Below are 57,671 nucleotides of genomic sequence, written 5' to 3' on the forward strand. Positions count from 1 at the left end.
GGGGGTGCGAACGGATCGGCCGGCGGGGGCGGCGGCGGGGGTGCGAACGGGTCACCCGGCGGCGGAGGCGGCGGAGGCGCGAACGGAGCGGCCGGCGGAGCGGGCTCGTGCCCGGCCATCATCACCACCGGCGCGGACGGGGCACCCGGGACCATCGGCTGCTCAGGGGGAACGGGCAGGAACATGTGGTTGGTGAACTGGTCCTGGTAGGCGCCGCCGCCACCGACCTTCACGCCGCCGCCCTCACCGGAGGAGACCGGCGTGCCGTCGGGCAGGGTGGCCGCGGTATGGCCGCTGTTCCAGCCGACCACCAGCGCACCGGGCTGGGTGCCGTACTGGAACCCGCGCTCGAGCAGGGCGCTCTCGATGTTTCCGGTGTTGAACCGGTCGCCGTAGACGGGCCGACCGGTCGCTGCATTCGTCACCCAAGACACCAGGCCGGAGCAGTCCGTACCGGCAGGGGAGTCCCCGCCGGAGACGTACGGCGTGCCGGACACCTGGTTTACAAGCGTCAAAAGCGTGGCAATAGCAAACACGCGGTCGGACGCTACAAGTTTGCGGACAAGGCCACCAAATTCTGTGATGGCCTTCACAGCCTGCGGTTTCTATTGCCTACTTCACGAATAGCATTGTGGATTCAAGCTTTTGACATCACCTCAGCAACGTCGATTACCACCGGTCGAATTTGGCGGTGCAGCAATCGAATTGCCGCGGCGATACCGCATCAATATCTGAATCCCGTTGGCCTTCAGTCGATCTGTTGCACATGGCGGGGGTTGCACCAGAAGGCTCAGCCGAGCGCCAGCAGCAACGGAACCGTCTGTTCAGCGAAGGTGAGCGAGCCATGGTGTCCGATCAGCGACGATTCCAGGGGCTCGATGGTGCGTCGGACGATCGCCGCCGTGCCGCGGGCGGCGGCCACGACATCGCCGATCCGGGGGCGGACCTCGTCGCTGACCTGCGGTCCGAACCAGCCGGCCTCGATCGCCTCGTCTCGCGAGAGCACCCACGCCCGCTCACCCAGCACGGACCGCCATGCGTCGAGCACGTCGGCCTTTGAACCGTCCTCTATATAGACGTGGCGGGCCCGGGCCTCTCCGGCGACCGCCTCCACACCGTCGAGCAGCGCGGGAATGGCGTCGACGTCGATCGTCTCGTTCGGGGAGACCTCGACCATCCCGTGATCGGCCACCACGGCCAGCAGGCCGCCGGGCGGCAGCGACTCGACCACCGATTCGATGAGCGTGTCGATCTGGCGCAACTGCATGCGCCATTGCGTCGACCCCGGGCCGTACAGGTGGCCCAGCATGTCGAGTTCGGCGTGGTACCCGTAGCAGAATCCGCCCTCGGACAAGGTCGTCCGCACCGCCGCCGCCAGGTCGCCGAGCGCATGAACGCCCACGTAGCGCCCGCCGCGAAGCACGGCGCGGGTGAGACCGGAGCCGGTGAACTCGGCGCCTGAGATGACGCTGACGGCGACACCCGCCGAAGTTGCCTGCTCGAAGGTGGTCGGCAGTGGTTGCACCTGTTCGGGAATGACGGTGCCGCGAAGATCCTGGCCCCACGGGTGCGGGCGCCATCGCAAGGCGTTGATGACGCCGGCGTCCGGCACTCTGAAGGAGTAGCCGACGAACCCGTGCTCACCGGAACGGCGCCCGGTGCCGACCGCCGCCAACCCCGCTGCGGTGGTCGACGGGAAGCCGACGGTCAACGTTTTGCCCCGAAGCGATGCCATCGCCGGTGCGTCGGCGGCGTACCGATCGAGAAGTTCGGCGCCCAAACCGTCGATCAGCAGGACACAGGCCCCGGCGAGGTCATCGGCGAGCCCGAGGGAATTCTCGAAGCCGCCGGCGCCCATCGCCGACAGGACCGAGGGCACCACATCGGCCAGATGGGGCAGGGCGGGATCCGGTGCGGGCAGGTCCACGAGCCGAGCCTGCCACACAGGTCGCCCGCGTTTCATTGCGAGCGCAAAGAACCAGCTCAGCGGCCCTTTACCGGTTCTTGACCGCATGTTGAATCGGCTCTCAGACGATCGCAATGTGATTACGCTTCAACAGGTGGAACTGGGGGTTCTGGGACCTCTCCAGGTCCGGCAGTATGGGCTGCCGGTCGCCATCCCCGGCGCCAAGCCGCGGGCCGTCCTCACGATGCTCGGGCTGCACGGTGGTTCGGTCGTGTCGGCCGCCGCCCTCGTGGCGCTGCTCTGGGGAGACGACCCGCCGCGGACCGCGACCAAGGCATTGCAGACCCACATCTCGTCGCTGCGTCGCGCGTTGGGAGACGGCTTCGTGTTGACGGAGGGCTCGGGCTGGACCCTGAGCACCACCGAGATCGACGCCATCCACTACAAGAGCGCCGCCAGACTCGGGCGCAAGGCCCTCGCCGCAGGCGACCCGACCCGAGCGGTGACTCTGTTCGACCAGGCGCTCGCCCTGTGGCGGGGTATTCCCGAGCTTCCGGACAGCTCGCGCGGGTCATCGGAGAAGACGCGTTGGCTCGAAGGTCACGCCGCCCTGGTGGAGGACCGGGCCGACGCCCTGCTCGCGACGGGTCGCGCCGCGGAGATCGTGGGAGAACTCGAGTCAGCGATCGCCGAAGCGCCTCTGCGCGAACGTCGTTGGGGCCACCTGATGCTCGCGCTCTACCGGGCCGGACGCCAGGGTGAGGCGTTGGGCGCTTACAAGCGGGCGCGCTCACTGCTGGTTGACGAGTTGGGTGTCGAACCGGGACCGGAGTTGCGGCGGCTGGAGGCGGCGATCGTCGCGCAGGACGCCGCGCTGGAAGTGCCTCAGTCACAGCAGCTTACGACGGTCACACGAGCGGTCACGTTCCTGCTGACCGATATCGAGGGGTCGACGGCGGCGTGGGAGGCCGACGCCGACGCCATGGCGGTGGCGCTCGCCCGCCATGACGAGATCGTCGAACAGGTCGTCACGTCGCGCGGCGGACGGCTCGTCAAGACTCGCGGGGAAGGGGATGCGACGTTCTCCGTGTTCGACCGGCCGTCGGCGGCTGCCGCCGCGGCGATCGAACTGCAGGGGGCGGTCGCTCACGAGGATTGGCGGCTCGCGGAGCCGATGCGGATCCGGGTGGCACTGCACACCGGAGAAGTGGAGTTCCGCGACGGGGATTACTTCGGCAGAGCGGTCAACCGCGCCGCCCGACTGCGTTCCCTCGCGGTAGGCGGTCAGATCCTGTGTTCCGGAGCGACCGCCGAACTGGTCATCGACTCGCTCCCGGATGACGTCGTGCTCGCCGACCTAGGGACGCGCCGACTGCGCAACCTTCCTCGACCGGAGCATGTGTTCGAACTGCGCATGGAGACCGCGGACGATCCCAGCCCGCCCACCGCGGAGGCGCCGATGGTGCGGCCGGCGCTGCCTGCGGTGCTCGTCGGCCCGGGACCGTTCGTCGGCCGCGGCCGCGAACTGGAGCGACTCGTGTCGGCCTGGCAGTCCACCTTGGCGGCCGGCACGCGCGCCGTCCTGATCGCCGGCGAGCCGGGCGTGGGCAAGACGCGGTTGGCCGGCGAATGGTCGCGCCAAGCCTACGAGCAGGGCGCGGTCGTCCTGTATGGCCGGTGCGACGAGGACCTCGGCGCACCGTATCAGCCGTTTGCGGAAGCGTTGCGCTCGTTGGTGTCCTGCGTCGATTCCAACCGACTGCGCAATGTGCGCGGTGTCGAAGCGCTGCTGCCGCTGGTGCCCGGCCTGGCCGATGCGTTGCCCGACGTGACCGCGCCGCCGCGGGCCGATCCGGACACCGAGCGGTACGCGATGTTCGACGCGGTGGTCGCACTTTTGGGCGCTGCCTCCGCGACCGCTCCCGTCGTGCTGATCCTTGATGACCTCCACTGGGCGGCCAAACCGACGTTGTTGCTGCTGCGGCACCTGCTGCGTTTCGGTGAAGAGGCCCGAGTGCAGATCGTCGGGACGTACCGCAGCACCGATCTCGACCGCTCTCACCCGCTGGCCGCGATGCTCGCCGACCTTCACCGCGACGGCACCGCCACCCGGCTGCAGCTGTCGGGTCTCGACGAGGGTGACGTCACCGCCTATGTCGCCGAAGCCGGTTACGACGACGAAGAACTCGGTCGGGCGCTGGCGACGGTCACGGGTGGCAATCCGTTCTTCCTGATCGAGGCGTTGCGCCACGTGGAGGAAAGCGGGGGCCGGTGGGATCCGAGCACTCTGCCGCAGGGCGTTCGAGAAGCGGTGAGCCGCAGGCTGTCCCGGCTGACGGCCGAGACGAACAAGGCGCTGGCGGCGGCCGCGGTGGTCGGGAGCCGGTTCGCGTTGACGCTCGTCGAGCGGGTGGTCGGTGAAGACCTCGTGGACGCGTTCGACGAGGCCGGTAAGGCCGGCATCGTCATCGAAGAGCCCGGGGGCCGGTACCGGTTCAATCACGCGCTTGTGCGGCAGTCACTGCTTGCCGAGCTTCCCTCTGTGCGGCGCATGCGGCTACACCAGCGCATCGCCGGGACGCTCGAAGCCGAACCGGGTGACGACGACGAGCTGGTCGCCGAGCTGGCCTACCACTACTTCGAATGTGCCTGGGCGGGAAACGCTGCCAAAGCGGTCGAGTACTGTCGGCGCGCGGCCGACCAGGCGATGTCTCGGGTGGCCTATGAAGGCGCGGCCGATCTCTATGACCGTGCGCTCCATGCGCTCGAGGAATTGGACGACGAGCTTCCCGACCGCGATGATCTGCAGGCCGAATTGCTGATCGCCCACTGTGAGGCGCTGCTGGCAGCCGGCGATGTGACGTCGGCGAAGGTTGCGGTGATGCAATTACGGGATGTTGCAGGGGATTCCGGCCGTCTCGGTGCCTGGGGGACCTGCTTTGACGGCGAGCTCTCCATGCTCACCGATCCTGAACGGCTGGACGAAATCGAATCCGCGGTAGGTGTGGCCGCCCAACAGTTGGGCGCTCTCGACGACGCGGCGGGGGAGGCCAAGGCGCACACCGTCCGGGCCGGGTGTTTGGCGCGTCTGGGCCGAATCGGCGATTGTGAAACGGCTTTGGACCAGGCACTCACCGCGGCACGGCGGGCACGTGAGCACGGCCGAGTGAACGCCGTGCTTGCCGGGGCGCCGCTGGCGGCGTTGTGGGGGCCGAATCCCGTTCCTCGCGCCGGTGGACGATGTCTGGATGTGGTGCGGTTGCTCCGCATCACGACCGGTTCACCGCTTGTGGAGGCGACATCGACACGGTGTCAGGCCGTGCTGGATGCGTTCCGGGGGCGGGCCACCGAGGGTCGGCGGCTGATCGAGTCGGCGAGGCGCGCGCTGACCGAACTCGGTCTGCGTCATGCACTTCTGGAGGTGGATCAGTTCGCGGGCATCATCGAGTTGGTCGCCGATGATGCGGCGGCCGCCGAACCGTATCTGCGTCGGGCCTACGAGGGTTTCCGGCGCATGGGTCTCGACACCGACACCGCGGACACCGCGGCGTTGTTGGCGCGGGCCTGTCTGGCGTTGGACCGGGACGCGGAGGCGGACGAAATGTGCGCGGTGAGCGAGCGTCTCGCGGGTCACGGGTCGAAGGCTTCGATTGCATGGCGGTCGGTCAGGGCGCAGCTGCTGGCGCGCGCCGGCGTGCATGATCGAGCCAAGCAGGTTGCGGAAGAGGCGGTGAGCCTGGCTGCGGCGACGGATGCATTGGTGGATCACGGCGATGCCTGCCTGGCGCTTGCAACGGTGTTGCGAATAGCCGGTGATAGGGCAGGCATGCGCGCCGCGGCAGAGCAGGCGATTGCGCTGTACGAGCGGAAAGGAGCTGCAGCACTCGCGGAGAAGGCGCGTCGAGTCCTTGGTGCACGCAGCGAACCGCCCACGCCCGCCGATCAGGTTTCGCGGGCCGAGCCCGAGAATGCGTGCGTGCGGATTATCCGCCGGTTGGCCGCAGCGGCCGATCGCCAAGCTTGGGAAGAGTACCGGAGCCTGTACGCGCCGGACGTCACCGTCGAGAGCAGGCGGAAGATGGTCGGCTTCACCAAAGAAGACTTGGCGGTCGGGGATTGGCCGCGTCTAGCCGAGCGCGTCGCGGATTCCGAGACGGTGCGACACCGTCACAGTGTCATCGCGGTGCGGGGCGAGCGGTTGGCACTCTGCCGACTCACCATAGGCGGCACAGAGGTACGGCCAGACGCGCCGCAGGAAGACGTTCTTGAGCTCTACGCCCTCGACAATGAAGGTCGGATCGCCCGCCGGGTCTGGTTCGACGCCGAAGACCTCGACACCGCCCTCGCGGAGTTGGACGCAGCGAGTCAAGGATTGGCGCCGCAGCTTCGTGAACTGCTCGAGAATGGCGCAACCCGTGCGGACGAGAGGTTCAACGCACTGTTCGCGGCGCGGCGCTGGGACGATATCGCCGCGCTGCTCACTGAAGATCTACGGATCGTGGATCATCGTCCCGGACTGCGCCGCGAAAGCAACGATCGCGCCACCGAACTCGCGGAAGTGCGAGCAATCGCCGAGCTTGGAACGAAGAGCATGACCTCTCAGGTCATCGCGATCCGCGGGAATCGCCTTGCGCTCGTTCGCACCCTCTATACGGGTCGGGACATGCGGCCCGAAGCGTTTCACACCGAGTTGCTTCGTATAGTCGAAATCAGCGACGAAGAACGTTTGGTGGCGTACATCGCTTTCGACCCCGACGATTTCGACGCCGCCATCGGTGAACTCGACGCTCGGTACCTCGCCGGCGAAGCAGCACCGTTTGCGGACACATGGTCGGTGGTTGCAGGCGTCTTCGCAAGCCTTGCGCGTCACGAAGTCCCCCCGTCGACGCAAGATTTCCTGAGCATCGACCACCGGCCTGGGACACCGCTCGCGCACACCGACCTTCGGACGGTGGTCGCTAACATCTGGGATGTAACGCCAGATCTTCAGAGTCACATCGAAACAGTGCATCGACTGGACCATCATGGCGCACTCTGCACGCAGGTCTCACGTGGAAGGACAGCTGAAGGTTTCCCTGCTGAATGGCGGATGCTCAACCTGACTACGGTCGACGGCTCGCTGGTGAGCGGATGTGAGCTCTTCGATGAGACCGACTTGGACGTCGCGATCGCACGATTTGAAGAGCTTCGTCGACCGGAAAGGCAACTCGAGAACGCCGCTAGCAGAGCGGCTGAGCAATTCCTAGCGCATTTCCAGGCGGACGACTGGAAAGCCATGTCGGAGTTGTTCGCCGAAACCTACTTATTGGACGACCGCCGTCGAATTATCAGTTCGGGGATACGCCACGGTCATGACCACGCGATCGAAGACCTCCGCGCGGTCGTCGACGTGGGATTGTGGGCGGAGCTGTCGACGAGCACGATCGCGACGCGAGGCGGGCGGCTCGTGCTGTTGCATCTCCACGCCGCAGGCCCCGATCCGGGGGCGAGCCAATCCGACCTCCTCCAGGTCGTAGAGGTTGACAACGACGGACGGTTTTCAGCGGTGGTTGTGTTCGATGTCAATGACATCGACACTGCCTTCGATGAGCTCGAACGCCGTTACCTCTCAGGCGAAGCGGCCACTCACACACAAGCATGGTCGGTCATCGCGGGTGCTTACGCCGCTGTGCTGCGCCATGAACTGCCGCGGACGACACCCGATTGGGTCAATGTTGACCACCGCCGGGTGACTTCGTTCGCGCCGAATGAGTTGGAGCCGTTCTTGAAGGCGACGTGGGACGTCCTCGAGAATGACATCAAAATCTACGTCCAGGCCGTGCATCGGCTGACTGACCTCGGCGCTGTCGTCACCCGGGTCATTAAGGGAACGTCGCGTGAAGGATTCACCGCAGAGTGGCGCGAGATCGGGCTGTCGACCGTCGACCGTGACCGGATCAACCGGTCGGAAATCTTCGACGAGACCGATCTCGACGTCGCCCTCGCTCGATTCGACGAGCTTGAACGACCATCGGCTTTGAAGAACGTGGCGAGCGACGTTATAAACCGCTATTGCGCATCGTTCGACGCGCGGGATTGGGCCACGATGGCGGAGACCCTGGCGGAAGACGTCATCACAGACGATCGACGACGAGTCGTGAATGCCGGTGTCCGCCGAGGCCGAGACGTGCACATCGCGGACATGCGAGCCACCGCCGAGGTCAGTGGCGCACGAGTATCGTCGACGGTCCTTGCAATCCGCGGCGAACGGCTCGTCCTTAATCGCGTTCGTGTGATCAATCGAAACGAGTCGCGTGATGACGTCAGCGCCCAGATGCTCAGTGTCACCGAGATCAACCCGGACAAGCGAGCCACGGCAGTGGTGGCCTTCGACGACGACAACTTCGACGGCGCCTTCCAAGAACTCGATGCTCGCTACCTGGCCGGGGAAGCCTCCGATAATGCGCAGACCTGGTCGGCCGTCGTCGAATCATTCGCTGCCGTTAACCGCGGCGTTGTCCCTGAAGTCGCGCCAGGCTGCATCAACCTCGATCACCGGTGCGCGGTCGCTTTCGCGCCGGGTGAAATCGGTTCGTACACCGTCGCTGCTCAGGCCAACACTCCCGATTTCAATACCTACATCGAGGCGGTACATCGCCTGGACGTCCGTGGAGCTGTCGTGTCGTACGTCGCCAAAGGTACGTCCGCTCAGGGCTTTCAGGCTGAGTGGCGAGGTGTCAGCCTGTCGATAGTTGATGGGAGACTCGTCAACCGGGTCGAGCTGTTCGACGAACCGGATCTCGAGGTGGCGCTCGCACAGTTCGACGAGCTCAACTGTCCTGCTGCGACCTACCTCGAGAACACGGCGAGCCGAGCCGTCGAACGCTTCCAGACGTGCTTTGCCAATCGTGACTGGGAGGCTATGGCAGAAGTACTGGCCGATGACGTCGCGGCAGTAGATCACCGCCCTGTAATGGGTGCAGGTCTGCGATTCGGGCGGGCCCTCAATATCGGCGACTGGCAGTCGGTAGCCGAGGTAGGTTTCACCACCGTCACATCGACCATGATCGCCACACGAGGCGAGCGTCTGACCATGGGGCGCTTCCATATCTCGACCGGCGACAACACGTACCACAATGATGTGCTCGGCATAGTTGAGATCGACGCTTTCGATCGGATCGCGACGTGTCTCATGTTCGATGACACCGACATGGACGCTGCATTCCAAGAACTCGAATCGCGTTATCTCGCTGGCGAAGCCGCCTCGTACGCGCGCACGTGGTCGGTTATCCTCACGAGCTACGAGAAATATGACCGGCATGAGCTTCCGCCCACGACGCCGGATTGGGCGAATATCGACCACCGGCGCGTAACTACAATGCCGGCAGGTGAATTGCTCGAGCATTCGCAAGCGACTTGGGATGTCACGCCCGATGCCAAGATCTACTTCGAGAGGGTGCACCGGCTCAATGATGTCGGAGCAGTTTTTACGCAGGTCGTAAGCGGCACCTCTCAAGAGGGATTTGAAGCCGAATGGCGGATGGTCGATCTCGTGATGATTGAAGGCGACCTCATCTGCCGGTGCGAGATATTCGACGACAGCGACCTCGACATCGCGCTTGCCCGCTTCGATGAACTGACCCCTCCAGCTCGACCCGTCAACGTCGCATACCAGATGGTCGAGCGCCTGTGGAGCTGCTTCGCCAAGCGGGACTGGTCGGCGACAGGGGAGTTATTGGCACCTGACGTGCGTGCCGAGGACAGAAGACGCATCGTCAATGACGGGCTGCGCCAAGGCCGTGAGGCTTTCGTCGCCAACATGCGGGCAGTCGCCGAAGTGGGAATCGACGATGTCACCTCCGCGGTGGTAGCGACACGCGGTGAGCGTCTCGTCCTCGCCCGCGTCCGCGCCGAACGCTTCCACAGCGACGTCCTGAACCTCCTCGAGCTGGACGCGGCGCAAACGTTCATTACATCCACCGTGGTGTTCGATATGGAGGACCTGGACGCCGCGTTCACCGAGCTCGACGCACGGTACGGAGCCGGCGAGGCGGCGGCCCATGGTCGCACGTGGACGATGCTCGCGAACGCCATCGCCGCGTTCAATAGGCACGAACTGCCGACGACGACACCCGATTGGGTCAACATCGACCACCGGAGCGGTACCTCGATCGCGCCGGGCCAACTGTTCCCTTATGTACGCACCTCATGGGAGTTGGCTCCAGACATCACCAATTACATCGAAGCCGTGCATAGGTTGAACGACTTTGGTGCCATCGTCACGCGAGTGGCGACGGGCACCTCGCAGGAAGGCTTCAACGCCGAGTGGCGCGTCATCACCCTCGCGACTTTCGACGGTGATCTGCTTAGTCGGGTCGAGCTGTTCGACGAAACAGACCTGGACGCAGCCCTCGCTCGATTCGAGGAGCTCCGTCCGCCGACCCCAGTATCGACAAACGTTGCGACGAAAGTAGATCAGCGCTCCCTAACAAGATTGGAGAATGGAGCCACCCGCGCATTAGCGAATCTGTGGGTGTGCTTCGACGCGCAAGATTGGGACGCCGTACAAGCAGCGATGGCTGAGGACTTCGCGTCCTACGATCGCCGCCAGGTCGTCAACGCCGGCGTGAGGCGTGGTCGGGCAATCCATATCGAAAACATGCGGTCGGTTGGCGAGGTTGGCTTCAAGAACGCGGGGTCGCCCGCCATCGCGACCAGGGGCGAGCGCCTCGCGTTATGCCGGAGTCGTTTCACTGCAGGTCAGGGACCGCGCGGCGAGATCGTCGCCGAGGCACTCATGATCATCGAGACCGACGCCGCGAATCGGCTGGTCTCGAATACCGTCTTCGACCTCGATGCCCTCAACGAAGCGTTCGCGGAGCTTGACGCGAAATACGCTGCGGGAGAGGCGATGCCACACGCACAAACCTGGTCGGTCGTAACACGCGCCTACGCCGCGCTCAATCGGCAAGAGCAGTTCGAACGGGATTGGATCTACACCGACCATCGACGCGGCACACCGTTCGCATCCACGTCCTCTGCCACCTCCGCGCATCCCGACGTATGGGACGTGACACCCGACCTGAACGCTCATATCGAAGTCGTGCATCGACTCACTGAGGCAGCGGTGCTCGTAACGTCGGTCGTGGGCGGTTCATCGCAAGACGGCTTCGAGGCCGAGTGGCGATTCGTCCAGCTTCTGACGGTGGCAAGAGACCGGATCAAGCGGTGTGAGTTGTTCGACGAGACCGATATCGATACCGCCATCGCGAGGTTCAATGAACTTTGTGCGTCTCCCACTCATCTCGATAACGCCGCGGTTCGGGTGCGGGCCAGAGTCGCCGATGCATACAACCGTCGAGATACGGAAACCTTCGCCGCAGGTGCCGTCGGACGCTATGAGGACCGTCGTCGAGGCTTGCATGACGAGGGAATAACCGATGCGAAATACGCGCTCGCGGTTCTTTCCGAAACACCGGCCAGCTGGAAGCTGAGTATTGAACCGGTCGCTGTCAGGGGTGATCGCCTAGCGCTGACCCGGGAAGCATTCCGCGACACCAACGATTCGGCACTGCCGATAACAGTCGAGTTGATCGTGCTGACCGAAGTCGCCGACGAGGAAGCAGACCTACACACAGTATTCTTCGACTCCGATGATGCCGATGCCGCCTTCAAGGAGCTTGACCGTAGATTTGTCGCCGGCGAAGCCGCGCCGTATTCGCACACATGGTCGGCGATTGCGGAGTCGTACGCCGCCTTCAATCGCAGGAAAATCCCTTCGGCGGAACCCGCCTGGGTCGATCACCGGTTGCTTGCCACAATCCAGTCGGGCGACCTGATCGCAAACGTGGGTGCCGCTTGGGACCTCGTGCCGGACATCAAGGCTCACATAGCGACTGTGCATCGGCTCAGCGAACTGGGGGCCGTCATCGACATACTGGTCAGGGGGAGCTCCCGAGAAGGTTTCGATGCCGAATACCACGAGATAGCGGTCGTGACGGTCCGTGAAAACACTCCCGACCGCTTTGAGATGTTCGACGCGGACAACCTCGACGCCGCCTTCGCGCGCTTAGACGAACTCAGTCGAGAGCCGCGGATTGAGAATGCGGCGACGCGGTTCTGGACTGTGGTGGTGGACGCCTTCAACCGGCGCGATGTCGAGACAGTGCTGAACCTGCTCAGCGATGACGGATGCCAGGAAGACCGCCGAATCGGATTGCGTGCCAAGTTCAGGGGCGCTGAGCGACGACGAGCCGTAGAAGCAATGTTCACTACCGCGCCTGCCAGCTGGCGCATTGAAGTCGAGCCGATCGCTGTTCGAGGATCGCTTCTCGCTCTCATGCGGCAGCGTTACCGTGACTCAGCCAGCACTGACCACCAAGTTGTGGTCGAACTGCTGTCCGTCACGGAAATGCGCGACAACACGGTGGTACACGACACGGTCGACTTCGATGCTGATGACATATCGAGTGCCATGCGAGAACTCGAATCACGTTATGTCGCCGGCGAAGCCGCACCCTTTACCAAAACGTGGTCGCTCGTCGTCCGAACCTATGACGCGTTCAACCGACACAAACTGTCTCCGACCACCGAGGGCTGGGTGAACATCGACCACCGACCGGTCATTGCCTCTGCGCCAGGCGACGTGCACGCATATGTCCGCGAGTCGTGGGAGGTCGCGTCCGATATCAGCACCCGGATCGAAGCCGTACACCGACTGAGCGGCATCGGAGCCGTCTTCACTCATGCCGAAAGCGGCACTTCGCGCGAGGGCTTCGTCGCGGAGTGGCGTGAGGTGACACTCCTGACGTTTGACGGTGATGCGATCACGCGCTGTGAGATCTTCAGCGAGGATGACCTGGACGCTGCACTCGCGCGATTCGACGAACTGAGCCAGCGTGCACCGCGCATCGAAAACGCCGCGACCCGGATGTGGGAGCGTCTCGCCGACGCCTTCAATCACCGCGACATCGACGAATTTCTCACGCTCACTTCGCCCGACGGACGAATCGATGACCGTCGAAAAGGCTTGCAAGCCATGCATGATCCATCAGACCGCAGACGGGCTGCACAGGCGCTCTTCGAGGCACCGCGGACGTGGCGGCTGAACGTCGACCATATCGCGATCAGAGGGTCGCGACTGTCCCTAGCCCATCAGATCTATCGCGACACCCGCGATGACAGCCAACCAGTCACCATAGAACATCTGGCAGTCGTCGAGATCAACGACGATGGCTTGATGCACGACTTCGTCAACTTCGATAGCGACGACCTCGACGCCGCCTTCGAAGAACTCGAAACCCGTTATCTTGCTAGCGAAGCAGCGGCACACGCTGGCACATGGTCAGCGATCGCCGACGGCTACGCCGTCTTCAACCGGCGAGAGTTGTTCCGGACCACCCCGGACTGGGTGAACATCGACCACAGGCGTGGAGGCACCGCATTCGCACCCGGCGAACAGAGCGCATTGATCCTTGCCACATGGGATGTGGTCCGGAAGATTCATGTGTACCCCGAGGTGATCCACAGATTGGACACGCTCGGAGCAGTTTTCACACAGATTGTGCAAGCGACATCCCAAGAGGGTTTCGACGGTGAATGGCGTGAGATCACGCTCCTGACGGTCACGGGTGACGCCATCAGCCGCTGCGAAGTGTTCGACGAAGCCGACTTGGACGCCGCTCTCGCGCGGTTCGACGAGCTCAATCGGGCGACCCATCGACTTGACAATGCGGCGACGCGAACGCGTGCGCGCTTGGTTGACGCGTTCGCTCACCGCGATCTCGACACCTTTTCTTGCTTGTTGACCCCAGATGGACGGTATGACGACCGCCGTAAAGGACTGCGCGACACTGGCTCGCTCAAAGAGGAGTTCGTTCCGACCATGCTGTCCGAAGCACCTGCGAGTTGGCAGTGGACCGACGAACCGATCGCCATCCGCGGACAGCGCTTGGCGCTGTGCCGTGACTGGTTCCGCGACACCAACGCGCCCGGCCATCCCGTCACCGTCGACGATCTATCGCTTACCGAAATCACCGAGGAAGGGTTGGTCTGCCACTCAGTGATTTTCGATAGCGACGACCTCGACGCCGCGATGCGAGAACTGGACGCCCGCTGGACTGCTTCGGGGGAGGTGGCGCATTCGGACATCATCGAAGCACATCGAAGAAATCTCGAGATGACCAACCGCCACGACTGGGATGCGCTTACCGCTGTGTGCGCGGGTGCTAGCTATATCAATCATCGGCAGCTCGGAAGCAGCACCGCCGACTACATCGCGTCAATCCGGACCCTGGCGTCGCTTGCACCAGATCTCTCAATCGAGTCGGCAGAAATACTCGCCTACTCGGAGCTCGGCGTCGCGACTCATGTCGTGGTGAGGGGGACGTCCACCGCCGGCCTTGCGATCGAGGTTCCGTTCCTACTGATCAATCTCTGGCACGGAGATCACGTCACGCACATCGAGGCCTTCGACCTCGAGGACCGCGACCACGCCCTGGAACGTTTCAAGGAACTCAACGAGTCCGGTTAGCCCTCGGTACACGCCGAACATGCGGTAAGCGCGAAGTTCGGCGCCGATCTTCGGCCTGAGCGCGGCTTGGCGAAGAGAAGCCGCGCTGACCGTTGACACGCAGCCGTGCGGCTGCCTATTGTCGAACATGCAGCCAGACGGCTGCATAACCCAGGCGGCAGGATGGACGACGTATTCAAGGCACTGGCCGATCCGAATCGGCGTCTGCTCCTCGACAGCCTCAACGATCGCAACGGGCAGACCCTGCGCGATCTGTGCTCGCGGCTGTCGATGGCTCGCCAGTCGGTGAGCAAGCACCTCGCCGTGCTGGAAGCCGCCAATCTCATCACCACCGTGTGGCGGGGGCGCGAGAAGCTGCACTACCTCAACGCAGAACCGATCAACGCGATCGCCGACCGCTGGATCCACCAATACAACCGCGCGCGGGTGCAGACGCTCGCGGACCTCAAGACTGCATTGGAGGCCCACCCGATGAGCAGCAGTGAATTCGTTTACGTCACGTATATCCGCACCACCCCCGAACGGCTGTGGCAGGCCATCACCGACCCGGCGTTCTCCAACCGGTACATGGGCCATGCACTGGTGTCGGACTTCAAGAAAGGCTCGGAGTACGTGTGGTCCGACTGCAGCGGTCTGGAGATCACGGATCCCGAGCAGGTGATCCTCGAGTCGGAGCCGTATCGGCGGCTCGCGTTCACCTTCCACACCTTCGTGCCCGAACTGACGACGCTAGGACTGGATGAGGACGTCGTCGAGAAGGCCGCGTCCGAACGGCGGTCCAAAGTCACCTTCGACATCGAACCGGTCGAGGACGGCCAGGTGAAGCTGACCGTCATACATGACGACTTCCCGCCGGAAAGTACTGTGCGCGATCTGATCTCCGGTGGGTGGCCGTGGAAGCTGGCCAACCTGAAGAGCGCATTGGAGGCAACCTCATGACGACGATGAACACGCCACCGACAGTTTCCGCAGCAGAGTGGGACGCTGCTTGGCAAGAGATGGTGGCCAAGGAGAAGGACCTCATGCGGGCCCGCGACGCCCTAGCCGCACAGCGCCGACGGATGCCGTGGATGGCCGTCGACAATGCCTACACCTTCGACGGCCCCCAGGGCAAGGTCAGCTTGCTCGACCTGTTCGACGGCCGTCGCCAGCTGCTCGTGTACCGCGCTTTCATCGAACCCGGAACGGGCGACGGCGACGTCCCCGGGCATCCGGGATGGCCCGAACACGGCTGTGTCGGCTGCTCCTTGATGGCTGACCACGTGCCGAACCTTGCCCATCTCAACGCCCGCGACACCACACTCGTATACGTCTCGCGGGCAACACAACCCGACCTGCAGCGGATGAAGACAAAGATGGGCTGGGGCCATATCCCCTGGTACACCATCACCGACGACTTCGACCAAGATTTCGGCGTCAAGGACTGGCACGGCACCAACGTCTTCATCCGCGACGACGAAAACCGCGTCTACCGCACCTATTTCATCAACGGTCGCGGCGATGAGGCGTTCGTCAACACCTGGAATCTGCTCGACGTGACGCCCCTCGGCCGGCAGGAGACCTGGGAGGATTCACCCGAGGGCTATCCGCAGGGTCCGCCCTACGAGTGGTGGAGTTGGCACGACACCTACGACCAAACGCCGTAGCGCGACACCGTTTGTGAAACCACCGACGAAATCCTTTCGCGGATTCATACGGTCAGTGCAACATCTGTTGTGATTGGAGTTGCGCTATGCCGAGTCCGTTCGGAGTTTCGGTTCGTCGAGATTTCTTTGATCGTGTGTGTCTGGGATCGACTGTTGGAGATGCCGCCCGGGGTGCGGGTGTGTCATACAACACCGGGTGGCTGTGGTGGCGCGATGCTGGTGCGATGACACTACGTAAGGGTCGCGGAAGTGGTGGGCTGGCTAATCCGGGGAATTTGTTGCGTCCGGGTGGATTCGGCGCCGACCTCAGTTTGGACGAACGCGTCAAGATCATGCGCGGTCTTGATGCCCACCTCACCCAGGCCGAGATCGCGCGCCGAATCGGTCGGGGCCGCTGGACGGTCAGTCGCGAAATCGCTCGCAATAAGAACCCCGACGGGGATTACCACGCCTTGATGGCCCATGCCCGCGCAGCCGAACGCGCGCGGCGGCCTAAGGCGTTCAAGCTCAAAGACAATCCGTTGTGCGCCCAGATTGAGGGCTGGATGGATATCGGTTGGAGTCCCGGGCTGATCGCCGATGTATTGGCCCGCGACTACCCCGATGACAAGCTGATGAGGGTGAGCCACGAGACGATCTATCGCTGCCTGTATGTGCAGGCTAGGGGTAGTTTGCGCGCTGATCTGCACCAACGGCTGTCTACCCGGCGGGCCAAGCGCAAGCCACGCGACCGCACCGACAATCGTCGCGGGGTCTACAGCAGTGGTGAGGAATTCAAAATCAGCGATCGTCCGGCCGAGGCTACTGACCGCGCAGTGCCCGGCCACTGGGAAGGCGATCTGATACTGGGGCCCGGGGGCACGAGTGCGGTCGGGACCCTGGTCGAGCGGTCCACCCGGTTCACCATGCTCTTGCACCTGCCCGGCGATCACACCGCCGAAACGGTAGCCACGGCGATGATCAAGGCGATGAGTGAGTTGCCCGAGGATCTGCGTCGGTCGATCACCTGGGACCGCGGCAGCGAGATGTCCAAGTGGCGTGACATCCAGCTCCAGCTCAACACCCCGGTCTACTTCTGCAACCCCCACTCACCCTGGCAGCGCGGAACCAATGAGAACACCAACCGACTGCTGCGATTCTGGTTCGAAAAAGGCAGCGACCTAAGCGGTTACACCAAGGCCGATCTCAAACGCATACAAGATCTCCTCAACCGCCGGCCCAGACCGACCCTCGATCTCGACACACCGGCCCAGCGGTTAGCCGCACTCCTCGACCAAGCCGCCGCCTAAACGTTGCACTCACCGGTTGACAATGCCTTTGAAAAGCGTCGGTAGATTCACAAACGAGACCCGCCGAGCGGCCGGCCAAAGCAGAAGCCGACTACGACGGCACGGTCGCCAGCGCTTGCGCCACGCAGTCGGCCCACGAACGCGAGTCCACGCTCATCCATGCCGTCTCGCCACCGAATGCACTCGAGATCACCAGATCTGGGGCAACGGTGCCCAGTAGTTCCACACTTTCGCGCAGCTGCGCTGCATCACCGCGGCCCGGCACCAAGAAGGTCGCCCACGTTCCTGAGGCCGTGGGGAACATGGTGTCGCCCGTGAACAGGTATCGCTCACCGGTCACGCCCGTTACGAGATAGCTTGTGCTGCCTGATGAATGACCCGGCGTGGGTAGCGCCTCGACACCGTTGGCGTCGACATGTCGCACACGACCGATGGCCACGTCGACACGCGCATGCTCTGCAATGGCGCCGACCTCGGCCTCCGGTACGTGCAGCCCGCGACCGAACCGCTCTTCGATCCGCTTCAGGTTCGGCCCGGCCTCGTCGAGATGCGACAGGTACTGCGCGCTGACGCCGCCGAGCGCGTCGATCGCGTCGAAGTCCGCCTCCGTGGCGGGGCTGTAGAACAGCACGTTGCCACGCGGGCCTCGCCACAGATACGCGTGCGTGGTGAGGCCGGGGAATGGCGTGTCCATCCGGGTCTGCCAGAGATCGTCCCGAATCCGGGTCAACTGCGTCGTGGAAGTAGTCATGACTCGACTCTGCGACCTGAACCATTGTTGAGGTCAAGCGATTCTTCACCGAACTTCGCATCCGAGTGCCACCATCGAACGATGGCGCGCCCACACATCGCCGCACTCGCGGTGACCCTGACAACCGCAGCGTCGATCGCCGTCGCTCCAGACGCAGAGGCGGTCTGCTACTCGGCCGACTGCGTGCCCAATGTCGCCCGCAACGTCGTCGAGGGAACGCCCTGTAAGCCCGGCAAGTATTTCAACTACGGGCTTGGTCCCGACGGCGCTACCTTCGTCTGCAACAGGGTGGGCGTGTGGACACCCGCCGGGCCGCTCATCGGTATCTACAACGTCGCGATGGACTGCATGCAACAGAACGCGTCGGCCCAAGGCTCCGACGGCGTGGCGTTCGTGTGTACCGACATGGGGGGCGGCCACCTGCGATGGGCCCATCGCATCGACACCGCCGAGTGATCAAAGCACCGCAGCGATCCGCGCCGCCACATCCACAGCAACCGACAACGACGCCTCATCGGTCGCGGCCGAATAGCGGTCGGCCGCAGGGTCGTACGTCGCACCCGCGATCGACCCGTGGTCGGCCTCCAATAGGACGCACGAGACGGGCCAACCGTTGCGCTCGAGTGTCGAGGCGAACTCCTCGCTGGCCGACGGAGGTATCACGTCGTCGCGCGCGCCGTGCAACAGTGTGAACCGCACCGGATCGCCGTCCAGCGACGTGGGCAGCGGCGACCCGCTGATCGGGTCGGGAACCATGAATGCCCCTGCCAGGCATACGGTGTGGGCCACCTCGAACTGTCGCGCGTGGATTGTCAGTCCGGCCGCCGCCAGGCCACCCATCGACCAGCCGACGACAACCAGGGGCCCGTCGCCGGCGTGCTTCCGTGCATGTGACGCCGACGCCAGCAGGTCACTACGCCCACGGTCGTCGGCGTGCGAATCCCAATCGGCCAGCACCACCGACAGCCCGTGCCCGTGCACCCGTTCGGCCAACGGCCGCATCGCGGTGCGTGAATCGGTCTGCGCGCCGTGCCACATCAGGACGGTGGGTTGCGAGGGGTCGCCGTAGACGTCTGCGGACCGGCCGGGGGAGTACTCGACGGTGTGCACGGCTCTGGAGTTCCCCGGTGACCGCGGAACCAACCGTCAACGCGCGTACTTGTCGACGAATCGGCGCAGGATGCTCTGCGGATAACGGACATCCCATTGGCGGACAGCCTCTTTCAAGACTTCCGCGGATTCCGGTGGGAAGTAGCCGTAATCCTTGTAGACGTCGATCCGGGTGATCAGGCCGTCGAGATCGAGTTCCGGGTGAAACTGCGTGGCGTACACGTGTCGCCCCACCCGGAACGCCTGCACCGGGCAGTCCGGCGATGACGCGAGGCGTTCGACGCCGGGCGGTAGGGAGGTCGCGCCTTCGCGATGTCCTCCGTAGGCGTCGAACACGTCGGGCACCTCGGCGAACAGTTCGTCGTCGCGGCCCGCGGAGGTGACGGTGACGGTGAGCCCACCGACCGGCTCGGGATGTGTGCGGTCAACCGTGGCGCCGACGACGGTCCCGAGCGTGCCGACGCCGTAACAGCAGCCGAGGAACGGAAAATCGCGGTCGACGATGCGTCCGATGAGTTCGAGTAACTCCGACTCGACCCGCCGCTGCGTCGCCGACTTCATCTCCACGGCATCGCTGACGTTGTAGGGCCCACCGCCGAGGATGATGCCCGACCAATCGTCGAGGTCGATGTCTCCCAACGGTTCATGGGTCAACCGGATGCGCCGCATGCCGGTGGTGTCGAGGCCGGCGAATCGCATCATCGCCCGGTATTCGTCGTCGGCGGCTTCATCCTCCCCGCGAATCGACAGCAGCAGAAAGGGCGCCGAACGCGCAACACCCCGCGAGCCCGGTGAGCCCGCGGGGTGCCGCATGTCGTTACCGACGATTAATCGAGGTCGAACCGATCGTTGTTCATCACCTTGACCCAGGCAGCGACGAAGTCCTCGACGAACTTGTCCTTGCTGTCGTCCTGCGCGTAGACCTCGGCGATGCCGCGCAGCACCGAGTTCGAGCCGAACACCAGGTCGTTGACGGTGGCAGTCCACTTGAGCTGACCGGTCGCGCGGTCGACACCCTCGTAGACGTTCTCCGCCGCACCCGACTTCCACTCCGTGCCCATGTCGAGCAGGTTCGTGAAGAAGTCGTTGCTCAGCACGCCCGGCTTGTCGGTGAACACGCCGTGCTTGCTGCCGCCGTGGTTGACGTTCAGCACCCGCAGACCGCCGATCAGCACCGCGAATTCCGGAGCGGTCAGGTCGAGCATGTAGGCCCGCTCGACCAGGAGCTGCTCCAGCGGAGCCTTCTCGCCCGCCCGCGCGAAGTTACGGAAGCCGTCCGCCCGCGGTTCGAGCACCGCGAAGGACTCGACGTCGGTCTGCTCCTGCGAGGCGTCGGTACGGCCCGGCGCGAAGTGCACGTTGATCTCGTAACCGCCGTCGCGCGCGGCCTTCTCGACCGCCGCCGAGCCGCCCAGCACGATGATGTCGGCCAGCGAGATCTTCTTGCCGCCGCTCGCCGAGCTGTTGAACTCCTGCTGGATGCGCTCGAGCACCGGAAGCACCTGCGCCAACTCGGCGGGTTCGTTCGCCTCCCAGTTCTTCTGCGGCTCAAGCCGAATCCGCGCGCCGTTGGCGCCACCGCGCTTGTCGGTGCCGCGGAAGCTCGACGCCGACGACCATGCGGTCTTGATCAGCTGTTGCACGGTCAGGCCCGAGTCGAGCAGCTTGCTCTTGAGCTGGGCGATGTCCTGCTCGTCGACCAGCTCGTGGTCCACTGCAGGCACCGGGTCCTGCCAGATCTCCTGCTCGGGGATCCACGGCCCGAGGTAGCGGCTCACCGGGCCCATGTCGCGGTGCATCAACTTGAACCACGCCTTGGCGAAGGCCTCGTCCATTTCCTCGGGATGGTCGAGCCAACGGCGAGTGATCGCGCCGTAGATCGGATCTTCGCGCATCGAGATGTCGGTGACGAGCATCGTCGGCTTGCGCGGAGGTCCGCCGAACGGATCGGGGATGATCGCCTCGGCGTCCTTGGCCTCGAATTGCCAAGCGCCCCCGGGGCTCTTGGTCAATTCGTACTCGTAGCCGTACAGGTTCTGCAGGTAGCCGTTGCCCCACTCCGTCGGGGTCGGCGTCCAGACCACCTCGAGCCCACTGGTGATGGTGTCAGGGCCCTTACCCGAGGCGAACGCGCACTTCCACCCGAGGCCCTGCTGCTCGATCGGCGCGGCCTCCGGTTCCGGCCCGACCAGGTCACCGTCGCCGGCGCCGTGCGTCTTGCCGAGAGTGTGGCCGCCGACGATCAGCGCCGCGGTCTCCTCGTCGTTCATCGCCATCCGACCGAAGGTCTCGCGGATGTCGTGCGCGGCCGCCAACGGATCCGGCTTGCCCTCGGGGCCTTCGGGATTGACGTAGATCAGACCCATGGTGGTCGCGCCGAACGGCTCGGCCAGCTTGCGGTCCGACTCGTTGGTCCCGCCGTAGCGCTGGTCGGTGCCCAGCCAGGTGTCCTCCTGGCCCCAGAGCATCTCCTCGGGCTCCCAGATGTCTTCGCGACCGAACGCGAAGCCCTTCGTCTTGAATCCCGAGACTTCGAGCGAGGCGTTTCCGGCGTACGCGATGAGGTCGGCCCAGGAGATCTTGTTGCCGTACTTCTGCTTGATCGGCCACAGCAGACGCCGGGCCTTGTCCAGCTGAGCGTTGTCCGGCCAGCTGTTGAGCGGCGCGAAGCGCTGTGCGCCCTGACCCGCACCGCCGCGCCCGTCGAAGATCCGGTAGGTGCCCGCGGCATGCCAGCTCATGCGGACGAACAGGCCGGCGTAGCTGCCGTAGTCGGCCGGCCACCAATCCTGCGAGGTGGTGATCAGCCTGTGGACATCGGCCTTGAAGGCCTCGAGGTCGAGCTTCTTGAACTCCTCGGCGTAATTGAAGTCCTGGCCGAGTGGATTGCCCTTCTCGTTCTGCTTGTGCAGCACCGACACGTCGACCTGGTTGGGCCACCAGTCCCGGTTCGTCAGCGGAGCGTGCGACTTCGGCTTCGGCGAATCGATAGCCGGGTTCTCGCTCTCGCTGTGGCTGGCTGTCTTGGAATCATCATGAGGCGGGCGAGCGTCGGACGTATCAGATGACACAGCGTTCCTTCCGGTGGGTTGATTGGGCTGTGATCACGGTTGTGATCGGGAAACCTGCGATACCAAGCACTCTGGGCACAAGCCCCAATAGATGACCTCGGCCTCGTCGAGCACGAATCCGTCCAGCGCGCCCTCCGGATCCGACGGCGTCAAGCAGGGCGCTGCACCGACGGCGCAGTCGATGTCGGCGATGACGCCACATGACCGGCATACGACGTGATGGTGGTTGTCGCCGACGCGCGACTCGTAGCGGGCGACCGAACCGGAAGGCTGGATCTTGCGCACCAGACCCGCGCTCGTGAGCGCGGCGAGCACGTCGTACACGGCTTGTCGTGAGACGTCGGGAAGGGCGCGACGCACCGCGCCGAAAATCGATTCGGTATCGGCGTGGGGGTTGCCGTAAACCGCCTCCAGCACCGCGAGCCGCGGGCGGGTCACGCGGAGATCGGCGGCGCGTAGCCGCTCCGCGTAGTCGGGTGTGGGGGACACGCTGCCAATATGCTCTGTTTTCTGGAATCAGTCAAGAGTTGCTTCGGGGTTGGCTCATCGGCGTGTCGTAGAACTTTCCACCGACGTTGCTGTCGTCGCCGAAGTGCCTCGTTACCAACGATTTCGAACGTCGCACGCCGCGCTGCTTGCGCTTTTCGGGCATGAGCCACGGCGGGTCTCGCTGTTACCCTTCGGTGGCTGCCGGGGTCTGTGGTCAGGGGAGTGGACCAACCCGGTGGGTGGCTATGAGGCGAGACCCGAACGAAACGCTACGGACATCCGCGAAGAGAGTGTTGTGCGCACCGGAGAAATCAAGGCCCTTTCCGGCCTGCGCATCGTCGCCGCCCTATGGGTGGTGCTCTTTCACTTTCGGCCACTGCTGGAGCAGTCGGTGCCGGGGTTCCGCTCGGCGTTCGCCCCACTGCTGAATTGCGGCGCCCAGGGCGTCGACCTGTTCTTCATGCTCAGCGGGTTCGTGTTGACGTGGAACTATCTCGACCGCATGGGGCCCTCGTTCGAGTGGCGAGCCACGCTGCGCTTCCTGTGGCTTCGGCTGGCCCGCGTCTGGCCCGTCTACCTGGTGACGATGCATCTGGCGGCCCTGTGGATCATCTTCACCCTGCAGGTCGGCCGTGTGCCCTCACCGGCGGCCGAGACGTTGACGGCGACGAACTATCTGCGCCAGGCGCTGATGGTCCAACTGTGGTTCGTGCCCTATTTCGACGGCTCCAGCTGGGACGGGCCCGCCTGGTCGATCAGCGCGGAGTGGCTGGCCTATCTGCTTTTCGGCGGTCTGATCGTGGTGATCTTCCGCATCGCTCGGTCGACGCGGGCGCGGGGCCTGATCGCACTGGCCTTCGTCGCCGTGATGCCGCCGATCCTGCTTCTGCTGGCGTCCGGGCAGTTCTACACCCCGTGGAGTTGGCTACCGCGGATCGTCATGCAGTTCACCGCGGGCGCCCTGATCGCTGCGGCGGTGCGCAAGCTCGACCCCAGCGATCAGGCTCGACGCGCCGCCGGGTACGCCGCGCTCCTCCTCGGCGTCGTGATCGTCACGATCCTCTACCGACTCGACGCACATCCGCTGCCCAAGATCGTCGACAGCGCCGGCCTGGTCGATGTGCTTTTCGTGCCGCTGCTGTTCAGCCTGGCCATCGGCGCCGGGTCGCTGCCCTGGCTTCTCTCGCGGGGGCCCGTCGTCTACCTCGGGCATGTGTCGTTCAGCCTGTACATGGTTCATGAGCTGGTGCACACCACCTGGGATTGGATGGTGCAGCAATTCGGGCTGCGGCTGTCATCGGACTTCACGGGCAAGCTCATAATGGTTGCCTTGCTTGGCACCGCGCTGATCGGCGCGGTCATGCTGTACCACTTTGTCGAGGAGCCCGCCCGTAAATGGATGCGCAGCATGATGAACGGCCCCGCCGCTTCGACCCCGGACGCGGCCGGCAAGCTGCACACCGTGTCCCGCCCGCGCGAACGCTCCGAGGTGATGACCGCCCGCGCCGGGTGACGATGCTTCTCCCGCGCGTGTCCACACGGCCTTACACCGGCGCGCTGAGAAGCGCCCTGACCATCGCGGTGGCAATCGCCATCCTCGTGGTCACCGGCTGTCAACACCTGAAACCGACGGAGCACAAAGAGATCGACGCGCTCAGCTTCGCGCTCAACCGCATCGCGGTGATCGGCGACTCGTACACGACCGGCGGACCCGAAGGCGGGCTCGGCGAGAAATCGTGGACCACCCAGGCCTGGCAGATCCTGGCTCAGCAGGGACTGTCCACCACGGCCGTCGTCGGCGCCGAAGGCGGAGCCGGCTACGGCACCCGGGGTAACCGGGGCAGCCTCTTCGAGGATCTGACCGCCGCGACGGTCACACCCGATGACACGCTGGTGGTGTTCTACGGTTCGCGCAACGATCAGAACGTCGACCCCACCCAGTTGTCGGTCCTGGTCTACGGCACGTTCCAATTGGCGCGGCGCATCGCGCCGTCCGCGCTCTTCCTCGTGATCGGGCCGCCGTGGCCGACGGCTGACGTCCCCGCGACCGTGGTACGCATCCGCGACACCCTCAAATACCAGGCGGAACTTGCGGGCGCGACGTTCGTCGACCCGATCGCGGCCCGGTGGTTCGTCGACCGGCCCGAGCTGATCGGCCCCGACGGCGTGCACCCCACCGACGCCGGTCACACCTACATGGCCGAAAAGATTGCGCCATTGATCGGCGCGCAACTGCCGCGGCGGGTCTGATCCGTCCTATCGTTGCTGATCGTGCGACTCGGTGGACGCCTGTACCAGCTGCTGACCCGGGTGATGTCGCTGCGCATCATCGTGATCGTCGCGGCATTGTCGGTGGTCGCGCTGGTGATCACGCTGGGCGCGTGGGTGTGGTTCGGCGTCACCAACGACCAGTACAGCCAACTGGACCGTCGTCTGGACTCGGTGAGCAGCCTCGGCGACATCAGTGAGCTGCTGCGCACCGCGCAACAGGCCGACGTGAACCCGCCCATCCCGGACGGCGGCCTGGTGCGCACCGCCCGCGTCGACGGCATCACGGTCTCCATCCCGGAGAACATCGTGCTGCCGGAGTTCCCGGTCGGTTACGCCGACACCACCATCGACGGTGTCGAATACCGGGTCCGGACGTTCACCGCCGGCGGGGCCTTGATCGCCATCGGGGCGCCACTGGCCGAGACCCAACGCCGCATCGACGAACTGCACCGGCGGGTGCTTCTGATCTGCGGCGGTGTCATCGTCGGCACCGTGCTGGTCGGCTGGGTCATGTGGTCGATCATGATCAACCCGTTCCGCCTGCTGGCCCAGCAGGCGCGCGCGATCAACGCCCAGTCCAAACCCGAAGAGGTTCAGGTGCGCGGCGTGCAGGAGGCCGTCGAGATCGCCGAAGCCGTCGAGGGGATGCTCGCCCGTATCGGCGACGAACAGCAGCGCACGCGAGCGGCGCTGGAGTCGGCACGAGACTTCGCCGCGGTGGCCTCACATGAACTTCGCACGCCCCTGACCGCGATGCGCACCAACCTCGAGGTCCTCTCCACGCTTCAGATGCGGGACGAGCAACGCCAGGAGGTGATCGCCGACGTCATGCGCACCCAGAGCCGGATCGAGGCGACCCTGACCGCGTTGGAGCGGCTCGCACAGGGCGAACTGACCACCGTCGACGACTTCGTCCCCGTCGACATCACCGAACTGCTGGACCGGGCCGCACACGACGCGATGCGCAACTATCCCGGCCTCAAGGTGTCGCTGTCGTCGTCGACGACGGTGCTCATGGTCGGTTTGCCCGCCGGGCTGCGGCTCGTCGTCGACAACGCGATCACCAACGCGATCAAGCATGGCGACGCCACCGAAATCCGTTTGGGCGCAGTCGCTTCCGGTGAAGGCGTTCAGATCACCGTCGACGACAACGGTTCCGGGATACCCGAGGACGAACGCGCCGCGGTGTTCGAGCGGTTCTCCCGCGGGTCGACGGCAGCGCGATCCGGTTCGGGACTGGGGCTGGCGCTGGTGGCTCAGCAGGCCGAGTTGCACGGGGGCACCGCGGCGATGGAGGCCAGCCCGCTCGGCGGGGCCCGGTTGGTGTTACGCCTGCCCGCGCCGAGCTGAGCTGGCTACGATCCGAAGATGGCCAAGCTCGAGATGTCGCGTCAGCTCGCATTGAGCCCGCAGGAGGCGTGGGAGCATGTATCGGACCTCAACGCGCTGGCGGACTGGATGGTCATGCACGAAGGTTGGCGCGGCGAGCTGCCAGACGAGCTGACGGTCGGCACCACGATCGTGGGCGTCGCGGGGGCCAAGGGGTTGCGCAACCGCGTCACGTGGACCATCCAGAAGTTCGACCCGCCCAAGCTGATCGAGGTCACCGGAAAAGGCGTCGGCGGCACCAGGTACGGGCTCACGATGACGGTCGCGCCGACCGAAACCGGTTCGGCGTTCACCCTCACGATGAATCTCGGGGGCGCGCCACTGTTCGGGCCCATCGGCGCGACGGCGGCCCGCGCCGTCAAGGGCGACATCGAACGTTCCATCCGCAAATTCGAAGAGCTCTACGCCTGACCGCGCGGGCCCGCCACGCCGCGTCGCCTTACGCGGTTGATCGTGATCGCAGCGGGTACCACCCCTCGCGTGTCGCAGACCATGGAAATCACCGTTCTGGACCCCCGCACCGGCGACGAAGTCAGCAAGATCCCGATCACCGATCCCTCGAGCTGCGCCCAAGCCGTGGCTCGAGCGCGTGCCGCCGCGCCGGGGTGGGCGCGTACCCCCGCCGCCGAACGCGCGGCTGCGTTGACCAAGGCGGCCGCAGCGGTCCGCGCCGCGGCCGAGGAACTGGCCGAGCTCAACGAACGTGAGACCGGCAAGCTCCGCGACGACGCATTGGGCGGAGTCGACGCGGGCGCGGGCACGCTGGTGCAGTACGCCGAGCTCGGACCGCTGCATCGCGGCCGCAGCCTGCACGGCTCCTGGTCGGCGACCGATCTGATGGTTCCCGAACCGCGCGGCGTCGTCGCGGTTCTCACCCCGTGGAACGATCCGGTGGCCGTCGCGGCCAACCTCCTGGGCGCGGCGTTGGTGACGGGAAACACGGTGGTACACAAGCCAAGTGAGCGGTGCCCAGCGACCGGTCGGCGGTTCGCCGAACTGTTGGCCGGGCAGCTTCCCGACGGTGTGCTCGAGATCCTCGACGGTGACGGATCTGTCGGCGCCCACCTGGCCTCGGCGGCCGACGTCGACGTGGTGGCGCACGTAGGCAGTAGCGCGACCGGCCGGTCGATCGCGCGAGTATGCGCGGAGCGCGGGGCCAAGACCGTGCTGGAAAACGGTGGCAACGACGCGCTGATCGTCGACGCGGGTGTGGATCCGCGGTGGGCGGCCGAGCAGGCGGCGCTGGGTGCCTTCGCCAACGCCGGGCAGATCTGTGTTTCGGTGGAGCGGGTCTTCGTGGTCGAGTCGCTGGCCGAGGCGTTCCTCGACGAGTTGGCATCGGAAGCGCGAGCGTGGGACGACCGGATCGGGCCGTTGGTCGACGGGCGTCAGCGGGACGTGGTGCAAGCGCAGGTCGCGGACGCGGTGGCCAACGGCGCACGGGTTCTGGCGGGCGGCGCGCCTCGGCCGGGTCCCGGTGCGTTCTATCCGCCGACCGTATTGGCGGACTGCACTCCGGAGATGTTGGTGTTTCGCGAGGAGACCTTTGGTCCGGTGGCGCCGGTGCGAGTGGTTCCGGACTTCGACTCCGCGGTGCGGGAAGCGGCCGACGACCGGTACGGGTTGGCTGCGACCGTGCTGACCGCCGACATGGCGCACGCGCAGGAGGCCTGGCGTGCCCTGCCGGTCGGCACGGTGAAAATCAACGACGTCTTCGGCGGAGCGCCCGGTGGGGCGTCACAGCCGCGTCGCGCGAGCGGCAACGGCTTCGGGTTCGGCCCGGAACTGCTCGACGAAATGACCGAGATGAAGGTCGTACACATCGCGCCGCCGGGCAGCTGAGCGCCACCCTGGCTGCCCACCTCTCAGCGAAACTTTCGCTCCCAGCGAATTTTTCGCTGAGAGGCGGGCACTGCGCGGATCACCCTCGCGAGACGTCAGCGGTCCACACGCCCGCGCGCACGGCATACGCAGCAGGCGCGCACGGCATACGCCGGCAGCCGCGCACGACGTACGCAGCAGACGCCTTAGTCCTCCTTGCGGATCAACCGGCCCAAGGCCTCCCGGTCGGGATTCAGCAGTTCCTCGATCCGCTGCTGGTTGATGTCGGCCACGATGATCTCGCCGACCTCCTGGTACACGTCGGTGAAGATGCCGTGCGACTTCATCTTCTCGGTCTGATAGATGTTGTCCTCGGTCGGCGTGACGTAGTACATGATCTCGGGCTTGAACCGGTGGATCAGCCATAGGTGGACCACGCTCATCAACCGCTTCTGGCGCAGCTTCTCGGCGAACGTGTTCTGGTCGCGCACCGTCAAGATGCTGCGCCCGTGCCGGTCCTTGATCGGGTCGACGATCACGTTGGCCAGTTTCTCGTCCTCACCGTCGCGCTCACCGAAGATGCCCAACTCGAGCACGTCTGACCCCGGCCGCGTCGGGCGCAGTTGCACCCGCAGCTTCTCGTCGAGTTTGTAGTGCTCGCCCCACATCGCCAGCCACTCCTCGAGCAGCTTCTTCGGCACCTCGGTCTGCACGAGATGCTGGTGCTGGGTCGAGCCCTTGCCCATCGCTTTGGTGGTCGCCAGGCGGCCCGACGACGCGGCGAGCGCGGCGTCGCTGCGCGGCCCGCCGACAAGCGTTTGCGGTGTGCGATAAGGCGATTCGACCAGGCGCATCTTGCGCTGCAGTCGCGCCAGTGCGAGCATGCCGTCCTGGCGCAACGCGGTGGCGAACTCCTCGGACGCGACACCGTCGACCTGATGACCGCCGTAGGTGATGAAGTTGAAGACGAACCCCATCTTTCCGAGTTCCTCGGGGAAGGCCCGCATCTCGTCGTCGGTCATGCCGGTGGTGTCCCAGTTGAACGAGGGGGACAGGTTGTAGGCCAGCATCTTCTCGGGGAACTCGGCGTGAATCGCCTCGGCGAACTCGCGCGCATCGGCCAGATCGGCGGTCTTGGTCTCCATCCAGAGGATGTCGGCGAACGGTGCGGCGGCAAGCGATTTCGTGATCGCATACGGGATCCCGCCGCGAACCTGGTAGTAGCCCTCCGGGGTCTTGGCCAGCTCGCAGTCCCAGCCGACGGCCGCCCCGATCTCCCTGGCCTTCTCACGCGCGGTGTACAGCGGCGCGCGCTCGGCGAACGCACGCCACTCCGCGACGCTCATGTCGAGTTGTTCGCCCTCGCTCTCGCGGAACTCGAGCAGCTCGGCGACCGCCTCGCCGTAGGTCATCAGGCCGGCATCGACCTGCCAGGCGTCGACAGCCTTCGATTCGACCCGGTCGAAGATCGCGTCGATCTCGCCGTCGGGGCGATCCTGGTACTCCGAGGCGGCCTCGGCGACCGCGTCGCCGATGCCGTGGTGGTCGAGCCAGGCGTTGGCGGTGGCGTACTCGCCTTCGGGCAGCGCGTAGAGCAGATGTCCGTTGAGTTCGGTGACGCCCGCCTCGTAGAAGCGCCGCATCATCGCCAGGTAGCACGACTTGTACGACGGCACCTTGAGGTTGGTCACGCCGAGCAGGAACGGTTGGTCGCGCTCGTCGGCGCGGCTGTCGATCAGGTTGGCCGCCTCGGCGTCGGTGCGGGCCACGATGATGCCGGGGACCCGCATGATGTCGAGCTGGAAGCGCGCGGTGTTGAGCCGTTTGATCTGTTCGTCGGACGGCACCAGCACCTTGCCGCCCTGGTGGCCGCACTTCTTGGTGCCCGGCCGCTGGTCCTCGATGTGGTAGCCGGGTACTCCGGCCTCGACGAACCGGCGAATCAGGTTGCGCACGTGGGGATCTCCGCCGTGGCCGGTGTCGGCGTCGGCGATGATGAACGGGCGGAAGTCGACGGCGGGTGTCGCGGCGCGTTGTTCTTCGGACATCTGCAGCCGCAGGTACTGCTGGTTGCGGTCGGCGGTGAGCAACGCCCGCACCAGGCCGGCGGCCTCCTCGGGCACCTGGCTAAGCGGGTAGCTGGCCAGGTCGGGTCCGGGGTCTTCGGTGGTTGACCCCTTGGCGGACGTCGCCCAGCCGCCGAGGTAGATGCCCTCGATGCCCATCCGCTTCATCGTCACGGCCTGGCCCGGCGAGTACGGGCCGAAGGTGGTGATGCTCTTCTTCTGCGCGAACAGTTCGCGCAGGCGCTCGTAGAACGCCGTGGCGGCCTCGCGCGCCACGATGTAGTCGGAGGGAATCGTGCCGCGTTGTTCGGCGACCTGACGGGCCGAGTAGAGGCGGATGATCCCGTCGAATCTCGGGCTGTCGAAGTACCGCTGCGTGGCAGCGACCTCCTGGTCGAACGGGGTCGAAGGCGCGGCGTCCGTTTCGATGATGGCCATGTACCCACAGTACGACCCGGTTCTTGCCGGGGATGGCGTTATCAGCAGGGTGAAGCCCTTACGTCGACGCCTCGAAGGTGTCGACGACGTGCTCGGCGATCGCCAGCGCTGAGGTCGCCGCCGGTGATGGCGCATTGCGCAGCACCACGACGCGACCGCGGACGCTGATCCGGAAGTCGTCGACCAGACCGCCGTCGGGGTCCAGGGCCTGGGCCCGCACGCCGGCGGTGCCGGGCACCACGTCCTCGTCGCGCAGGGACGGCACGTAGGCCCTGGCGGCGGTGATGAATCGCCGCCGTGACAGTGATCCGAACACCTCGCGGACACCCGTGCGCCAGTGTCGGCGGGCGAACCGCCAGAACGCCGGCGTCGAGGCGATCCCGGCCAGATCGCGCGGTGAGACCGTGCCCCAGGAATAGCCCTCGCGCGCCAGCGCCAGCACCGCGTTGGGCCCGATGAGCACCTCACCGTCCACGCGCGGGGTGAGGTGGACACCCAGGAACGGATAGCGCGGGTCGGGCACGGGATAGACCAGACCGTTGACGAGATCGCGGCGGTGCGGTTTCAGCGCGTAGTACTCGCCCCGGAACGGCATGATCACCGGATTGGGGCCGTCCCCGGCCATCTCGGCGAGCCGGTCGCTGTGCAGACCACCGCACACGACCGCCCGGTCGAATCGCGCCTTCTCACCGTCTCCGGCGGTGCGGGCGCTGACCACCACTTCGATTTCACCGGCCCGCAATCCCGTCACCTCGTGTCCGAGAAGGACTTTCGCACCGGCCGCCACAGCGTCGGCGGCAAGCTCCCTGGTCACCTCCGCGAAGTCGACGATCGAGGTCGACGGGGAGTGCAGTGCCGCGATGCCGCGCACATGGGGCTCGAGTTCGTGCAGTTCCTCGGGCCCGATGATCCGCACCCCTGGGACGCCGTTCGCCAACGCCCGCCGCTCGATGTCGGCGAGCCTCGCCTTCTCCTCGTCGGTGAGCGCGACGAGGACCTTGCCGCAGACGATCCGACGGATCCCACGCTCGGCGCAGAACTCTTCGAGCAAACCGACCCCGCGACGACAGAGCACGGCCTTCTGTGAGCCGGGTTGGTAGTACAAACCGGCATGCACGACCCCGCTGTTGCGGCCGGTCTGATGCGATGCGAGACGGTCTTCCTTCTCGAAGAGCGTGACATCGGATTCGGGGCGACGCCGCACGATCTCACGGGCCACCGCGACACCGAGGATGCCGCCGCCGACCACTGCGACCCGTTCGGTCATCGGCCGACCCCGCAACAGAAGGAGGTAATCACCGTTCGGTTACGGTACTGCATCTCATTGGCCTTGGGCCAGGCGCGAATTGGCATTACGAGCAAACGAACCGGTACAAGTGATACAGCGCCATCGGTATGCGCGCAGTCGAGAAAGAGCAACGAACCATGAGACGCATCTACGCCTTGGTGATCGGCGTCGCCCTGTTGGTGACCCTTCCTGGGGTGGCGGCCGCCGCGCCGACGCGGTCCGCTGTCAACCAGCAGGCGGTCGACCAGGTCATCGCCCGCGGCCTGTCGCAGCGCGGCGTTCCCTTCTCCTACGGCGGAGGAGACGCGAACGGGCCGACGAAGGGCAGCGGCACGGCCGAGAACGTCGCCGGGCTCGACCGCGAAGGCCACATCGTGGGCCTTGATCCCGCGCTCAGCACCGTCGGTTTCGACGCGTCCGGCCTCATGGTCTATTCGTTCGCCGGTATCGGGGTCAAGCTGCCGCGGTCCTCGGGCGCGCAGTACAACGTCGGGCAGAAGGTGTTGCCGTCCGAGGCGCTGCCCGGAGACATGATCTTCTACGGCCCCAACGGGAATCAGAGCGTGGCACTGTTTTTGGGCAACGGTCAGATGCTGGAGGCCACCGAATCGGGTGTGGCGACGTCGCCGGTGCGGACCAACAACATGGCGCCGTATCTGGTTCGCATCATCAAGTGACGTCACTGAAGCCCTGACGCGGTCAGCACGCCGACCAGGCCGGTTCCCGCCTCGGCGACCACCTCGCCGACGGAGCACATCGGCAACCGGCTACCCGGTGCGATGTTGAGCGCGGTGACGTGCACGGCCGAAGTGTATGTGCGGCGCGACGATCGCTGATAAAGAGGACTGATGACGTCGACATTGGATGCCGCCGAGGGAATCGCCGGACGAGTGCGCACCTTGCGCCAGATCGTGCAGTCGGAGGCCGGTGAGTCGGAGCGGCTGCGCACGCTGAGCCCGGCCGTCGTCGAAGCGATGTGGGACACCGGCCTGATGACGGCGTTCAACCCCGCGTCCGCCGGCGGCAGCGAACCGTCGTTCGCCGAGATGATCGAGACCTGGATCGAGATGGCCTGGCAGGACGGATCGTTCGGCTGGGTCGGTATCGCCAACCTGCCGTCGTCGTTCGCCGCGGCCGCGTACTTGCCGGACGCTGGATTCGCCGAGGTGTTCACCGCGCATGACAACCGGGTCACGATGGGCGGGCAGTTCTTCCCGAACGGTCAAGGCACCGCCGTCCCCGGTGGGTACCGGCTGACCGGGTCGTGGAGCTTTGGTTCGGGGATCGGGCATTCGCAGTATGTCGCCGCGGGCTTCCTGCCGATGGACGGGACCGAGATGCGTTGGGTCAGCGAAGGTGTGCCGGACATGCAGATCGCCATCCTGCCGCGTGAACAGGTCAGCTTCAACGACGGTTGGCACGTGCAGGGCCTCAAGGGGACGGGCTCCTACGACTACAGCGTCGAAGACGTGTTCGTGCCCGCCGAGCGCACATTCGCGTTGTTCACCCGCGAGCCGCTGCGCGGATCGTCGCCCGCGACGCGGATGGGCATGATGCCCGTCACCGCAGCCGGGCATGCGTCGTGGGCGCTCGGCGTCGCCAAGAGCATGCTCGACGACGTCGAGGAGCTGGCCGCCACGAAGTTCCGGATGAGCGATATGGCGTCGCTGGCCAGTCGCCCGACGTTCCAGAAGGGGCTGGCCCATCACGTGGCGGCCTGGCGGGCGGCGCGGCTGCTGGTGCTCGACGCGTTTGCGACCGCTGAAGCCAGTGTGGCGGCGGGGGAGGACCTCACCCCGGCCCTGCGCGCGGACATGAGAGTCGCTGCCGTGTACGCCACCGACGTGGCGCGCCAGTGTGCGGAGTGGGCACATCTGGTCGCGGGCACCAGCTCGATCCGCGAGGGCAGCCGCCTGGAACGCGCGTTCCGCGACATGTACACCGGTACCCAGCACGCGTTCATCAGCGAGAAGGTGGCGATCGACGCGGCTCAGGTCTGGCTGGGCATCATCGACGACCAGTTCGGCCTCTGATCACCCCGTGCGGGCCACGAATTCGGCGATGATGCGGCCGAGTTCGTCGCCCCGTCCGGCGTTCGCAGGACACCCGGCTCGGTCACCGGACGACCGACTCGAGGACACCCTCGACGATCATCGTGCCCAGCGTCTTGCGGTCGAACTTTCCGCTGGGCAGGATCGGGATCTGCTCGCTGGAGGCCAGCACCCAGCGGGTCGGCACCTTGTACGCCGACAGGTGCGTGCGGGCATGGGCGGCCAACGTGTCGACGTCCACGCCGGCGGCGGCGGGCACGACCACCGCGCACACCTGCTCCCCGCGGCGGGGGTCGTCGATGCCGAGCACGAGACACTGTGCCACGTCGGGGGATTCCTCGAGGACCGCCTGGACTTCGAGCGGTGAGACGTTCGCGCCGGCGGCCTTGATCATGTCGGTCGTCCGGCCGACGTAGAACAGCCGCGGGTCGCCGGGTCTGCGGTAGACGCGGTCACCGGTGTGGTACCAACCGTTTTCGTCGAACGTCTCCCACCGTTCGCGCTTGTTGTAGCCGGCCATCACGCCGATGCCGCGGATCAGCAGTTCGCCGACCTGCCCGTCGGGGACGGGTGTCCCGTCGTCGTCGACGATGCACATGTCGGTGTAGGCGAACCCGCCGGCGGTCTCGGACATGGTGCGGTGGACGGGATATCCGTCGGGTACGTCGACCATCGCGATGTCCAGCGGGCCGTCGCGCAGCATCGGCGCGCAGGACAGATCGCGGTCGGAAAAGCTCGGATGCTCCCGGAGCCGCTGGGTGAACGCGGGCCATCCGACGACACCGGCGGCCCGTTCGCGCTCGATCAGATCGAGTGCCCCCTCGGGGTCCAGACGCGGCATGACGAGCACGGTGACGGGTTCGTGCAGCGCACCGGTCGCCGCGAGCAACCCACCGACCCAGAAGAACGGCATCGCGCACAGAATCCGCACCGCGCCTTCGCTTTTGGATACAGCACGGATCGCGTTCGGCCATGTCGAGGTCTGCCGCACGAGGGTGCCGTGCGTGTGCATGACCCCTTTCGGGTCCGCGGTCGACCCCGAGGTGTGGATGACGACGGCCAAATCGGCGGGGGAGACCTCGGCCTCTGCGGCGGACAGCAGCGCGTCCGGTTGGCCGCCGGCGTCACCGTCCCACGGAGTGGCCCAGGCGGGAACCGGGCCGTCGACGAACACGATCCGACGCAGGTACGGTGCGCCCGTCATCGCCAACCGCCCGTCCTGCTGGGTCGTGAGCTCCCGCCAGGCCGCTTCGAATCGGTCGGCGACATCGATGCTCAGCACGCGACTCGGGGCGATGATCAGCGCGATGTCGGCCAGCCGCGCGACTTTAGCGATCTCCGCCGGCGCGTAGAGCGTGCTCAGCGGCACGACCAGCGCGCCGATGCGGGAGGCGGCCAACCACCACAACACCCAGTCCACCCCGTTGGGGAAGAACAGGCCGATGCGGGTTCCCTTACCGACACCTTCACCCAGAAGCCACCGCGCTATGCGCGCCGAGCGCTCATGAGCCTCGCGGTAGGTGAGGCGATCCGTCGGAGTGACCAGATAGGTGTGGTCGCCGAACTCGTGGCACGCGCGGGCCAGGAGCGCGGGCACGGTCGGTCGCGGCTGCTGCGTCACCCCGCGATTGTCTCCGACGCGTACTGGGCGACCGCACGAGGCGGTCGCCCAGTAACGTCAGCGGGACTCAGGCGCCCAGCGTGGCTTGGATGTCGCCCTTCATCGCGGCCAGCTGCGAACCCCAGTAGCCCCATCCGTGGGTGCCATTGGCGGGGAAGTTGAACGTGCCGTTGCCTCCGCCGGCTGCTTCGTAGGCCTGCTGGAAGTTCTTGTTGCTGTCCAGCGTGATGGTCTCGAGGAACTGGCCGGCGATGTCGCCGCCGCCGCCGAGTTCGGACGGGACGCCGTTGCCGCAGTACACCCAGATGCGGGTGCCGTTGGCCACCAGCTTGCCGACGTTGACCGTCGGGTCGTTGCGCTTCCAGGCCGAGCTGCCGGGTGGGCCCCACATCGCCGTGGCGCTGAAGCCGCCCGAGTCGCGCATCGCGACGCCGACCAACAGCGGCCAGATGCCGTCGGAGAGGTTGAGGAAGCCCGACAGCGAGGCGGCGTAGCGGAACTGACCCGGGTGGTAGGCGGCCAGGATCAGCGCAGCGCTACCCGACATGGACAAGCCGACCACCGCGTTGCCGCTGGGTGAGATGCCCTTGTTGGCAGCCAGATACGCGGGCAGTTCGGAGGTCAGGAAGGTCTCCCACTGGTAGGTGTGGGTGCCGCCGTTGCCGACCGCGGGTCCCTGCCAGTTGGTGTAGAAGCTGGACATGCCGCCGACCGGCATCACGACCGACAGACCGGACTCGAAGTAGTTCTCGAACGCGGCGGTTTCGATGTCCCAGCCACTGTTGTCGTCGCGCGCCCGCAGGCCGTCGAGCAGATAGACCGCGTGCGGGCCACCGCCCTGGAACTTGACCGGGATGTCGCGGCCCATGGCGGCCGACGGGACCATGAGGGTCTCGACCGGAAGGCCCGGCCGTGAGTATGCCGCGGCGGTGGACGTTCCACCCGCCACCGCGACCAGGCCCGGTATGAGCAGGGCCGCCAGCGCGCCGGCCATCATGCGGCGCGCCCAACTGTGTCGCATTGTCATCGCTCTTGAACTTTCCTGGTCGAGGGATACCGCCGAGCGGTCGTCGCGGTGGACGTACCGGAGCCGGGTCGGGCTGCCGGTCAGGCGCTGCTGCTTCACACCTGCCGCGATACTTCGGGCGCCCGCCGCGCGTAGCCGCTGCTGACGGTTATGTCGACACCGAGGGCGGTCCCGTTACCGGAGAGTGGGCGGCGTCACCGTTGCGCCGGAGGGCCGCAAGGGCCTATTTGCCGTTGGTCGGCAGGCGTTTGCGCACGTAGGTTTTGAGCTCGGCGGACAACGCGTCGGCTGCGAGCAGCTCTGGAAGCAAGGAAGCGTCAGACATCCTGGCGCGGAACGCCAACTCGACGGTCACGTCATGGTCGGGGCGGTGCTCGACGGAGATCTCGTCGCCCGGGCCCACCGTCCCCGGTGAGATGACGCGAAGATAGGCACCGGGTTTGGCGGCCGCGGTGAAGGTCTTCATCCAGCGGTCGATTTGCAGGAACGCCGCGAAGGTGCGGCACGGCGTGCGCGGAGCCGAGACTTCGAGCAGCAGACCGTCGGTGCCGACGCTCCAGCGTTCACCGATGCGCGCCTGTGTCACGTCGACGTTCGTGGTGGTGAGGTTCTCGCCGAACATCCCGTTGGTCAACCGGCGATCGAGTCGAGTTTCCCAGTCGTCGAGGTCTTCTCGCGCATATACGTAGACCGCTTGATCGTCACCGCCGTGCAGCTTGGTATGGCCGATGGTGTCGCCGACGAGTCCGCTACCCAGACCGCCGCGCATCGGACCCGGCGCGCGCACCGCGACCCGGTCCGGTACGGCGACCTTGTCGATACCCGTTGACCTCGACGGCGCGTCGGGATTGATCCGCACTCGCGCAACATTGACCGACAGCACTTCTGCCACCCGGACAGGTTAACGACGGAGTGGGCCGCCCGCCTCGCAGGATTTCTCGCCTGCAGTTGCACTCAAACCCTTCCACGGCACTACTACCGAGCGTAGTATTCGCGGAGCCGGTGTCGACGACGGAATGGTGTAACCGTGAAGTGGAGTTTCGCCCAGGTAGGCCTGCTGATCATCGCGATTTTCCACGTCGTCCAGGCGGTCATCGGCTTTATCGTCGAGCCGAGTTTCGCGACGGGCCCGGGCGCACCGACCGCGCAGGTTCTCGGGATGGACTACAACGGATGGCACGCTGTCGCCGGGCTGGCCCTGTTCGGCCCGGGACTGGTGTTCGCGTTGCGCAAGTCGTGGGCGGTGTTGTATCTGCTCGTCGCAGCGGTGGCGGGCGCGTTGCCAGGCATCTGGGCGTTCTTCTCACACCAGGTGGCGTACGTGTTCACGTTCCCCAACAACATCACCGACGCGGTGGTGCACCTGGTGACCGCCGCGGTGATGCTGGCGGTGGCCGGTATTCAGATCCGCATGGACGGCGGATTGCAGAACTCGCTTGCCGACCTGCGTAAGGGGTCGTGACCCGGGCCGCCGCCTCCGCTAGTGTGCGCTCAGATCGTCAAAAGTCGTGATACGGCGTGGATTTGCGATCTGAATGCACACTAGACGCGCCGGCTACTCGGCGTCGTCCTTGTCGTCGGCCGAGGGGATCCCCTCGGGCGGTGGCGTCGAATAAGCGGGAGTTGTTGGCGGGACCCCTTGCTCTGCGCCCTCACCCTGATCCGCGTCGTCCGAGGCCTGTTCGGGTGAGCTCATCATTTCTCTCCTAGTCCACGATCGTCTCGCCGAGCGATACCCGTACCCATGGTGAAGAAAACCGGATAGTTGGGTTCGGTAGCCGAACGTCTCTCGTGTACTTGCCCCGAGGACGCGCATCGGGCGCCGCACCGAGCAAGAGGACGAAACATGAACACAACGCACACCTCGAAGCGGATCCTCGGCGCGGCAATGATGTCGTTCACGATCGCCGCCGTCGGGTTCGGATCCGCAGCGGGCACGGCCCAAGCACTGCCCGGTGGGCCGGCGCCGCAGCAAGCCTGGCCCGGTGGGTCGGCGCCGCTGCAGGCGTGGCCCGGATGCCCGGATGCCAATCCGTCGGGACCCTGCCGCTGGTGCCCTGGTGATCCGCCGGTGCAGACCGGAAACCTGCGGGTGAATCCGGTGGTATGGGACAACTCCGTATGCCACACCTATTGGTACGTCTACCACGGGCAGGGCAACGTCGCGCAGAACATCTTCGAAGGCGAGGCGCCACCGCCGCCGCCACCGCCGCCGCCCGGCTTCACGCCACCCCTCCCGCCGGGCTGGTGCTGGTCGCTGTTCCTCCCCGGGCCGTGCCCTCAGGGCTGATTTCGCCGGAGCTAATATCGGCCGATGGGTGAGCCGCAGCTGACTGATGACGGCCACTTCATCGTCATCAACGGTCGCCGGTGGCGCGCCACCGATCCGGCCATACCCGAGGATCGGCGGGCCGAGCTGACCCGCATACTCATGGCATGGCGCCGAGAAGTGCGCCGCGCCAAGGGAACTGGCGGCGAAGGGGCCGCACGTGCCGGTGTGCACGCAGCCAAGGTCGCATTGGGTGAGCGGGGTTCGCCGCCATGGTGGGAGCAGACCGACGAACAGCGTCGCCAGCGATATCAGGCCGACGTAGCCTCGCCCGAAGAGGACTGACCTCGCGCGTCAGACGCACCGCGCTGGCTGTCGGGCCGGCCGGTGCAGCCATGTCTTTGTTGCCCAGATGGAGAAGCTGAATTCGCTTCTCCGACACCATGGGTAGCTATCGTCAGTTGGCATGCAGGGCTGGACCGCCGCCGCGGCCTTCGGACGCTCGGACTGCGAACGCCTCGACGTTGGCCTGCTCGCTCAGCCCGTCCTGGCCCTCACCAGCCTGGCGTACGTCGCTGTGGGGGTAGCCGTCCTGTGCTGGGCCCTGCGCGGTAGAGCGCTGTTGGCGGGAACCGCAGGGGTGGCGCTCATCGCCGTCGGCTTGGGCAGCTTTGTCTTCCACGGGCCCCAACCGCCGTGGGCCGGCCCGGTCCACGACTGGCCCATCATCATTTTGGCGGTGGTGTGCGTGATCGGTGTGGCCCGCACCGCGCGAGCGCGGCGGTCGGCGTGGGTCGCGGCCGCGGCGGTCTTCGCGCTCGGCCTGGCCGCTTATGCCGCTGGGCGCACGGGCTCGCCGCTGTGCCGGCCCGACAGCCTGTGGCAGTACCACGGCGTCTGGCATGTGTTGTCGGGTGCCGCAGCGGGATTAGCCGCCTGGGCCATGGTGCCCGCACGTCAGTATCGTTCACGTCGATGCCGTTAGATCCAACGCCGCGAGGCCGCGTCCGCCGCGGCCTACGCAATGCGCTGCGCGGCCCCCGCGATCCGGCGCCCGTCGCGGGTCAGCGGCGACGCCGTTCCGACGGGATGGGTGATCTGCACACCCGCAAGGTGCTCGATCTGACGATCCGCCTCGCCGAGGTGATGCTGTCTTCGGGCTCGGGCACCGCCGACGTCGTCGCCACCGCCCAGGACGTCGCCCAGGCCTACCGACTGACCGACTGCGTCGTCGACATCTTCGTCACCACCGTCATCGTGTCCGCGCTGCCGACCGCGGACAGCCCACCCGTCACCATCGTTCGCGCCGTCAACAACCGGTCGACGGACTACACCCGGCTGGGGGAACTCGACCGGCTGGTTCAGCGGATCACCTCCGGCGGTGTGACGGTCGATCAAGCACACGATGCGATGGACGAGTTGACCGAACGGCCGCATCCCTATCCACGGTGGCTGGCGACCGCGGGCTGGGCGGGTTTCGCGCTCGGCATCGCGATGCTGCTCGGCGGCGGCTGGTTGACCTGCATCCTGGCCGCGCTCACGTCGGGGGTCATCGACCAGGTGGGGCGCCGACTCAATCGCGTGGGTACGCCGTTCTTCTTCCAACATGTCGCGGGCGCGGCCATCGCGACCTCGGTCGCCGTGGCGGCCTTCCTGTATGCCGATATCGGACCGACGGTCATGGTGGCCACCGGCATCGTGGTGCTGTTGTCGGGATTGACCTTCGTCGGCGCGATGCAGGATGCGGTGACGGGCTACATGCTGACCGCGCTGGCCCGGCTCGGGGAAGCGGTGTTGCTGACGGCGGGCATCGTCGTGGGCATTCTCGCGGGCCTGCAGATCGCCCAGATCGCCGGCGTCACCATCTCGCTGCACGTCGATGCGACCGAATCGTTCGTCGCACCGAACGGGGCGGTACGGATCGCGCTTGCGGTGTTCGGCGCGGCGCTGGCGGGCGCCTGCCTGACGGTGGCGAGCTATGCGCCGATGCGGGCCATCCTGACCGCCGGGCTCGTGGCCGGGCTCGCCGAGGCGGTCCTGATCGCCCTGGGCAACGCCGGGTTCGGTCAGGTGTTCGCGAGCGGTGCCGCCGCGGTTGGCGTCGGTCTCGTCGCCACGCTGATCTCCATCCGTCGGCAAGCGCCGGCCTTGGTGACGGCCACTGCGGGCATCATGCCGATGCTTCCGGGTCTGGCGGTGTTTCGCGCGGTGTTCTCCTTTGCCGTCGACGGCAACTTCGACAACGGCATCCGTCAGATGATGTCGGCGATCGCGATCGCGCTGGCCTTGGGCAGTGGCGTGGTGCTCGGTGAGTTCATCGGCTCACCGCTGCGCTTCCGCGCCGGCCGGATCGGCGACTTCCTCCGCAAGGAAGGACCACCGGGGCTGCGTCGTGCGGTGGGCCGCGTTGTGCATCTGCAGCCGGCCGACGATCAGCCGGCCGAGATGGTCCCGCGGACGCGAAGCGTCGCGCTGCAACCTGAGCCGTCCGGTGAAACGCGAGACGATGCCGAGAACGACGACACGGAGCGCGACGAGAGCCGTGAGCAGCAGTAGGCGCGGACACGCCCTGGGTTTGGCCGCAGCAAATGCAGGCTATAAATTCGAAGCATCAGTAAGTGACTAGCGCTGGAGGCATGCTCATGAGGTTTCGCAAGACCACGCTGGCTGCCATCGCGGGCGGCTTGACCGCGACGACTCTAGGGCTGAGCACTCCGGCAAGCGCGCAGCCGTCTCCACCGCCGCCCCCTCCGCCACCCGCCCTGGCCGCTGAAATACCGCCGCCTCCGCCTCCGCCGGGTATGGCTCCACCGCCGGCCAGGCCGATGGCCGGGGAACCGGTGCCGGCATGGGCGCCGCGGAAGCCCGCCGAGTTCTGGCTCGGCGAGCCCGTCGTGTGGCACTCGGGGTGGGGCGGACGCTGGGGCGTGTGGAAGAACGGCGCCTTCATCCACTTGTCGAAGAACCCGGTCACCGCCGGCGGCTGACCGTGGCGGTCAGCTCGAGGCGTCGAGGATCTTGATCGCGAAAATCAACGAGTCGCCGGGTTGGATTCCCGCGGCGGGCTGACCCTCGGGATACCCGTCGGCGGACGTCATCGCCACGGCGACCGTCGAACCGACCTTCTGCCCGGCGATGGCCTTCTGGAAGCCCGGCACAACTCCGTCGAGCGGGAAATCGACTGGCATACCCCGCTCGTAGCTGTTGTCGAACACGGACCCGTCGCGACCGTTGACCCCCATGTAGCAGACGAAGACCGTGGCGGTCTCGGAGACGACCGGACCGTCACCGGGCTTCAGCGTGTGTACCTGGGTCTCGGACACGCTGAACGGCGGTTGCACGTTGATCAGCGGCGCCGTTGAGTCGGTCGATCCGGTGACGGCGACGCTTCCGGTGTCGCCGTTGAGCGTCCACTCCGGTGCGCCGCCGATCTGTGGCGGCGCCGTCGGGCACATGGCGCTGGCGGGATCGCCGGTCTCCACCGCTGGGGGGATGAACTCGTCGGCCAGCGAGGACGTGCTCGTCGGTGAGGTCGTGTCGGTCGATGAAGCTTCCGTGTCGGAGCCGCAGGCGGAGAGAGCCAGAACCATCGATGCGGTGCAGGCGATCAGCCCGACAGGAAGAGACACACGCGAGGAATTCACGGTCGCCACGCTACAGACAGTGGCGCCAGCGGTGTGCCGGTGGGCTGAGAGGCCGCGAGTGTGAGTTCCGATACGGCTGGCACGGCGGGTCGCGGATGAAATCGCACTATCGGCCGCGCTGTGTGCGACGGTTGCGGGGAACAGCCTGCCGAAGAGGGGCGCGATGGCGAGGCACGAAGCGGTGGTGTGCGGGGCGAGCATGGGTGGACTGCTCGCTGCGAGAGTGCTGGCAGACGCGTACGACTCGGTCACCGTCGTCGAGCGCGACGAACTGCCCGCCGACGCATCGCAGCGGGCGGGCGTGCCTCAGGGCCATCACCTGCACATGATGACGAGTGCGGGGTTGAAGATCCTCGACGAGATGTTGCCCAGGGTAATCAAGGAGTTGAGAGCGGCCGGCGCACCGATCATCGACACCCGCAACCTGTCGGCGGTATACGTCGAGGTCCGTGGGCATGCGCTGTGTCGAACGGGCGCATTGGCCGACCCCGATGCCATGCCTGTCCAGCCGGTCAGTCGACCGCTGCTGGAATTCGTTGTTCGCGAACGGGTTTGCGCGCTACCCAATGTCAAAGTGCTGGAGGGGCACGATGTCGTCGAGCCCGTACTGAGCGATCGCGCGGTAACCGGCGTTCGTATCGGTGACCGCAGCGGTGCCCGACAGTGGACCGTGCCAGCCGATCTGGTGGTAGACGCGACAGGCCGCTCGGCCCGTACACCGGCTTTCCTTGCGGCGCATGGCTTCACACGTCCGGCCGAGCGGTCGTATCGCGTGCAGCTCTGTTACGCCAGCCAGCTGTTTCGAATTGCGCCGGGGGCGCTGGACGACAAGGTGGTCTTCGTCAGCCCGACACTGGAACGCCCGACCGGCGTCGGCATGCTCGCCTACGAAAACGACACGATGATCGTGACGCTGATAGGCGTCGCCGGACATCGGCTTCCCACCGAACTGCCGGCGGTGTTGGCCGCCGTGGCCGAATGCGTACCGCCGGAAATCAGCGCAGCACTCGCCGACGCCGAGCCGCTGGGGGAGACGCATCACCGCCACTTCCCGACCAGCGTGTGGCGTCGCTATGACAAGCTGTCCTCGTTTCCCCAGGGGCTGTTGGCGATTGGGGACGCGGTGTGCAGCTTGAACCCGATGTACGGCCAAGGGATGACCTCGGCGCTGATGCAGGCTCGCAGCCTTCGACAGTTCCTTGCCTTCGACGGTGAACCCTCGAGCCAGGTCTATTTTGGCGATGTCGCACGGCGGGTCGCGCCGTTGTGGTGGGCCAACCGGCTCAACGACTTCGGCTTCACCCCCGCGAGCGGATGGAGGTCGTTCCCGCAGCGAGTGTTCAACCGCTACACCACCGCCTATATGGCTGCCGCGTCGACAGACATGGCGCTCACGGAAACGTTCCTCAGGGTGCTGCAGGGGGTAGACCCGGGAACGAGGCTGATGCGCCCCGGACACGTGGCGCGGGTCATCACCAGCGGCAGGCGCGCCGGTCAGTAGTCCCATGCGGTCGGCACGCACCGGAAGACATCGCCGGCGGTCGCGACTCGACACACCGATGGGAACGGCAGATGAGTGGCGACCAGGGACTCACCGGTCGCGGCCAGCTCCCGCAGAAGCTCGATCCGTACCCGGGCCGACTCTTCTGGATCGTGCTCGAACCCGTTGTGCCACTCGGGGTTATCGAATCCAGGTGCGAAGACGGCGTCGCCGGCGAACGTCAACCGGTCACCTCCGGAGTCGAGGCGGACGATGGCGTGGCCCGGGGTGTGGCCTCCGGTACGAGCGACGAGCACCCCCGGCGCCAGTTCGTACTCCGTCTCGAAGGTCCGCATGTGGCCGCGGTACTCGTCGAGGAACCGCGAGGCTATCGACCGGAGCGCATCGGGAACCGGGGCCGGCATGTCGGTGTGGGAGAAGTCGGGTGCTTCCCAGAACTCTGCCTCAGCGGCCGCAACATGGACCCGAAGGTCAGGGCGTAGCCGTTCCTTCAGCCCCTTCGTGAGCAGCCCGCCGACGTGGTCCATATGCAGGTGGGTGAGCACCACGTCGGTCACCGCCGAGGGATCGATACCGGCGGCCTCCAAACGATGGACTGTCTGCCCGGCCCGCGGGAAATCCGGGAACTCCACGCCAAGCCCGGCGTCGACCAGGATGGTCCGCTCACCGGTGCGCACCACGACCACGTTGAGCGGCCAATCGAGCACGTCTCTGGGAAGGAACCGGTCGTCGAGCCAACTCCCGAACTCGGTCGGGTCGGCATTGGTCGCCATCGTCCGGGCCGTGATCGGTAGCACCCCATCGCTGATCACCAGCACCTCGATGTCACCGACCTGCACCGCGTACCGCGACGGAACCAACTCGTCGAGGGTCGTCGAACCCAAATCCGAGATGCTGTCCACGCTCATGGCTGTCCTCCTGAGGGCCTTACCGGATATCACTTGTCATCTCTGGAGAACGCCTTCAGCTGACGCGATTTATCCAGTCGGTGGCGCGCAACCTTTGTCGTGCCCGAAACCGTTCGACTGCCGGTGTGCCGGTTACATGTAGGAGTCGTGACGTCGACAGCGGATCGCCACGGTCGCGCGCACCTTCGGATGGCGGGCGACCTGGACGACCGCGGTCATGGTGACGGCCGCTCGGTTGCTCGGGGCGGTCTGCCTCAGCGTTTGTGACCGGTCGCGCTACAGGTGATCTCAGCGCGGTGCGGTGACCACGAGTTCGTGATCTCCGGCCGCCCAGGCGGATTCGAACACGTCGGTGGTCACGTGCTCGCCCTTGGTGTCGTCGCCGCCGCTGTCGCCGAGGTAGACGGCGTCGTTGTCGTAATCGATGGCGGCGACGGTGACCAGGTGACCGCATCCCGTCCGATCGCCGTCACCATCCCAGATGGTGTTGGAATTCACGCACACAATCGCCTGCCGTCCGTCACCCAAATAGTCCGCCAACGCGTCCATTCCGGTGGCGAGGCCACCCTTGGCGGCGGTGTCGTCGTTGGTGTAGTCGGCTTTGATTCCGTAGTGCTTGAGCAGGAGCAGAAGGTCGGTCGTGCAGGTGCCGTGTCCGACACCGCCGTCACTGGGGTCGATGCTCTCGTCATACACCGGTTCACCCGGGTCGCATTCGCTCGGAGTCTTGGCCGCGAGATCGATGATTTCCCGTTCGGTGGGCGGTGCTCCGGTGATCTCGCCGACCACCATGCGGGTGGCCATCAACCCGCAGTCGCTTTCGGTCTGTTGCTCCCAGTAGTGGAGGGCGGCCGCAGGATCTCCATAGACGCCGCCGGTGATCTCGGGTTGGCCATCGCCGTCCTCGTCTTTGACGATCGGTTGACCCTGTTGGTCTTCTGGTTTCGCCTCGGCTTGTTGAGCCGTCGTTGATTCGTCGGCTGTGGCCACCGGCGAGTCGTCGGGCTCTGTGCCTCCACCGCAGGCGGCCCCGGCAACGATGGTCAGACTGGCGATTACGGTTGCGGCGAAGGCCTTCCGGCTTCTTTCGCTTCGCTGGCGAAGTGGCACCTCGCGAAGTTAGCAGACGCCTGTGGGTTTCCTGGGCATTATTGACGCGCCTGTCGCGGACCTCGAGGGAACCCTCCGCAAACTGCAACGACCTCATAGATCCGGGCGCACCCCGCGGGAGAGGTGGAAATCATCACGCGGTGCCGCGCGGTGGTTACCGATCGTCCATCGACAGCGCGGCCATCCGTAAATAGAGGATCGCTGGGCCAAGCCATCGAGCGACGAAGCCACGCAGTGCGGCGCCCTCGCGGATCGGCTGCCCAGGATCGGGCAGCGTGGATTGCACTGTGCACAAGGTCATTTCGGCGAATTCTTCGAGAGCGGTGCTGTCGAAGCCGTGAAGCTGCCAATCGACGTCGAGCTGATGGAAGAAAGACAGGCAGAATGACTTCGCCGTGTCGGAGGCCAACGAGGTGATCGCTTCGCCGTCCTGTCGCCGGGCCAGTCGGCCCTCCAGCTGAGGATCGCCGTGACCGGGTCGTTGACACCCCTGACGTGATCGACGACCTGATCGATGAAACCATCCACGGCACGCATCGCGCTGGCGATGAGTAACGCGTCAGCATTGGGAAGTAGCGGTACACCGTTCGCCATGTCGCAGGGCTGGTGACCCGTTTCTGGGCTACCACGCCCCCTCGATAAGGTGCCTCCGGCCATTGACTCAACAGGCTTGTCGGCAACCTTGCGGAAGTCGCCTCGATATTCGGTCGCGGGCGGAGAATCGATTTATGTCCACTGCGATTTGGATTGTGGTTGCGGTATTCGCGGTCGGGGCTGTCGCCGGTGGGTTACTGCGGATCCGCGCCTGGTTGCAGAAGCCCGCACCACCGGAGGTGATCGAAGCCGCGCACCGTGACGACGAAGAAGGAGACTGACGGTCACGACTCAAGTAAATCGGTGGGCTTACCAATGTCGTTGTGCCCCGAGGACCGGGAGGCGCAGCCTGAATGCTCTTTGGCCTGCCGGCTTGTCAAACTCACGAACCGCCAGGATTAACATCGTTACATGTAACGTTCCGGCATGGCTGCGAGGGGAGAGGGTCAGCGAGTGTCGCGCGCGGATGCGAGAAGTGGGCCTGCGGCCGCTACAGGTCTGGTGCCGGGGGGCGCAGTCGAATACGGCGAAACTTTTCTGGTGACACGCTCTGTTCGCAGTCGTCGGGGGAGTGGCTGTCCGAGACCGGCGTGAACGCCGTGGTTTCTGCCGCGGTATGAGCAGTGCGACCGAACTAATTTAGTATCGCCCGCGCTGCGCGCTCTGCGATCAGCATGACCGGGGCGTTGGTGTTCCCGGAAGTGATGGTGGGCATCGCCGAAGCATCGGCCACCCGCAGGCCCGCGATGCCAAACACGCGACAGTCGGTGTCGAGCACCGTGGCGGCCGACCGTGGGATACCGCGTGCATCAAAGGCACCCATCGCGCAGGTGCCCACCGGATGGAAGATGGTGGTGCCCAATTCACGTGCGGCCGTCAGGAGGTCTTCGTCGCTGACCAGTTGCGAGCCGGGAAGCATTTCTTCCGGACAGTAGCGGGCTAGAGGAGGGGCGGCCATGATGTGCCTCGTCATCCGAAGGCCGCGCACGGCGACTTCACAGTCAGCATCAGTGGACAGGTAGTTGCAGCTGATCTTCGGGTGGGTCAGCGGATCTGCATCGACCAGACGCACGTGGCCCCGCGAGGTGGGTCGCAGGTTGCAGACCGAGGGAGTGATGGCGCCGAAGGGGTGCAGGGGTTCCCCGAATTTCGGCAACGACAACGGCTGCACATGCCACTCCATATCCGGGCTGGCCGACGCGGGGTCACTCTTGGCGAAAGCCCCCAGTGTGGACGGCGGCATCGTCAACGGCCCTGATCGCAGCAGCAGGTACTGAATTCCCATGCCCGCCCGGGTGATCCAATTTCGGTACAGCGTGTTGACGGTTCGCGCACCCCGAACGCGGTAGACCGTTCGAAGCTGCAGATGGTCTTGGAGGTTTCCGCCGACTCCTGGCAGATCAACAACCACCGGCACGTGATGCTGGGTGAGCAAACCGGCCGGGCCCAACCCCGAGACCTGCATCAGGTGAGGGGAGCCGATCGCACCGGCGCTCAGAATCACCTCTCGGCGGGCCCGGGCGTCGACGATCTGGCCGTCTTTGAGCAGCCGCACGCCCGTAACCCGGTTCCGGGCCGTGGTCCAGGCGCCGCGACGCTGATCCTCGCGGACCTGATCGTCCATCAGCAACTGTAGAGCCTGAGTCTTCGTGTAGACGGTGAGATTGGGGCGGTGAGTGACGGGGTGTAGGAAGGCATCGGCCATCGACCATCGCCGGCCGCGTCGTTGATTGACATGAAAGTAGGCGCTCCCGGAGTTGTCACCCCGGTTGAACTCGTCGATGGGCTCGATACCCACCTCGGCAGCGGCAGCCTGCCAGGCGTCAAGAATCTTCCAGCGCACACGCGGCCGCTCGACCCGGATCTCGCCTGTAGCGCCGTGCCAGTCGTCGGCTCCGCCGAAGTAGTTTTCCAACTCTTTGTAGATCGCCAGTGTCTCGCCGGGACGATCTGGGCCGCCCCAAAGCCAGCGCTCGTCTCCGGTGGCTTGCGCCCACAACTCGAAATCGCTTGCTTGCCCGCGCATGTGAATCATGGCGTTGATCGACGAGCAACCGCCAATCACGCGGCCGCGTGCGTAGATGATGCTGCGGCCGGCCAGGCCCGGATCGGGTTCGGTGGTGAAGCACCAGTCGGTGCGGGGGTTGGCAATGGTGTACAGATAGCCGACCGGCACCTTGAGCCAGAACCAGTCGTCTTTGCCGCCGGCCTCGACCAACAGCACGCGGTGATCAGGGTTGGCGCTGAGCCGGTTGGCGAGCAGACAGCCCGCGCTGCCCGCTCCCACGATGATGTAGTCGTATTCGGCCACGGGTCATAGTGTGCGTGATGACGGGGCCCGGCAGGCGCATTACCCCAACCTCGGAGTTGAGTTCGCACACCTTGGGCGGCTATCGCGTTATGCGGCAATAACTATGGCACTGCGAGCAATCGAGCATGACCGGTTGTGTGATCTGACGGGCCCACTGGTGTAACAGCCTGGGGTGGGGCGAATCGCTCACAGCTCAGGGAGGTTATGAGGGCTTGCCTTCGGCGGGACGGTCGGTCTCGGCCAGGTGGTCCAGGACTCGTTCGTTGAGCGTGGCGAGCATGTCGAGCTCGGCCGGGGTGAAGAGATCGATGAAGTTCCGACGGACGTCCTCCACGTGCCCGGGGGCCGCCTTCTCGATGGCGGCGCGGCCGGCGGGCAGAAGGCGGACCATGGTGCTGCGGGCGTCGTCGGGGTTGGGCTCGCGGCTGATAAGTCCGTCGGCCTGCATACGCCGCAACTGGTGGGAGAGACGGCTTTTCTCCCAACTCAGGGCTTCGCCCAGGTCGCGGGCGGACATGCGGTCCCCGTCGTGGCCCGAGAGCGCGGCCAGGACCTCGTAGTCGGCCCCGGATAGGCCCGATTTCTTCTGCAGGTTCCGGATCAGTCGGAGCTCGATTTGTTGATGCGAGTAGATGAAGGCACGCCAAGCGCGGTCTTCACGGGCGTTCAGCCAGTTCGGTTTCATCGACCTTCATCCTACCCAATTGGTTGACGCGTCAGCCAAAGTTACATAAGGTTGAGACATCAACCTTTTTGCTTGTCAACCGAGACGGAATATCTCATGATCAGAATCAGCATCATCGGCGTGGGGAATATGGCCAGAGCGTTGGCCGAACGGGCGCTCGCGGGCGGTAACGCAGTCGAAATCATCGGCCGTGATCCGGTGAAAACGAGGGAACTGGCTGCCGCGCTCGACGGCGCGGCGGTCGGGACGGCCGGAGCCGTCCCGGCAGGGGACATCGTTGTCCTCGCCATGCCGCACGCCAGCGCGAAGGCGGTGGTCAGCGAGTACGGGGCCGCGCTACAGGGCAAGGTCATCGTCGACATCACCAACCCCGTCACCCCCGACTTCACAGGCTTTATCACTCCCGAGGGCAGTTCCGGCGCGCAGGAGATCGCCAAGGCCGCCCCCGCCGGCGCGCACGTCGTCAAAGCGTTCAACACCCTTTTCTCCAACGTCCTGGCGGCCGACTCAGTCGAGGGTCGCCGGTTGGACGTCTTCATCGCCGGCGATGACACGCAGGCAAAGGCACGCGTGTCGGAGTTCGTGGAGAGCCTGGGATTGCGCCCGATGGACGCCGGGCAGCTGCCAATGGCACGGACATTGGAGAACGTCGCCCTGATGCAGCTGGGCCTCATGACCCACTCCGTCAAGCACACCAACTTCGCCCTCGGCGTCAGCATCCTCGGCTGATCGCACCCGCACCAGCCTTCCTACCCACCCTCAGAAGGGCAGTCACATGCGCGTTTTCGTCACTGGCGGGACCGGCCATTCCGGTTCATACATCATCCCCGAACTCATCGCCGCCGGGCACCAGGTCACCGGCCTGGCCCGGTCGGACGCAGCCGCGGCGACCCTCACCGCGCTCGGCGCGAAGGTGCGGCGCGGCAGCCTCGAGGATCTCGACGGGCTCAAGAAGGCGGCCGAAGACTCCGACGGCGTCATCCACGTCGCGCACCGGCAAGACCTCCTTCCCTCCGGTGGCATCGACGCCGTGACCGCCGCGGAGGTCCCAGTCATCCTCGCGTACGGCGAGGCCCTCGCAGGAACCGGAAAGCCACTGGTCGCGGCGGGCAGTATGGCCGCGCCCGGAAACCTGGGCCGACCGGTCACCGAGGAGGACCCGGCACTTCCCGGCGGCGACGAGCACAAAGGCACCCTGCGGTTCCGCAACGCCGTGGAGACTGCTGTCGTCGGCCTGGCCGAGCGGGGAGTGCGGTCGTCGATCGTGCGACTTCCCACCATCGCGCACAGCACGACCGATCGCGCAGGATTCCTCCCAGGGCTGATCGCGCTCGCGCAGGAGAAGGGCTACGCCGGCTACCCCGGAGATGGCGAGAACCTCTGGGGCGCAGTGCACATTCGCGATGTCGCCTCCTTGTTTCGCTTGGCGCTGGAGAAGGGTTCGGCCGGCAATCGTTGGCACGCGGTCGCGGACGGGAGCATCCCGTTCCGCGAGATCGCCGAGGCCATCGGTAGCCGCCTAGGCCTGCCCACCGTCAGTGTGCCCGTCGACGTGCTGATGCTGCCGGCCTACTTCGGGATGTTCACGATTCTGGTCACGATGTCCGTGCCAGCGTCCAACGTCATCACGCGCCGAACCCTTGGCTGGGAACCCGTTGAGCCCAGCCTGCTCGCCGATTTGGACAACGGCAATTACTTCTCAGGCCGGCTGACGGCCTAAGCGCGTCAACAGAATTTGCCTAGGAAGAGTAGCCGTGAGCATGCTCGCCCCTCACCGCGACACCTTGAAGTGCTTCGTCGACTGCATTCACGGCGGCGCAGACGAAAATACCCTCACCCATCTGCTTGCCGAGGGTGTGGTGCTGCACGGCCCGTTCGCCGATGAGCTAATCACCGGCCGCAAGGCCGCCGTAAAGACCATCAAGACGGTCAACAGACTGTCGTCCGATGACACCTACCTGGAGGTCCTCAGCGGCGAGACCCACCACGCCGCGCACTTCCGGTTGCAAGTCGGGGATGCCGCAGTCAACGGCATCTTCTTCGTCCTGCTCGACGCGAACGGCAAGATCGCCGAAGTGAGCATCTTCTACCGCACGCTGCAGTCGGGCGTCGCTCTGCAGCGGAACCTCGCAGATGCCATTGGCATGCAGCCCTGGGAACTGCGCACGGATGGGGGTGAGGCCGTTTCCACTGAACATCGGGTGGCGCAACAGGTTTGCGATCCCACGGATTACTAGCCACACACGTACGCATCAACTCAGATCGGTGTAAGTAACACCGACACAATCGAATGAATGGAGACATCGTGGGAAAGCTCGATGGCAAGGTCGCGGTAATCACCGGCGCGACAAGTGGTATGGGGCTGGCTGGTGCCAAGTTGTTCGTAGACGAGGGAGCCCACGTCTTCATTTCGGGCCGACGGAAGGACGCGGTGGACCTCGCGGTCGAACAAATCGGACGGAATGTGACAGGCGTGCAGGGAGATTCGTCCGACCTAGACGATCTGAACCGGCTGTTCGACACGGTCGAACGGGAAAAGGGTGCGATCGATGTGCTGTGGGCAAGTGCCGGCACGGGGGAGCAGAGCAGGCTCGGCGAAACCACCGAAGAGCAGTTCGATGCTGCCTTCTGGCTGAACGCGCGTGGCACATTCTTCACGGTCCAGAAGGAAGTTCTCAGCGGCAAGACGCACCACGCCGCGTACTTCCGGCTGGAGATTGAAGGCACCGTGGTCGACGGGATGGACTACATGCTGCTCGACGAGGACGGCAGGATCGCCGAGGTGACCATCTGGTGGCGCCCGTTGCCGACCGGCGTCCAGATGCAAAGTCATCTCGCTCGTCTCCTGGGCATGCCGTCCTGGAAACTGCTTACAGATGGGGAAATTCGCGCATCGAGTTAGCCGCTTCAGGCCGTTGGCCTCAAGCCTTTGGTCGAATCATCTGCAGGCACCAGGCGAGTAGCCTAACTTGACATAATGTGGCTTATCGGCGTTTGAATAACCAGGTCGGATGTGGATGCCGGAGTGCATGGCTCGGCCACGACCGGCGGGCACCAGAACTCGACCCGTTCACGCCACGCGCTCCGCCCGCCGACTCCCTTAACGGGTTGATTCCGTGCATCAGGTAGGTGCGATCAACCCGTTAGTGACGTCGCCACCAAGGCAGCCATCAACTAAGTCACTCCGCGGCGTCGACCGCCGGTCCGACTGACATCGACGGCCCCCGGCTTCCCGGCTAGCGCACATCATTTCGTCACTGTGACGAAATGCTACGGTGTCGCTGCGCCCCGTAAGACGCTCACTACGAGTCGGTTTCGGCACTACGACGGATTTGTCCGTTCTCATTGATTCTGGGGCATTCTCATTGAATCTGGGGTAAGTGCGTGTCTTTCTCATTGAATCTGGGGCACGAGGCTTAGCGTTTATGTGTGCTGACGTCGGCTGTTTCGGCTGGGCCAGGTGTAGCGAGTGCAGTGGACTTGGAGTTCAACACCCGCGAGGGATGCACGCGGCAATCGCTGGACCGATGTGCTGCAACCCGGTTTGAGTTGGACTGTTCACCAGTGCGGAATTTCCCCTCGTTTCGAGGTCAGCGTAACTTTCCCGGGCTGTGGTGGTTCGCCACAACCGGCGCACATGTAGGTCACGAGTCCTGGGTAGAACGTGACCAGTTGATGGCGTTGGATGCCGATCCGGATGTTGTTGGTGTTCTGTCGCAACCATTTTGGATTCATTGGCGTGACGGCACGCGGCATGCTCCTGACTACTTCGTGCGGCGCCGCGATGGATCTGTCGTCGTAGTCGACGTTCGTGAGGACGACCGGATCTCTGACGCTGATCGGGACGTGTTCGATCGGTCTGCCGCCACGTGCGCGATGGTCGGTTGGGATTACCTGCGTGTCGGTTCCCTCGATCCAGTGCTGCGGGCGAATCTACGTTGGTTGTCGGGTTATCGGCATCCGCGAGTATTGAAGATCGGTTTGGCTGATCAACTGGCGGAGGTCTTCGCTCGGGTCCGTCCGTTGATGGCTGGTGTGCACGCGGTCGGGACTCCTTTGGTGGTGCTGCCCGTACTGTTTCATCTGCTCTGGCACGGCCGTTTAGTTGCCGATCTGCAAGGAGCGGCACTTGGCGACGACACGGCGATTGGCCTCGGGACCGGGTGGTGACCTGACGTGCGAACGGGTGTCGTCCGAGAGGGAGACGAAATCCGTTTATCAGCAGGTGTTTTCACCGTCGTAACCCTGTCGGGCGGATCAGCTCGACTGGTTGACGCTGTCGGCGAGCAGATTGTGGTGCCGCTCTCGCAGCTGATGGTTGATCCGGCATTGGAATTGGTGTCGGGGTCGCGACCGCCACTGTGTTCTGAGGAAATGCTGGCTGGCATTCCCGAGGCAGCCGTCGAGCAAGCACGGTGGTGGGAGCGCCACATCGTGGAGATCCTCAGCGGCCGCCCGCCTGGGACGGCCGCGGGCATTCGTCCCCGCCCAGAGTTCGACACGGCGAAACGATCTCTGCGGCAGCGTGAGCTGGCCAAGTTGGACGAGCTGCGTGCCGCCGGCCACGACGTGAGTCGGAATGCGTTGCAGCGTCGCCGATTTGCCTACGAACGGGACGGGCTCCTGGGAGTGGTTGACGGGCGCCATAATCGGCGGCGCGCGGTATTCGGCCGTGTGGACGACCGTGTCGTCGCCGCGGTGCGGGATGCGATCGAGGGCGAGACCGACCTGTCAACGGGAACGGTGCAGCGTCTGCAACGGCGGGTCGCCAAGACGCTGGTGGCCACCTATGGTGCCGACGACGCGCCCGCGATGCCGTCGCAGCCCACCTTCTACCGGCTGGTCAAGCGCCTCGCGGAAGGACGGCACACGTTCGGGTCAGCACGGACGCGGCGATCGCTGTCCAAGCAGCCCGATGGCCCATTCGGGTCGATCACCGTGGTGCGCCCCGGCGAGATGGTGGAAATCGATTCAACCCTTCTGGATGTACGGGTAGTGCTCGATGACGGCATGGTAGACCGAGTCGAGCTGACTGCGATGGTCGACAACGCTACGCGGTCCATCCCGGCCGCGGTGCTGCGACCGACGACCAAAGCAGTGGACGCGTCACTGCTCTTGGCGCGGGCATTGACGCCCGAACCGATGCGCCCGGGATGGGCCGATGCGCTGCGGATGTCCCGGTCGGTACTTCCGCACCACAGCCTGACCAGTGTCGATCAGCGCCTGGCCGATGCTGCGGCCAGGCCGGTGATCGCTCCCGAGACGATCGTCTGCGATCACGGGAAAGCGTATCTGTCCCAAACATTTCGGCAAGCGTGCTGCACATTGGGGATCAATCTGCAGCCGGCTCATCCCGACTGCCCGACCGATAAGCCGAAGATCGAGCGGACATTGCAGTCGGTGGGCACCCTGTTCGCACAGTACGTGGCCGGTTACGTCGGTTCATCGGTGGAGCGGCGTGGGAAAAACGCCGAGGACGACGCGGTGTGGTCGATGATTGAGCTGCAGGCGCTGCTGGACGAGTGGATCATCGCGGTGTGGCAGAACCGCCCCCACGATGGCCTGCGGGATCCGGTGACGCCGGGGAAAGCGTTGTCTCCCAACGAGAAATACACTGCCCTCGTTGAGGTGGCTGGCTATGTACCGGTCCCACTGGACGCCGACGACTATATCGAATTGCTTCCCGTGCAGTGGCGCACAATCAACAGTTACGGGGTCCGGATCAACCATCGCACCTATGACGCCAAGGCGCTCAACCCATACCGGCGCCAGCATTCCGGGGTCGATGCCCGTAACGGACAGTGGGAAGTGCACTACGACCCGTATGACGTGTCGAGGATTTGGGTGCGCAATCACCACGAAGACGGATGGCTGGCCGCGACGTGGACGCACCTTCGGTCCTCGCCGGTGCCGTTCGGCGAGACACTGTGGCGCCACGCCCGCTCCGTAGCCGACCGCAGAGGGGCCCAGAAGACCCAGGAAGCGGAGATTGCGGCCATCGCGGAGGACTTGCTGGACCGCGCCGCCGCTGGGCCGCAGCAGCAGACGAAAGCCGAGCGCCGAGTGACTGGACGGACCAGCGCCGCGAGCGCCGGCCGGGACTGGCCGGACCCGACGGAATCATCCGAACATCATGGCCCGTCACCGTCGGAACGGGCCGCCGACAACGAGACTTTCGACGATGACGGCGAGATGGCGGAGGTCATACCCCTGCCGGTGTTTGATGCACGCAAGGAGGCCCAAACGTGGCGACTGTGACCGAGATTGCGGCGGTGGGTCAGTTAGAGGATCGCCGCCAGCCGACCACGACGCTGGAGGGCTGGCGGCGTTTTGTTGATGCCGATCCGCCGGAGTTCACGTTGCTCGCCGACGACGAGTGGGCCAGCCTCGGTGAGGACGAGCGGACGGCCTACAACGAGGCCCGGGTTGCGCATCATTCGGAGCTGGTGGTGGTCACCACGTCGGCGATCGAAGCGATCACCCATCAGGGCCGGCTGTTGACATTGCTCAACCAGCGCGAGATCGGGGCCCGGCGCGGGCTGATCATCTCCGGCGGGGCAGCGACGGGGAAAACTACGGCGATCAAGCAACTGGGTCGGTTTCACGAATTGCGCACCCGTGCACGGTTTCCCGGCGATGAGAGCCGGATTCCGGTGGTGTATGTGACGGCCCCGCCGAAAGGGTCGCCCCGCAAGTTGGCGATGGAGTTCGCACGGTTTCTGGGGCTTCCCACGCTCAATCAGCGGATGAACGTGACCGATATTTCCGATGCCGTGTGCCAGGTGCTCATCGATGCCCGTACCGACATCGTGGTGGTCGATGAAATCCACAACCTCAACCTCGACACCCGCGCCGGCGAAGAACTGTCCGACCACCTCAAATACTTCACCGAGCATCTGCCTGCGACATTCGTTTACGCCGGGATCGAAGTGGAACGCTCGGGGCTGTTCACCGGCACGCGGGGACGGCAGTTGGCCGGCCGTTGCGGGGTGATCCACACCAGCGCATTCCCCGACGCCAAGGAGTGGCGACAACTCGTCGCCGCCATGGAAGGTACCTTGCGTCTGCATCGACACGAACCGGGAAGCCTTGTCGCCCAGGCCCGTTACCTGCACCGCCGCACCGGCGGGATGATCGGCAGCCTGGCCCACTTGATCCGGGCTTCAGCAATCCAAGCGATGCTCGACGGCACCGAGCACATCACCCGCGAGGCCATGGACGATATTTTGATCGACTACGCCGCCCACACGGCCGCGGCCCGCACGGCCAGCTGACGTGGCAACTGTCAGGCCGTGGCCGCGCGGACCACGCCAGCGGCTCCCGCGAACGATCGCACCGTTCCGTTGGGAAGCCGTATCGTCCTACATCGACAGGCTGGCCCGCGCCAACCATATCGGCGTCTCCACACTGCGCGGCCATGTCGCCGAATCATGCGCAGCCCGGCCGCGACCGGACTGGTTGGCCGTCGTCAGCGGCCAACCTGAGCAGGTAATCCGGTCCCGTCTCTGCGGGCTTGCTGGCGACCCCACCGCGCTCAAGCAATATCTCCGCCGCCCTTTGTGTCAAAGATGTATGGCACGCAAGGGAATACACGAACCCGTCTACTGCTACCTGCCTGCACATGTCTCCGTATGCCACCGTCACCGACGCTGGATCGGTTCACCAACGCGCGTTCTTGACGACCAGGTGGATCTTCGTGACCGGCCCACGGTGCTCAGTGCCGGGCGCACGCATCGGCGCTTGGCCCGTCAGTATTCAGAGGTCGACCTTCATGACGCCTTGGGCGACGCCCGCCACATCCTGGTCTTCTGGGCTCACGCAGAGCGTCACGTGGCGGCGGGGATTCTGCAGAATGGCCTAGAAGCGCACGTGGTGGCCTACCCCGATGTGATCGCCGTAGCCGC

48 protein-coding genes and 1 pseudogene (1 of these 49 running past the window's edge) are annotated in these 57,671 nt (G+C 65.5%); 29 read left to right on the plus strand and 20 right to left on the minus strand.

The window, feature by feature from the left end:
* Together RMCN_RS31725 and RMCN_RS28995 are read right to left on the minus strand one after the other, a co-directional pair.
* Positions 1-536, minus strand: a 536-nt coding sequence (locus RMCN_RS31725) for an NlpC/P60 family protein (RefSeq protein ID WP_067396612.1), incomplete at its 3' end; no start/stop codon positions are given.
* A gap of 254 nt (positions 537-790) precedes the next feature.
* Positions 791-1,927, minus strand: coding sequence for an alkaline phosphatase family protein (locus tag RMCN_RS28995; protein ID WP_067396559.1), 1,137 nt, complete (start codon positions 1,925-1,927; stop codon positions 791-793).
* An 85-nt stretch (positions 1,928-2,012) separates the two neighbouring features.
* Here RMCN_RS28995 and RMCN_RS29000 point away from each other — a divergent pair, with 85 nt between their 5' ends.
* The 4 genes from RMCN_RS29000 to RMCN_RS29015 all read left to right on the plus strand — a co-directional run bounded on the left by RMCN_RS29000 (position 2,013) and on the right by RMCN_RS29015 (position 17,352).
* On the plus strand, positions 2,013-14,417 hold the full coding sequence (locus tag RMCN_RS29000) for a BTAD domain-containing putative transcriptional regulator (RefSeq protein WP_067396561.1): 12,405 nt from the start codon (positions 2,013-2,015) through the stop codon (positions 14,415-14,417).
* Positions 14,418-14,579: 162 nt separating this feature from the next.
* On the plus strand, positions 14,580-15,356 hold the full coding sequence (locus tag RMCN_RS29005) for an ArsR/SmtB family transcription factor (protein WP_067396563.1): 777 nt from the start codon (positions 14,580-14,582) through the stop codon (positions 15,354-15,356).
* A gap of 5 nt (positions 15,357-15,361) precedes the next feature.
* Positions 15,362-16,063 (plus strand): DUF899 domain-containing protein, encoded by a 702-nt coding sequence (locus RMCN_RS29010; RefSeq protein ID WP_067396614.1) that lies wholly within the window; start codon positions 15,362-15,364, stop codon positions 16,061-16,063.
* A gap of 86 nt (positions 16,064-16,149) precedes the next feature.
* Positions 16,150-17,352, plus strand: coding sequence for an IS30 family transposase (locus tag RMCN_RS29015; protein WP_067396565.1), 1,203 nt, complete (start codon positions 16,150-16,152; stop codon positions 17,350-17,352).
* 91 nt (positions 17,353-17,443) lie between these two features.
* Here the strand turns inward: RMCN_RS29015 and RMCN_RS29020 are convergent, their stop codons facing one another.
* Positions 17,444-18,103, minus strand: a complete 660-nt coding sequence (locus RMCN_RS29020; protein ID WP_067396567.1) for an MBL fold metallo-hydrolase — start codon at positions 18,101-18,103, stop codon at positions 17,444-17,446.
* A gap of 81 nt (positions 18,104-18,184) precedes the next feature.
* Between RMCN_RS29020 and RMCN_RS29025 the strand changes: the two genes are divergently transcribed.
* A complete protein-coding gene (locus RMCN_RS29025; protein ID WP_064413202.1) occupies positions 18,185-18,559 on the plus strand; it encodes a hypothetical protein in 375 nt (124 codons plus the stop codon).
* Here RMCN_RS29025 and RMCN_RS29030 read toward each other — a convergent pair whose 3' ends face one another.
* From RMCN_RS29030 to RMCN_RS29045, 4 genes are read right to left on the minus strand one after another with little or no spacing between them, the layout of a single operon-like run.
* Entirely contained in the window at positions 18,560-19,213 is a 654-nt protein-coding gene (locus tag RMCN_RS29030; RefSeq protein WP_084377845.1) for an alpha/beta hydrolase family protein, read from the minus strand.
* Between the two features lie 36 nt (positions 19,214-19,249).
* Positions 19,250-20,026, minus strand: coding sequence for a glutamine amidotransferase (locus RMCN_RS29035; protein WP_067396571.1), 777 nt, complete (start codon positions 20,024-20,026; stop codon positions 19,250-19,252).
* A gap of 14 nt (positions 20,027-20,040) precedes the next feature.
* Entirely contained in the window at positions 20,041-22,284 is a 2,244-nt protein-coding gene (gene katG / locus RMCN_RS29040) for a catalase/peroxidase HPI (protein WP_067396573.1), read from the minus strand.
* 33 nt (positions 22,285-22,317) lie between these two features.
* On the minus strand, positions 22,318-22,773 hold the full coding sequence (locus RMCN_RS29045) for a Fur family transcriptional regulator (protein WP_064350180.1): 456 nt from the start codon (positions 22,771-22,773) through the stop codon (positions 22,318-22,320).
* Positions 22,774-23,068: 295 nt separating this feature from the next.
* On the opposite strand from RMCN_RS29045, the gene RMCN_RS29050 reads away from it, so the two are divergent.
* The 5 genes from RMCN_RS29050 (at position 23,069) to RMCN_RS29070 (ending at position 28,275) form a co-directional block, all read left to right on the plus strand.
* Positions 23,069-24,286 carry an acyltransferase family protein gene (locus RMCN_RS29050; protein ID WP_067396575.1) on the plus strand — a complete coding sequence of 406 codons (1,218 nt, stop codon included), beginning with the start codon at positions 23,069-23,071 and terminating at the stop codon, positions 24,284-24,286.
* A gap of 17 nt (positions 24,287-24,303) precedes the next feature.
* On the plus strand, positions 24,304-25,023 hold the full coding sequence (locus tag RMCN_RS29055) for an Rv0518 family GDSL lipase (RefSeq protein WP_407937591.1): 720 nt from the start codon (positions 24,304-24,306) through the stop codon (positions 25,021-25,023).
* Positions 25,024-25,086: 63 nt separating this feature from the next.
* Positions 25,087-26,394, plus strand: coding sequence for a sensor histidine kinase (locus tag RMCN_RS29060; protein WP_084377849.1), 1,308 nt, complete (start codon positions 25,087-25,089; stop codon positions 26,392-26,394).
* 18 nt (positions 26,395-26,412) lie between these two features.
* Positions 26,413-26,844 (plus strand): type II toxin-antitoxin system Rv0910 family toxin, encoded by a 432-nt coding sequence (locus RMCN_RS29065; RefSeq protein WP_067396577.1) that lies wholly within the window; start codon positions 26,413-26,415, stop codon positions 26,842-26,844.
* 81 nt (positions 26,845-26,925) lie between these two features.
* On the plus strand, positions 26,926-28,275 hold the full coding sequence (locus RMCN_RS29070) for an aldehyde dehydrogenase family protein (protein ID WP_201029006.1): 1,350 nt from the start codon (positions 26,926-26,928) through the stop codon (positions 28,273-28,275).
* Between the two features lie 185 nt (positions 28,276-28,460).
* Here RMCN_RS29070 and aceA read toward each other — a convergent pair whose 3' ends face one another.
* Positions 28,461-30,758, minus strand: coding sequence for an isocitrate lyase ICL2 (gene aceA, locus RMCN_RS29075; RefSeq protein WP_064350176.1), 2,298 nt, complete (start codon positions 30,756-30,758; stop codon positions 28,461-28,463).
* Positions 30,759-30,816: 58 nt separating this feature from the next.
* Positions 30,817-32,025 (minus strand): L-2-hydroxyglutarate dehydrogenase, encoded by a 1,209-nt coding sequence (gene lhgO / locus RMCN_RS29080; RefSeq protein WP_067396579.1) that lies wholly within the window; start codon positions 32,023-32,025, stop codon positions 30,817-30,819.
* A 158-nt stretch (positions 32,026-32,183) separates the two neighbouring features.
* Here lhgO and ripD point away from each other — a divergent pair, with 158 nt between their 5' ends.
* Entirely contained in the window at positions 32,184-32,723 is a 540-nt protein-coding gene (ripD, locus tag RMCN_RS29085; protein ID WP_064413264.1) for an NlpC/P60 family peptidoglycan-binding protein RipD, read from the plus strand.
* A 2-nt stretch (positions 32,724-32,725) separates the two neighbouring features.
* On the opposite strand, the gene RMCN_RS31935 is transcribed toward ripD, so the two are convergent.
* On the minus strand, positions 32,726-32,848 hold the full coding sequence (locus RMCN_RS31935) for a hypothetical protein (RefSeq protein WP_263987718.1): 123 nt from the start codon (positions 32,846-32,848) through the stop codon (positions 32,726-32,728).
* A 46-nt stretch (positions 32,849-32,894) separates the two neighbouring features.
* On the opposite strand from RMCN_RS31935, the gene RMCN_RS29090 reads away from it, so the two are divergent.
* Positions 32,895-34,079: an acyl-CoA dehydrogenase family protein gene (locus RMCN_RS29090; RefSeq protein ID WP_064413210.1), complete on the plus strand. Its 1,185-nt coding sequence runs from the start codon at positions 32,895-32,897 to the stop codon at positions 34,077-34,079.
* 82 nt (positions 34,080-34,161) lie between these two features.
* On the opposite strand, the gene RMCN_RS29095 is transcribed toward RMCN_RS29090, so the two are convergent.
* The 3 genes from RMCN_RS29095 to RMCN_RS29105 all read right to left on the minus strand — a co-directional run bounded on the left by RMCN_RS29095 (position 34,162) and on the right by RMCN_RS29105 (position 37,628).
* Positions 34,162-35,718, minus strand: a complete 1,557-nt coding sequence (locus RMCN_RS29095) for a class I adenylate-forming enzyme family protein (protein ID WP_067396581.1) — start codon at positions 35,716-35,718, stop codon at positions 34,162-34,164.
* 67 nt (positions 35,719-35,785) lie between these two features.
* Positions 35,786-36,745, minus strand: coding sequence for an esterase family protein (locus tag RMCN_RS29100; protein WP_067396582.1), 960 nt, complete (start codon positions 36,743-36,745; stop codon positions 35,786-35,788).
* 223 nt (positions 36,746-36,968) lie between these two features.
* Positions 36,969-37,628, minus strand: coding sequence for an MOSC domain-containing protein (locus tag RMCN_RS29105; protein ID WP_067396585.1), 660 nt, complete (start codon positions 37,626-37,628; stop codon positions 36,969-36,971).
* Between the two features lie 144 nt (positions 37,629-37,772).
* Between RMCN_RS29105 and RMCN_RS29110 the strand changes: the two genes are divergently transcribed.
* Positions 37,773-38,207, plus strand: coding sequence for a DUF4383 domain-containing protein (locus RMCN_RS29110; RefSeq protein ID WP_067396587.1), 435 nt, complete (start codon positions 37,773-37,775; stop codon positions 38,205-38,207).
* Between the two features lie 93 nt (positions 38,208-38,300).
* Here the strand turns inward: RMCN_RS29110 and RMCN_RS31175 are convergent, their stop codons facing one another.
* Positions 38,301-38,441, minus strand: coding sequence for a hypothetical protein (locus tag RMCN_RS31175; protein WP_165604492.1), 141 nt, complete (start codon positions 38,439-38,441; stop codon positions 38,301-38,303).
* Positions 38,442-38,591: 150 nt separating this feature from the next.
* Here RMCN_RS31175 and RMCN_RS29115 point away from each other — a divergent pair, with 150 nt between their 5' ends.
* The 5 genes from RMCN_RS29115 (at position 38,592) to RMCN_RS29135 (ending at position 42,001) form a co-directional block, all read left to right on the plus strand.
* Entirely contained in the window at positions 38,592-39,035 is a 444-nt protein-coding gene (locus RMCN_RS29115) for a hypothetical protein (RefSeq protein WP_067396589.1), read from the plus strand.
* 24 nt (positions 39,036-39,059) lie between these two features.
* Positions 39,060-39,359 carry a hypothetical protein gene (locus tag RMCN_RS29120; RefSeq protein WP_067396591.1) on the plus strand — a complete coding sequence of 100 codons (300 nt, stop codon included), beginning with the start codon at positions 39,060-39,062 and terminating at the stop codon, positions 39,357-39,359.
* A 121-nt stretch (positions 39,360-39,480) separates the two neighbouring features.
* Complete coding sequence (locus RMCN_RS29125; protein WP_067396593.1) at positions 39,481-39,999, plus strand: hypothetical protein; 519 nt, start codon at positions 39,481-39,483, stop codon at positions 39,997-39,999.
* The gene (locus tag RMCN_RS29130) at positions 39,990-41,570 is read left to right on the plus strand and encodes a threonine/serine exporter family protein (RefSeq protein ID WP_067396595.1); all 1,581 of its coding nucleotides are present in this window, start codon (positions 39,990-39,992) and stop codon (positions 41,568-41,570) included. The genes RMCN_RS29125 and RMCN_RS29130 overlap by 10 nt, the downstream gene beginning before the upstream one ends.
* 86 nt (positions 41,571-41,656) lie before the next feature.
* Positions 41,657-42,001 (plus strand): hypothetical protein, encoded by a 345-nt coding sequence (locus tag RMCN_RS29135; protein ID WP_064350226.1) that lies wholly within the window; start codon positions 41,657-41,659, stop codon positions 41,999-42,001.
* A gap of 9 nt (positions 42,002-42,010) precedes the next feature.
* On the opposite strand, the gene RMCN_RS29140 is transcribed toward RMCN_RS29135, so the two are convergent.
* Entirely contained in the window at positions 42,011-42,658 is a 648-nt protein-coding gene (locus RMCN_RS29140; RefSeq protein ID WP_201029004.1) for an FKBP-type peptidyl-prolyl cis-trans isomerase, read from the minus strand.
* 163 nt (positions 42,659-42,821) lie between these two features.
* On the opposite strand from RMCN_RS29140, the gene RMCN_RS29145 reads away from it, so the two are divergent.
* On the plus strand, positions 42,822-44,159 hold the full coding sequence (locus RMCN_RS29145) for an FAD-dependent oxidoreductase (protein WP_067396598.1): 1,338 nt from the start codon (positions 42,822-42,824) through the stop codon (positions 44,157-44,159).
* On the opposite strand, the gene RMCN_RS29150 is transcribed toward RMCN_RS29145, so the two are convergent.
* The 3 genes and pseudogenes from RMCN_RS29150 to RMCN_RS29160 all read right to left on the minus strand — a co-directional run.
* Complete coding sequence (locus RMCN_RS29150; RefSeq protein WP_064413218.1) at positions 44,153-45,067, minus strand: MBL fold metallo-hydrolase; 915 nt, start codon at positions 45,065-45,067, stop codon at positions 44,153-44,155. The two genes, RMCN_RS29145 and RMCN_RS29150, sit on opposite strands and share 7 nt — an antisense overlap.
* Positions 45,068-45,355: 288 nt before the next feature.
* Positions 45,356-46,057, minus strand: a complete 702-nt coding sequence (locus tag RMCN_RS29155) for a C39 family peptidase (protein WP_067396600.1) — start codon at positions 46,055-46,057, stop codon at positions 45,356-45,358.
* Between the two features lie 274 nt (positions 46,058-46,331).
* Positions 46,332-46,773, minus strand: a pseudogene (locus RMCN_RS29160) (TetR family transcriptional regulator); the annotation flags it as partial.
* Between the two features lie 132 nt (positions 46,774-46,905).
* Between RMCN_RS29160 and RMCN_RS29165 the strand changes: the two are divergent.
* Positions 46,906-47,052, plus strand: a complete 147-nt coding sequence (locus tag RMCN_RS29165; RefSeq protein WP_110765968.1) for a hypothetical protein — start codon at positions 46,906-46,908, stop codon at positions 47,050-47,052.
* 92 nt (positions 47,053-47,144) lie between these two features.
* The gene (locus tag RMCN_RS32175) at positions 47,145-47,315 is read left to right on the plus strand and encodes an antitoxin MazE-like protein (protein ID WP_165604493.1); all 171 of its coding nucleotides are present in this window, start codon (positions 47,145-47,147) and stop codon (positions 47,313-47,315) included.
* Positions 47,316-47,405: 90 nt separating this feature from the next.
* Here RMCN_RS32175 and RMCN_RS29175 read toward each other — a convergent pair whose 3' ends face one another.
* Together RMCN_RS29175 and RMCN_RS29180 are read right to left on the minus strand one after the other, a co-directional pair.
* Positions 47,406-49,082 (minus strand): GMC family oxidoreductase, encoded by a 1,677-nt coding sequence (locus RMCN_RS29175; protein ID WP_067396604.1) that lies wholly within the window; start codon positions 49,080-49,082, stop codon positions 47,406-47,408.
* Between the two features lie 202 nt (positions 49,083-49,284).
* A complete protein-coding gene (locus RMCN_RS29180; RefSeq protein ID WP_067396606.1) occupies positions 49,285-49,767 on the minus strand; it encodes a MarR family winged helix-turn-helix transcriptional regulator in 483 nt (160 codons plus the stop codon).
* Positions 49,768-49,863: 96 nt separating this feature from the next.
* On the opposite strand from RMCN_RS29180, the gene RMCN_RS29185 reads away from it, so the two are divergent.
* From RMCN_RS29185 to RMCN_RS31735, 8 genes are all read left to right on the plus strand, one after another.
* On the plus strand, positions 49,864-50,496 hold the full coding sequence (locus RMCN_RS29185) for an NADPH-dependent F420 reductase (RefSeq protein ID WP_067396608.1): 633 nt from the start codon (positions 49,864-49,866) through the stop codon (positions 50,494-50,496).
* A 46-nt stretch (positions 50,497-50,542) separates the two neighbouring features.
* Complete coding sequence (locus RMCN_RS29190; protein WP_067396610.1) at positions 50,543-51,487, plus strand: SDR family oxidoreductase; 945 nt, start codon at positions 50,543-50,545, stop codon at positions 51,485-51,487.
* A gap of 40 nt (positions 51,488-51,527) precedes the next feature.
* Positions 51,528-52,004 carry a hypothetical protein gene (locus tag RMCN_RS29195; protein WP_234787829.1) on the plus strand — a complete coding sequence of 159 codons (477 nt, stop codon included), beginning with the start codon at positions 51,528-51,530 and terminating at the stop codon, positions 52,002-52,004.
* Positions 52,005-52,072: 68 nt separating this feature from the next.
* Positions 52,073-52,669 carry an SDR family NAD(P)-dependent oxidoreductase gene (locus RMCN_RS31730; protein ID WP_165604494.1) on the plus strand — a complete coding sequence of 199 codons (597 nt, stop codon included), beginning with the start codon at positions 52,073-52,075 and terminating at the stop codon, positions 52,667-52,669.
* Between the two features lie 527 nt (positions 52,670-53,196).
* A complete protein-coding gene (locus RMCN_RS29205; protein ID WP_011894084.1) occupies positions 53,197-53,937 on the plus strand; it encodes a TnsA-like heteromeric transposase endonuclease subunit in 741 nt (246 codons plus the stop codon).
* Between the two features lie 123 nt (positions 53,938-54,060).
* Entirely contained in the window at positions 54,061-56,025 is a 1,965-nt protein-coding gene (locus tag RMCN_RS29210; RefSeq protein WP_005148662.1) for a TnsB C-terminal domain-containing protein, read from the plus strand.
* The gene (locus RMCN_RS29215; RefSeq protein WP_005148661.1) at positions 56,013-57,041 is read left to right on the plus strand and encodes a TniB family NTP-binding protein; all 1,029 of its coding nucleotides are present in this window, start codon (positions 56,013-56,015) and stop codon (positions 57,039-57,041) included. The genes RMCN_RS29210 and RMCN_RS29215 overlap by 13 nt, the downstream gene beginning before the upstream one ends.
* A gap of 412 nt (positions 57,042-57,453) precedes the next feature.
* A protein-coding gene (locus RMCN_RS31735; protein ID WP_225503056.1) for a hypothetical protein crosses the window boundary here: on the plus strand, positions 57,454-57,671 show its 5' portion. 214 nt of this gene lie beyond the right edge of the window; only the first 218 of its 432 coding nucleotides appear in the window; the start codon lies at positions 57,454-57,456; its stop codon lies off the right edge, out of view.

Origin of the sequence: Mycolicibacterium novocastrense, from assembly GCF_001570485.1 — a bacterium.
Lineage (GTDB): Bacteria > Actinomycetota > Actinomycetes > Mycobacteriales > Mycobacteriaceae > Mycobacterium > Mycobacterium novocastrense.

Coding starts and splice junctions, on each gene's coding strand:
- RMCN_RS29165 (WP_110765968.1), top strand. CDS start 46,906: ATGTCCACTGCGATTTGGATTGTGGTTGCGGTATTCGCGGTCGGGGCT.
- RMCN_RS29190 (WP_067396610.1), top strand. CDS start 50,543: ATGCGCGTTTTCGTCACTGGCGGGACCGGCCATTCCGGTTCATACATC.
- RMCN_RS29195 (WP_234787829.1), top strand. CDS start 51,528: ATGCTCGCCCCTCACCGCGACACCTTGAAGTGCTTCGTCGACTGCATT.
- RMCN_RS29070 (WP_201029006.1), top strand. CDS start 26,926: ATGGAAATCACCGTTCTGGACCCCCGCACCGGCGACGAAGTCAGCAAG.
- RMCN_RS29000 (WP_067396561.1), top strand. CDS start 2,013: ATGTTGAATCGGCTCTCAGACGATCGCAATGTGATTACGCTTCAACAG.
- RMCN_RS29115 (WP_067396589.1), top strand. CDS start 38,592: ATGAACACAACGCACACCTCGAAGCGGATCCTCGGCGCGGCAATGATG.
- ripD (WP_064413264.1), top strand. CDS start 32,184: ATGAGACGCATCTACGCCTTGGTGATCGGCGTCGCCCTGTTGGTGACC.
- RMCN_RS29005 (WP_067396563.1), top strand. CDS start 14,580: ATGGACGACGTATTCAAGGCACTGGCCGATCCGAATCGGCGTCTGCTC.
- RMCN_RS29130 (WP_067396595.1), top strand. CDS start 39,990: ATGCCGTTAGATCCAACGCCGCGAGGCCGCGTCCGCCGCGGCCTACGC.
- RMCN_RS29060 (WP_084377849.1), top strand. CDS start 25,087: ATGTCGCTGCGCATCATCGTGATCGTCGCGGCATTGTCGGTGGTCGCG.
- lhgO (WP_067396579.1), bottom strand. CDS start 32,025: ATGACCGAACGGGTCGCAGTGGTCGGCGGCGGCATCCTCGGTGTCGCG.
- RMCN_RS29020 (WP_067396567.1), bottom strand. CDS start 18,103: ATGACTACTTCCACGACGCAGTTGACCCGGATTCGGGACGATCTCTGG.
- RMCN_RS29065 (WP_067396577.1), top strand. CDS start 26,413: ATGGCCAAGCTCGAGATGTCGCGTCAGCTCGCATTGAGCCCGCAGGAG.
- aceA (WP_064350176.1), bottom strand. CDS start 30,758: ATGGCCATCATCGAAACGGACGCCGCGCCTTCGACCCCGTTCGACCAG.
- RMCN_RS29120 (WP_067396591.1), top strand. CDS start 39,060: ATGGGTGAGCCGCAGCTGACTGATGACGGCCACTTCATCGTCATCAAC.
- RMCN_RS29100 (WP_067396582.1), bottom strand. CDS start 36,745: ATGACAATGCGACACAGTTGGGCGCGCCGCATGATGGCCGGCGCGCTG.
- RMCN_RS29145 (WP_067396598.1), top strand. CDS start 42,822: ATGGCGAGGCACGAAGCGGTGGTGTGCGGGGCGAGCATGGGTGGACTG.
- RMCN_RS29090 (WP_064413210.1), top strand. CDS start 32,895: ATGACGTCGACATTGGATGCCGCCGAGGGAATCGCCGGACGAGTGCGC.
- RMCN_RS29015 (WP_067396565.1), top strand. CDS start 16,150: ATGCCGAGTCCGTTCGGAGTTTCGGTTCGTCGAGATTTCTTTGATCGT.
- RMCN_RS29035 (WP_067396571.1), bottom strand. CDS start 20,026: ATGCGGCACCCCGCGGGCTCACCGGGCTCGCGGGGTGTTGCGCGTTCG.
- RMCN_RS29150 (WP_064413218.1), bottom strand. CDS start 45,067: ATGAGCGTGGACAGCATCTCGGATTTGGGTTCGACGACCCTCGACGAG.
- RMCN_RS31175 (WP_165604492.1), bottom strand. CDS start 38,441: ATGAGCTCACCCGAACAGGCCTCGGACGACGCGGATCAGGGTGAGGGC.
- RMCN_RS29010 (WP_067396614.1), top strand. CDS start 15,362: ATGAACACGCCACCGACAGTTTCCGCAGCAGAGTGGGACGCTGCTTGG.
- RMCN_RS29180 (WP_067396606.1), bottom strand. CDS start 49,767: ATGAAACCGAACTGGCTGAACGCCCGTGAAGACCGCGCTTGGCGTGCC.
- RMCN_RS29135 (WP_064350226.1), top strand. CDS start 41,657: ATGAGGTTTCGCAAGACCACGCTGGCTGCCATCGCGGGCGGCTTGACC.
- RMCN_RS29125 (WP_067396593.1), top strand. CDS start 39,481: ATGCAGGGCTGGACCGCCGCCGCGGCCTTCGGACGCTCGGACTGCGAA.
- RMCN_RS29185 (WP_067396608.1), top strand. CDS start 49,864: ATGATCAGAATCAGCATCATCGGCGTGGGGAATATGGCCAGAGCGTTG.
- RMCN_RS29025 (WP_064413202.1), top strand. CDS start 18,185: ATGGCGCGCCCACACATCGCCGCACTCGCGGTGACCCTGACAACCGCA.